This window comes from Streptomyces sp. NPDC021012, assembly GCF_044333355.1.
Classification (GTDB): domain Bacteria; phylum Actinomycetota; class Actinomycetes; order Streptomycetales; family Streptomycetaceae; genus Streptomyces.
Map to the genome: position 1 here is coordinate 285,966 of NZ_JBIRQU010000010.1, position 43,512 is coordinate 329,477.

General features: G+C 71.4%; 31 protein-coding genes and 5 pseudogenes (1 of these 36 cut by a window edge). 19 read left to right on the forward strand and 17 right to left on the reverse strand.

Translation table 11 applies throughout. From position 1 onward, the window contains the following. From ACH4TP_RS29920 to ACH4TP_RS29935, 4 genes are all read right to left on the reverse strand, one after another. Window positions 1-768: the 5' portion of a DUF2252 domain-containing protein gene (locus ACH4TP_RS29920; RefSeq protein ID WP_398183549.1), read on the reverse strand. 666 nt of this gene lie to the left of the window's left edge; 768 of the gene's 1,434 nt are visible here — the first part of the coding sequence; it begins with the start codon at window positions 766-768; its stop codon lies beyond the left edge, outside the window. Window positions 769-1,008: 240 nt separating this feature from the next. Beyond that, window positions 1,009-1,209, reverse strand: a complete 201-nt coding sequence (locus tag ACH4TP_RS29925) for a hypothetical protein (protein ID WP_398439648.1) — start codon at window positions 1,207-1,209, stop codon at window positions 1,009-1,011. Between the two features lie 1,291 nt (window positions 1,210-2,500). Beyond that, window positions 2,501-2,968 carry a pyridoxamine 5'-phosphate oxidase family protein gene (locus ACH4TP_RS29930; RefSeq protein ID WP_398439649.1) on the reverse strand — a complete coding sequence of 156 codons (468 nt, stop codon included), beginning with the start codon at window positions 2,966-2,968 and terminating at the stop codon, window positions 2,501-2,503. A gap of 395 nt (window positions 2,969-3,363) precedes the next feature. Beyond that, the gene (locus ACH4TP_RS29935) at window positions 3,364-4,326 is read right to left on the reverse strand and encodes an acyl-ACP desaturase (protein WP_398439650.1); all 963 of its coding nucleotides are present in this window, start codon (window positions 4,324-4,326) and stop codon (window positions 3,364-3,366) included. A 193-nt stretch (window positions 4,327-4,519) separates the two neighbouring features. Here ACH4TP_RS29935 and hemG point away from each other — a divergent pair. The 5 genes and pseudogenes from hemG to ACH4TP_RS29960 all read left to right on the forward strand — a co-directional run. Then, window positions 4,520-5,917: pseudogene (hemG, locus tag ACH4TP_RS29940) on the forward strand (protoporphyrinogen oxidase); the annotation flags it as partial. A gap of 379 nt (window positions 5,918-6,296) precedes the next feature. Then, window positions 6,297-6,863 (forward strand): hypothetical protein, encoded by a 567-nt coding sequence (locus tag ACH4TP_RS29945; protein WP_398182974.1) that lies wholly within the window; start codon window positions 6,297-6,299, stop codon window positions 6,861-6,863. Continuing rightward, window positions 6,844-7,479 (forward strand): vitamin K epoxide reductase family protein, encoded by a 636-nt coding sequence (locus ACH4TP_RS29950; RefSeq protein WP_398182971.1) that lies wholly within the window; start codon window positions 6,844-6,846, stop codon window positions 7,477-7,479. Before ACH4TP_RS29945 ends, ACH4TP_RS29950 begins: the two co-directional genes overlap by 20 nt. 275 nt (window positions 7,480-7,754) lie before the next feature. After that, on the forward strand, window positions 7,755-8,009 hold the full coding sequence (locus ACH4TP_RS29955; RefSeq protein ID WP_398439651.1) for a hypothetical protein: 255 nt from the start codon (window positions 7,755-7,757) through the stop codon (window positions 8,007-8,009). Then, the gene (locus ACH4TP_RS29960; RefSeq protein ID WP_389233615.1) at window positions 8,003-8,722 is read left to right on the forward strand and encodes a response regulator; all 720 of its coding nucleotides are present in this window, start codon (window positions 8,003-8,005) and stop codon (window positions 8,720-8,722) included. Before ACH4TP_RS29955 ends, ACH4TP_RS29960 begins: the two co-directional genes overlap by 7 nt. Window positions 8,723-8,796: 74 nt before the next feature. Here the strand turns inward: ACH4TP_RS29960 and ACH4TP_RS29965 are convergent, their stop codons facing one another. After that, complete coding sequence (locus ACH4TP_RS29965; protein ID WP_398439683.1) at window positions 8,797-10,413, reverse strand: GAF domain-containing protein; 1,617 nt, start codon at window positions 10,411-10,413, stop codon at window positions 8,797-8,799. Between the two features lie 265 nt (window positions 10,414-10,678). Here ACH4TP_RS29965 and ctaD point away from each other — a divergent pair, with 265 nt between their 5' ends. The 5 genes from ctaD to ACH4TP_RS29990 all read left to right on the forward strand — a co-directional run bounded on the left by ctaD (window position 10,679) and on the right by ACH4TP_RS29990 (window position 17,985). Continuing rightward, window positions 10,679-12,394, forward strand: coding sequence for a cytochrome c oxidase subunit I (gene ctaD, locus ACH4TP_RS29970; protein ID WP_398439652.1), 1,716 nt, complete (start codon window positions 10,679-10,681; stop codon window positions 12,392-12,394). Next, window positions 12,391-12,930, forward strand: coding sequence for a hypothetical protein (locus tag ACH4TP_RS29975; protein ID WP_398439653.1), 540 nt, complete (start codon window positions 12,391-12,393; stop codon window positions 12,928-12,930). Before ctaD ends, ACH4TP_RS29975 begins: the two co-directional genes overlap by 4 nt. Window positions 12,931-13,231: 301 nt before the next feature. Next, entirely contained in the window at window positions 13,232-14,524 is a 1,293-nt protein-coding gene (locus ACH4TP_RS29980) for a globin domain-containing protein (RefSeq protein WP_398439654.1), read from the forward strand. A gap of 432 nt (window positions 14,525-14,956) precedes the next feature. Then, window positions 14,957-16,543: a phospholipase gene (locus ACH4TP_RS29985; RefSeq protein ID WP_398439655.1), complete on the forward strand. Its 1,587-nt coding sequence runs from the start codon at window positions 14,957-14,959 to the stop codon at window positions 16,541-16,543. Window positions 16,544-17,025: 482 nt separating this feature from the next. Continuing rightward, window positions 17,026-17,985 (forward strand): RimK family alpha-L-glutamate ligase, encoded by a 960-nt coding sequence (locus ACH4TP_RS29990; RefSeq protein WP_398439684.1) that lies wholly within the window; start codon window positions 17,026-17,028, stop codon window positions 17,983-17,985. Window positions 17,986-18,001: 16 nt separating this feature from the next. Here ACH4TP_RS29990 and ACH4TP_RS29995 read toward each other — a convergent pair whose 3' ends face one another. From ACH4TP_RS29995 to ACH4TP_RS30025, 7 genes are all read right to left on the reverse strand, one after another. After that, complete coding sequence (locus ACH4TP_RS29995; protein ID WP_398439656.1) at window positions 18,002-18,664, reverse strand: methionine ABC transporter permease; 663 nt, start codon at window positions 18,662-18,664, stop codon at window positions 18,002-18,004. Then, window positions 18,661-19,686, reverse strand: a complete 1,026-nt coding sequence (locus ACH4TP_RS30000; protein ID WP_398439657.1) for a methionine ABC transporter ATP-binding protein — start codon at window positions 19,684-19,686, stop codon at window positions 18,661-18,663. Before ACH4TP_RS30000 ends, ACH4TP_RS29995 begins: the two co-directional genes overlap by 4 nt. A gap of 74 nt (window positions 19,687-19,760) precedes the next feature. Further along, window positions 19,761-20,723 (reverse strand): MetQ/NlpA family ABC transporter substrate-binding protein, encoded by a 963-nt coding sequence (locus tag ACH4TP_RS30005; RefSeq protein WP_398439658.1) that lies wholly within the window; start codon window positions 20,721-20,723, stop codon window positions 19,761-19,763. 60 nt (window positions 20,724-20,783) lie between these two features. Beyond that, complete coding sequence (locus ACH4TP_RS30010) at window positions 20,784-22,475, reverse strand: dipeptide ABC transporter ATP-binding protein (protein ID WP_398439659.1); 1,692 nt, start codon at window positions 22,473-22,475, stop codon at window positions 20,784-20,786. Continuing rightward, window positions 22,472-23,464 carry an ABC transporter permease gene (locus ACH4TP_RS30015; protein WP_398439660.1) on the reverse strand — a complete coding sequence of 331 codons (993 nt, stop codon included), beginning with the start codon at window positions 23,462-23,464 and terminating at the stop codon, window positions 22,472-22,474. Before ACH4TP_RS30015 ends, ACH4TP_RS30010 begins: the two co-directional genes overlap by 4 nt. Window positions 23,465-23,476: 12 nt before the next feature. Beyond that, complete coding sequence (locus tag ACH4TP_RS30020) at window positions 23,477-25,261, reverse strand: ABC transporter substrate-binding protein (RefSeq protein ID WP_398439661.1); 1,785 nt, start codon at window positions 25,259-25,261, stop codon at window positions 23,477-23,479. Window positions 25,262-25,313: 52 nt separating this feature from the next. Next, complete coding sequence (locus ACH4TP_RS30025; RefSeq protein ID WP_398439662.1) at window positions 25,314-26,240, reverse strand: ABC transporter permease; 927 nt, start codon at window positions 26,238-26,240, stop codon at window positions 25,314-25,316. Window positions 26,241-26,959: 719 nt separating this feature from the next. Between ACH4TP_RS30025 and ACH4TP_RS30030 the strand changes: the two genes are divergently transcribed. Together ACH4TP_RS30030 and ACH4TP_RS30035 are read left to right on the forward strand one after the other, a co-directional pair. Continuing rightward, window positions 26,960-28,144: a zinc-dependent alcohol dehydrogenase gene (locus tag ACH4TP_RS30030; protein ID WP_398439663.1), complete on the forward strand. Its 1,185-nt coding sequence runs from the start codon at window positions 26,960-26,962 to the stop codon at window positions 28,142-28,144. A gap of 212 nt (window positions 28,145-28,356) precedes the next feature. Then, window positions 28,357-28,680 (forward strand): annotated as a pseudogene (locus ACH4TP_RS30035) (ornithine decarboxylase); the annotation flags it as partial. An 84-nt stretch (window positions 28,681-28,764) separates the two neighbouring features. Here ACH4TP_RS30035 and ACH4TP_RS30040 read toward each other — a convergent pair. Genes ACH4TP_RS30040 through ACH4TP_RS30050 form a run of 3 tightly spaced genes read right to left on the reverse strand, consistent with a single transcriptional unit; the run spans window position 28,765 to window position 31,863 of the window. Next, window positions 28,765-30,360, reverse strand: a complete 1,596-nt coding sequence (locus tag ACH4TP_RS30040; RefSeq protein ID WP_398439664.1) for a phytoene desaturase family protein — start codon at window positions 30,358-30,360, stop codon at window positions 28,765-28,767. Continuing rightward, window positions 30,347-30,802 carry an SRPBCC family protein gene (locus ACH4TP_RS30045; protein WP_398182919.1) on the reverse strand — a complete coding sequence of 152 codons (456 nt, stop codon included), beginning with the start codon at window positions 30,800-30,802 and terminating at the stop codon, window positions 30,347-30,349. The genes ACH4TP_RS30040 and ACH4TP_RS30045 overlap by 14 nt, the downstream gene beginning before the upstream one ends. 2 nt (window positions 30,803-30,804) lie before the next feature. After that, window positions 30,805-31,863 (reverse strand): SDR family NAD(P)-dependent oxidoreductase, encoded by a 1,059-nt coding sequence (locus ACH4TP_RS30050; RefSeq protein ID WP_398439665.1) that lies wholly within the window; start codon window positions 31,861-31,863, stop codon window positions 30,805-30,807. Between the two features lie 256 nt (window positions 31,864-32,119). On the opposite strand from ACH4TP_RS30050, the pseudogene ACH4TP_RS30055 reads away from it, so the two are divergent. From ACH4TP_RS30055 to ACH4TP_RS30085, 7 genes and pseudogenes are all read left to right on the forward strand, one after another. Then, window positions 32,120-32,167 (forward strand): annotated as a pseudogene (locus ACH4TP_RS30055) (hypothetical protein); the annotation flags it as partial. Between the two features lie 73 nt (window positions 32,168-32,240). Beyond that, a pseudogene (locus tag ACH4TP_RS30060) lies at window positions 32,241-32,858 on the forward strand (amidohydrolase family protein); the annotation flags it as partial. Window positions 32,859-32,897: 39 nt separating this feature from the next. Continuing rightward, a complete protein-coding gene (locus ACH4TP_RS30065) occupies window positions 32,898-33,584 on the forward strand; it encodes a FadR/GntR family transcriptional regulator (protein WP_398439666.1) in 687 nt (228 codons plus the stop codon). 263 nt (window positions 33,585-33,847) lie between these two features. Further along, a complete protein-coding gene (locus ACH4TP_RS30070) occupies window positions 33,848-37,756 on the forward strand; it encodes a Pls/PosA family non-ribosomal peptide synthetase (protein WP_398439667.1) in 3,909 nt (1,302 codons plus the stop codon). 44 nt (window positions 37,757-37,800) lie between these two features. Then, window positions 37,801-39,132 (forward strand): M1 family metallopeptidase, encoded by a 1,332-nt coding sequence (locus ACH4TP_RS30075; RefSeq protein WP_398439668.1) that lies wholly within the window; start codon window positions 37,801-37,803, stop codon window positions 39,130-39,132. A 193-nt stretch (window positions 39,133-39,325) separates the two neighbouring features. After that, window positions 39,326-40,411, forward strand: coding sequence for an S-(hydroxymethyl)mycothiol dehydrogenase (locus ACH4TP_RS30080; RefSeq protein ID WP_398439669.1), 1,086 nt, complete (start codon window positions 39,326-39,328; stop codon window positions 40,409-40,411). Then, window positions 40,411-41,040, forward strand: a complete 630-nt coding sequence (locus ACH4TP_RS30085) for an MBL fold metallo-hydrolase (RefSeq protein WP_398439670.1) — start codon at window positions 40,411-40,413, stop codon at window positions 41,038-41,040. Before ACH4TP_RS30080 ends, ACH4TP_RS30085 begins: the two co-directional genes overlap by 1 nt. Before the next feature lie 29 nt (window positions 41,041-41,069). Here ACH4TP_RS30085 and ACH4TP_RS30090 read toward each other — a convergent pair whose 3' ends face one another. Both ACH4TP_RS30090 and ACH4TP_RS30095 read right to left on the reverse strand, forming a co-directional pair. Beyond that, entirely contained in the window at window positions 41,070-42,479 is a 1,410-nt protein-coding gene (locus ACH4TP_RS30090; protein ID WP_398439671.1) for an IS701 family transposase, read from the reverse strand. A 68-nt stretch (window positions 42,480-42,547) separates the two neighbouring features. Next, window positions 42,548-43,202, reverse strand: a pseudogene (locus ACH4TP_RS30095) (transposase family protein). Window positions 43,203-43,512 lie beyond the last annotated feature (310 nt).

Genomic DNA, 43,512 nt, shown 5'->3' on the forward strand with positions numbered 1-43,512 from the left:
TTCGACGGGGACGATCGTCGGCGGGTCGCTGATGATCTGTCGCCGGCCGTCGACCAGGGTGGTGAGTTTGCCCAGCGCCTGCATGCTGTCGCGGCTGTGGGCCTTGGCCAGCAGTTTCTCCGTCGCCTTGAACCGCTCTGCCTCGACCTGGGAACGGAACTGCCCGATGGCCTCCTCGATGTCCAGATGCGCGTACCAGACGTCAAGGAGGGACTGGTCCGCGAAGGCGCGCATCGCTGTGCGATAGCTCTTGGCTGCCGCCCGGACGATCTTTCGGCGGGCCTTACGGGAGAAGCCGTTGTCCCGCCCGGCCACCGCCAGGCTCGCGGCCAGCCGTTTGACGTCCCACTCGAAGGGTCCGGGCAGTGTCTCGTCGAAGTCGTTGACGTCGAATACCAATCGCCGCTCGGGTGAGGCGAACGCCCCGAAATTGGACAGGTGGGCGTCCCCGCACAGTTGCACCTGCAGCCCCGAGGTGGGCGCGTCCGCGAGATCGGCCGCCATCGGCAGTGCCGCGCCCCGGTAGAACGTGAATGCCGACACCAGCATCCGTCCGTGCCGGATCGGCACCAGCTCCGGCACCCGTGAGGCCGCCTGGCCCAAGAGCAGTCCGACCGGATCCCGGGATCGACTCGGCCGGAACTCACCGTGCGCCTCCAGCGGCGCCACCGCCCGTGCTTGCTTTCCGCGTGCCACCCGCTCCGCCCGGCTCGGACGCTCCACCACCGCCCGTGCTCCGGACGCCGCACGACCCGCTGCTCCTGCCATGGTCTCCCTGCCTCCTCCGGTCGCCTCGCTGAACAGTCCGCCGACCTCGCCGTCGATGTCGCCGAACACCGGCGCCTCCGCGGATCGAGGGCACCGAGCTCGACGTAGGAGACGACATCGTCCGCGTCCTTCTCGATGCCCGGCAGGTCGACGATCCGTACTGCGCCGCTTCCCACGAGTGGCTTCAGCTCCGGTGTCGCAGGTCCTACGGTCGTGACTCTGCCCTTGCTCGCCCCGCCTTCAGCCGGCGAGGCCCTTCTCCTTTGCCCGCTCGTACTCCGCGGCCGTGATGTCGCCGTGGTCCTCGGGATCGGCGAGCTTCGTCAGCCGGTCGGCGTGTCCCGTGCCGCCCCGTGTCCCGGTCGCGGTGGCGGCGGCCCGGACGTACTCCTGGTACCCCCGCTCGCTCGTGCGTGCCCTTTGCAGCTCGCGCTGCCCCATGCCCTTGCCGCGGGCAACGAGGTGGACGAAGCAGCCGCCTTCGGCGGGTCCGCCGACGTCGTGCCCTCGTGCACCGCGAACCTCACGTCGTACGTCATCGGCCCCAGGCGGTGCACGTCCGGGATCCGCAGGTTCTGGCACCATGAACGCCGCCTCTCCTCCGGGGCACGCTCGCCGGGCCCCGATTCCCCTGTATCCAGATTGCGACCGGTGACGGCGCCGCGCATCACCTGCACAGAGTGAACACACGGACGTGGCCGGCGCCCCTTGCGAATCCCGACGACAGACGCTGGCACTCGGCCGCCACCGTCAACCCCGTCGTCGCCGAGGACGCCGACGGCACCTGCTGAGCCCGGACGCCGAGGGCTTGCCCGGGGCAGGGCTGTCGACCGTCACTCCATCCAGTTCCTGGACGGAGTGCGGGAGCAGGCCAACCGCCTCATCGAGCAGTCCATGGAGGAGTGGGACCGGGGCAGGCGGGGCGAGGTGCCTGCGGGGTGAACTGGGAGTTTCGGCGTAGACGCGACCCCGCCCTACGCGGGGCGAGGGAGGGGCGCCTGACGGGCAAAAGCCCAGGTCAGGCGCCTCTTGTCGTGCCCCTAGAAGAAGCCGGGCTTCTTCGGTGAGAAGCTCACCAGCAGATTCTTGGTCTGCTGGTGGTACAGCGGTCGTACCCACGCTGACCAGTGGAAGCGGCAGTCGGTGCGGCTCCTTCGCGCGGATTGGTCCGGGAACGGTCCGGATCTTGGCCACGATGAGGCTGCGACAGGGGCTGAGACCGCTCTGGAGAACCTGCGGCTTGCCACGTCGATCACCGCTGGTGAGTCATGGCTTCGGAACGATGCGGGTGGGGCGTGCGGTCGCGGGCGACGTGACTACGGGTCGGATTCGGAGGTGTGGGAATCCGTCGGCACGCGCAGAGCTTCTCGACGGAATCGGCCGATGGCTCTCATGGCGCCGTGTCGGCAGCCAGGCAGGTGCCCTGCCTTCGGCTGTATGCCTCGGGAGGCCTTCCTCGGCGCCTTGGCCTGTGCCCCGTCGTACTCCGAAGGCCGGGCCGGCTGCGAAGCTGCCCTTGCCCGCCTGCAGGAGGCGATGCGCCGCGATCTCGGCGCCGACCACGTACCTGTCCGTTCTCTCACGGACATCGCTCACAGGCTGGGTATCCGTCTTCGTCGACGGGCACCGGAGCGCCCGCAGGGTGAAGCGGATGTGCGGTGTTCTCGGCTGGGACCGCTCCGGCTCCCACAGATTTCTTCGGCCTTTTGGAGCAGTCTTCTTCCGGGCGTGGTCAGTGGGGATTGTTCGGGTCGAGGAGACGGATGCCCGTGACGAGGTCGGGGCGGATGCGGACGACCTGGTCCATGTGCTGATCCGACCACGGGTGGAGCAGCGCTTGGTATCGGGCGATGTCCGCCGGGTCGGTCACCAGGCGGCAGTAGCCGGTGACGACGGCACTCCAGCCGAGGCGGGCGCTCGTGTCGATGGCGTCGGCCTCGTACGCGACGACGACTCCCCGGCTGTCGGCCTCGTGGGCGCTCAGTGTCAGTGCGGCGCCTTCGTGGATGCGGACGACGATCTGGCCCTCGTCGAGGACGTGGTTGACCGGGCGGATGGCCGGCAGCGCCTGCCGGGTGAAGACGATCCGGCCCATGGGGACACTGCCCAGCAGGTGCAGGGCCTCGTCGGGATCGAGTGTCACGGTGCGGCGCGGCGCGGCGGACGCCGCGCATGCCGGGTGGGTCGGAGTGTCGTTCATCGGGAGTGTCCTGGGAGCGGGAAGCGGAGGAGTCTCAGTAGACGCCTGGACGGGGTGTGAGGGAAGGGCCGTTCGGCCCCTGCGTCCTTCGGACCGGCTTGTTTCACCGCTCGCGCGGCTTCCGTCGCGGCTTGGCCGGGCGCCCGGGTGGGGCCGGCGCCGATGCCGGGGGACACGCGCACAGGAGCGCCACAAGCGGTGGGGTCGCCGGTGACCGTCGCGCCGGGGCCTCGCGCGGCGGCCCGTCGGCCATGCCGCCGCCATGTCGTGGGTGCGCGGGCGGGAACGCGGCCCTGACGGGAACGGGGCCCTGACGTCCCGAGAGACCGAGTGGCAGGGCCCCGCCGAAGCGGCGGACCAGGAGGCGGTCCGGTCGCCTTCCGACCAGGGCCGTCTCAGTCCCGGGCGGCGGCCCGTCGCGCCAGGAGCGCGGCCCTGCGCTCCTCGAAACGGGCGGCCTGGGTGTCCAGCGACGCGAGGAACTCGCCGAGGTCCTGCTGGGCCTTGAGGCCCTCGGGCCCGAGCCCGGAGAGGTCCATCACCTTGAGGTGACGGAGTACGGGCTGCAGGACGTCGTCGTGGTGGATGCGCAGGTCGTACACGCCGCCGAGGGCGATGCGGGCCGCGGCCCGCTCGAAGCCGGGCAGGCCGTGACCCGGCATCCGGAAGCCGGAGACCACGTCGGCGACGGCGCGCACGGCGTCGTCCGGGGCGATCTCCAGGGCCGCCTTGAGGAGGTTGCGGTAGAAGACCATGTGCAGGTTCTCGTCGAGGGCGACCCTCGCGAGCAGTCGGTCGCACACGGGGTCCCCCGAGCTGTGACCGGTGTTGCGGTGCGAGATCCGGGTGGCCAGCTCCTGGAAGGCGACATAGGCCACCGTGTGCAGGGGGGAGTGGCGGTTGTCCGACTCGAAGCCCGCGGACATGTGGGCCGTCCGGGCGCGCTCCAGGGCCGCCGGGTCCACGGCACGCGAGGCGAGCAGGTAGTCCCGCATCACGATCGAGTGCCGGGCCTCCTCCGTCGTCCAGCGGTGCACCCACGTCCCCCAGGCCCCGTCGCGCCCGAACAGGGTGGCGATCTCGTGGTGGTAGCTGGGCAGGTTGTCCTCGGTGAGCAGGTTCACCACCATCGAGACCCGGCCCACCTCGGACAGCGGCGACTGCTCCGGGGACCAGGGCTCACCCTCCAGGACCCCGTCGAAGTTCCGCCCCCTGGACCACGGAACGTACTCGTGGGGCATCCAGTCCTTGAAGACGCCCAAGTGGCGGTCGAGTTCGCGCTCCACGACTTCTTCGAGCGCGTGCAGGATGCGGATGTCCGTCCAGGAACCGGACGGGCGGGGAGACGGCAGGGTCACGGCGAACGCGCCTTTCACGGGAACTCTCGTACCTACGGGGCCGTAAGTTACGGGCTCGCGGCGGTGTTCCGATGGGGCCGTTCGGCCCCTTCTGGCGGGGCGGACGGCTCGCGTTCACTGCTCGTGGACCTCCGGCCCACCGACGCTCCGGAACCCGGCCGGAGGTCCGCCGAGCAGTTCTCGCGCGAAAGGCACGCACATGGGTGGTCAGGACGCACCGGGACACGTCGTCGTGGTGGGAGGAGGTGTCTCCGGTCTCGCGGCCGCTCACCGGCTCGTCGAATCGGGCGCCCGTGTGACGCTTCTGGAGGCCTCCGGGCGGCTGGGCGGCAAGCTGCGGGCCGGGGAGATCGCGGGCGTGCCCGTCGACCTGGGCGCGGAAGCCCTGTTCGCGCTCCGGCCCGAAGCGGTCGACCTGGCCCGGGCCGTAGGACTCGGGGAATGCCTGGAGCCGGCCGTGACGACCTCGGCCTCCGTGTGGAGCCGCGACGCGCTCCACGCCATGCCCCGTGGCCACGTCCTGGGGGTGCCGGGAGACCGGGCCGCGCTGGAGGGCCTGGTCTCCCCGGAGGGCGTCGCGCGCATGAAGCAGGACCGCACCCTGCCGCGTACCCCCGTCGGGGAGGACGTCGCGATCGGCGCGTACGTGGCCGAACGGTACGGCAAGGAGGTCGTCGACCGGCTCCTGGAGCCCTTGCTCGACGGTGTGTACGCGGGGGACGCCTACCGCATATCCCTGCGTGCGACGCTTCCAGCCCTCTACGAGGCGGCCCGGAAGCACGGCTCGCTCCTCGACGCCGTCGCCTCACTGCACCGCGAGCCCTCGCCGGCCGCGCCCGCCGGCCCGGTGTTCATGGGGATCACGGGCGGTATCGGCCGACTGCCGGGTGCCGTCGCCGATGCCGTACGAGCCAGGGGCGGGGAGATCCTTCTCGACTCCCCGGTTCTCGCGCTGACCCGTACCGGGGACGGCTGGCGGATCCGTACGGCCGGTCGCCTCCACACCGCGGACGGCGTGGTCGTCGCCGTACCGGCGTGGACCGCCGCACGACTCCTCGAGGCCGAGATCCCGACGGCGGCGGCCGAACTGTCGGGCGTCGAGTACGCCTCGCCCGCGCTCGTGACGCTGGCCTTCCGCCGCGCGGACCTGCCCGTCCTGCCTGGCGGCAGCGGATTTCTCGTACCGCCGGTGGAGGGGCGCACGATCAAGGCGGCCACCCTGCTGACGCACAAGTGGCGATGGCTCAGGGAGATCGCCACCGGTCTCTTCGTCCTGCGGGCCTCGATCGGCCGGCACGGGGACGAACAGGCCCTGTACCTGGACGACGCGGAACTCGTCGAAGCCGCGCGCCGCGACCTTGGCGAGATCCTGGGGTTCACCGCCGCGCCCGTCGCGGCGAAGGTCAGCCGCTGGCACGAGGGGCTGCCCCAGTACATGGTCGGCCACACGGCGCGGATCGAGCGGATCAGGGAAGCGGTCGCGAAGCTGCCGGGGATACGGGTGTGCGGAGCGGCCTACGACGGTGTCGGCATCGCCCACTGCGTGGCGAGCGGGCAGCGTGCCGCCGACGAAGTGCTGGGCGCCGTGTGAAGGCGCGGGCCCACTGGGCCGTGGTGCCGACCGCGCGGACGGGGCGCATCCGTCTTCTCTCCGGCATCCGGACCGCGTGACGCGGTCGGCCCCGCATCCGGAGCGCTCCGAGGAACGTGAGGCCCGGAGCGCCCGCAAGCCGGCGGGGCGCGGATGACGACGTCGCCCGCGCCGACGATGTGGTGGAGGGGACGGATCGCCGAGTGCCGGTCACCGGTTGCGGGTGAAGAGGATCCGGCCGAGCCGCCCCGCACCAGGGAAGGGCCGTTCGGCCCCTGCCGGCCCGCCGGGCCGGGTCGGTTCACTGTGCTGCGGGCCGAGTTGGTCCCGTGCGGAGCACGTCGACGTAGCGCCCCAGGGCAAGAGAGCGAGGGGAACGATGATCACGGCGGTGGGACACGCCGACCTGGCACCGGACACGCTGAGAGAGGTCGAGCACGAGCTCCTTGTGCGGTTGGAGCGTCTCGGGGACCCGGCACCCGGTCTGGTCCGCGGCGGTTCGGCGCTGTCCGCGGCCTTCGGCCGCGCGGTGCGCGCGTCGGGCCGGCGGCTCGTCGTACTCCTGCCCGCCCGGGGAGCGGTGCCCGCGGTCCTGCCGCCGGCCGACCTGGAACCGGCCCGGGCGGTGCTCGCCCTGGCCGAGGAGGTGCGGCTCCTCGCCTACGACCCGGACTCCCGTGACGCCTGCGTGGGCGCGGACGAGGCGCTCATCACCCACTGCTCCCGGCTCCTCGCGGTCTGGGACGGCTCTCCTACCGACGGGAGGGACGCCACCGCACACCTGGTGGCGTACGCACGCGCCCGCGGGGTGCCGGTGGACGTGGTGTGGCCGGTCGCGGCGATCCGCGAGCCGATACGCCACGAGACGAGCCCGCGCCGGCCCACGGCTCTGTCCCCTTCCCCGTTCGTTTCCAGGAAAAGCCGAGATGACCAACGCTCTTCGTAGTTCCGTCGCCACCCGGGCGACCACGCCGGCCGATCGTACGACCGGAGCTTCCCGCGCCTTCGCGTGGCTCCTGGTCGTCACCGGTGGGCTCGGCGTCCTCGCCTCGTGGGTGATCACACTCGACAAGTTCCTCCTCCTGGAGGACCCGGCCTTCGTCCCGTCCTGCACGATCAACCCGGTCCTGTCCTGCACGAACGTGATGCGCAGCGAGCAGGCGTCGGTGTTCGGTTTCCCGAACCCGATGCTCGGTCTCGTCACGTACGGCGTCGTCGTCGCGATCGGCGCGGGCGCTCTCGCCGGGGCCCGCCACCGCCGCTGGTTCTGGCTCGGCCTCAACGCCGGGACGCTGTTCGGCGTGGGCTTCTGCATGTGGCTGATGAGCCAGGCGCTGTACGAGATCGGTGCCCTGTGTCTGTGGTGCTGTCTCGCCTGGGCGGCGACCGTCGTCATGTTCTGGTACACCACGGTGCACAACCTGCGGCACCGGATTCTGCGCGCGCCCAGGCCGCTGGTCGCCGCGGTGACGGAGTTCCACTGGGTCGTACCGGCCGTCTGGTGCGCGAGCATCCTCCTGCTGATCACGACCCGCTTCTGGTCGGCGTGGCAGAGCCTGTGAGGTCCGTACGGGCGCTACGGCGCGGCCCGAGCGCGCCGGCCGCGGGTCCGGGGGACGGCCGGACCGCGTCGCGGCCGGCGCCCCAGGTCGCGAGGGCGAGTCGACCACGGCGGGCCGACAGTCCGATAGGGCTGTTCGGCCCTATCGGACCAGGGCCGTTCGGCCCGGTGGAGGCGTTGCGATACTGGCGCTCGTCCCGTGCTTGGCCCGGTACCGCCACAGCCGGTGGGCCACCGCTCACGTCGCGGCTGTTGCCGCTCGATCAGGAGTTCTCCGTGAAACCCCGTCCTTCCCGTAGTGTCGCCCTCGCGGCCTTCGTGCTCTGTCTGCTCTGCACGGCCGCGGCCGTCGTGTCCTTCGCCCGGGGTGCCCGGGCCGGAGTCGTCTGGGTGCTCGCGGCGGGGTTCTGCTCCAACGCGGCCTGGTACTGCGCGCGCGGGACCCGTGCGGTGGCGCGTACGGCGGACGTGGCGGTGACCTCCTGCGGAAGCGGCGAAGCGTGCGGTTCCTGTGTGGGGAAGGCATGCTGACCACCGGCCACCCCTCCTCCACTGCCGCACCCGTGCGGGTCTTTCTGCTCGACGACCACGAGGTGGTCCGGCGGGGCGTACGCGATCTGCTCGAAGCCGAGCCGGGCATCGTGGTGGTGGGCGAGGCCGCGAACGCCCGTGAGGCGCTCGCCCGGGTGCCCGCCGCGCGGCCGGACGTCGCCGTGCTCGACGTACGCCTCGGCGGCGCGACCGGCGGCGATCACGAAGGCGTCGAGGTGTGTCGCGAGCTTCGCGCGGAACTCCCGGACCTCGCCTGCCTGATGCTGACCTCGTTCGACGACGACGAGGCCTTGTTCGACGCCATCATGGCCGGTGCGGCGGGTTACGTCCTCAAGCAGATCGGGGGATCGGACCTGGTGGCCGCCATCCGCACGGTGGCGACGGGCAGGTCGCTGCTCGACCCCCGGATGACGGGCCGGGTGATGGCCCGGATACGGGGCTCCGTACCCGATCCCGAACCCAAGGCGACCGCGCCCGGAGAGCTCGACCGTCTCTCGCCCCGGGAGCTGGAGATCCTGGACCTGATCGGCCTGGGACTGACGAACCGGCAGATCGCCGACCGGCTGTTCCTCGCCGAGAAGACGGTGAAGAACCGCGTGTCGTCCATCCTGGGGAAGCTGGGTGTCGGGCGGCGCGTCCAGGCGGCGCTGATCGCCGAGCGGCTCCGGGAGCCGCAGGGCACCCAACCGTGAGGCGGAGGCCGCGGGCGCGAGCCGTTTCCCGTGCGTACGGCTCCCGCGCCCGCGCCCGCGCCCGCGGATCGGATCTAGTCGGTGGACAGCGGCGCGCTCCAGGTGACCCTCGTGCCGCCCTCCGCGGGTGACTCCAGGCGGAGGGTGCCCCGGCACTGTTCCGCTCGCGAGTTCATGTTGAGCAGCCCGCCCGTCGGCCGGGCGCACCCCAGGCCGGTACCGTCGTCCGTGACGGTGAGGACGAGCTGGTCGGCCGTGTCCGGGACGGAGAGCACGACATCCGCGCGGCTCGCCCTCGCGTGCCGTGCGGCGTTGCTCAGCGCCTCCGCCGCCACGGCCAGCACGTGCTCGGCCAGCTCCTCCGGAACGGCGCTGTCGACCGGCCCCGTGATGCGCAGCGAGGGTGTGAACCCCAGGTGCTGGGCGGCCAGTTGGACCGTCTCGGCCAGCCGCCGACGCAGCGCGGGACCGCCCAGGTCGTCGGCGGTCGTGCGCAGCTGGAGGATGGTCGAGCGGATGATCTGGATGGTGGCGTCGAGATCGTCCACCGCACGGGTGACCCGCTCGGCGGCCCCGGCGTCCCCGATCGTCCGGGTCGCGCTCTGCAGCGTCATGCCCGTGGCGAACAGCCGCTGGATCGCGACGTCGTGCAGGTCACGGGCGATGCGGTCGCGGTCCTGGAGCACCGCCAGCTCCTCGGACTCGGCACGCCGCCGGGCGAGTTCGAGGGCGATCGCCGCCTGATCGGCGAAACCACTGATCAGCAGGGTCTCCGTGGTGTCGAAGCCCGGCCGTCCGGCCCTACGGCTCAGCCGCAGGGCGCCGCACACGGCGTCGTCGACGGGCAGCGGCACGGCCACCACGGGGCCGTGCTCCTCTCCGGCCGTACCGCCCAGGGGCAGGGCCCGGGGATCGGTGCGCACGTCGGTCGTGACCACGGGCCCGCGCGTGCGCGCCGCGAGGCCTGCGAGCGAGCCCGACGCCGGCAGCCGGACTCCCCGGACGAGTTCGGCGGTGTCGCCGTGCGCGACCCGTACGGTCAGGTCGCCGGCGGGCCTGGAGGGGAGCAGGACGGCGGCGAGGTCGGCGTCGGCCACCTCCATGGCCCGCCGGGCGATCAGACGCAGGACCTCGTCGGCGTCGGTGCCCGCGAGCAGAGTGCGGGTGATCTCGCCCAGCGCCTCCAGGCGGTGCTCGCGGCGTCGACTGTCGTGGTAGAGGCGGGCGTTGTCGACCGCGACGCCCGCCGCCATCGACAGCGTCGTGAGCACCGCCTCGTCGTCCGCGTCGAAGGCGCCGCCGCCCCGCTTCTCGGTCAGGTAGATGTTGCCGAACACCTCGTCCCGTACCCGGATCGGAGCTCCCAGGAAGGTGCGCATCGGCGGATGGTGGGGCGGGAAGCCGAAGCTGCTGGGATGCCGGCCGAGGTCGTCGAGCCGCAGCGGTGAGGGGTTGCGGATGAGCTCGCCGAGGATGCCGTGACCGCACGGCGCCGTACCGATCCGCGTCACCAGGTCGTCGGCCATGCCCACGGGCAGGAACTGGGAGAGCTGCTGCCGGTTGTCGATCACGCCGAGCGCTCCGTACTCGGCGTCGGTGAGACTGACGGCCGCCTCCACGATGCTTCGCAGCACCTGAGGGAGTTCGAGGTCGCGGCCGAGGTCCATGACCGCGGTGAGCAGGCCGTGCATCCGGTCGGGGACGTCGAGTCGCGGCCAGGCGGGGTGTGGTGCGGTGTCGGACATGTCCGCAGGGTACGTGGTGCCCGGTCACCGCGAACGGCAGGGGTCGAACGGCCCTCCCGCCGCCCCGCCGTCGGGTACCGCTCGGCCCTGCCGGATCCCGGGAGGCGGCCACGAGCATGGGTCGGCGGCCGGGAAGCGCCGCGGAAATCCCCCGTACGCGACCGCTTCCCGGCCCATGGCAACAGAACGTGGAAGTGGAGGTCGCCGTCCGGTGGACGAGGCACGCAGTATCCAGGTGAAGGCGAGAGAGCCGCGAATCCCGCGAGCGGCCGACGAGGGCGCCGCACGGCCGGCCCGGCCCTCGTGGGTGGGGTGGCTGACGACCACCGACCACAAGCAGATCGGCACGCTCTACCTCTGCTCCGCGCTCTTCTTCTTCGTCATCGGGGGTGTCATGGCCCTGATGATGCGCGCGGAGCTGGCCCGCCCCGGCACGCAGATCATGTCGAACGAGCAGTTCAACCAGGCGTTCACGATGCACGGCTCGATCATGCTGCTGCTCTTCGCCATGCCGCTGTTCACCGGCTTCGCGAACTGGATCATGCCGCTGCAGATCGGCGCGCCGGACGTGGCCTTCCCCCGGCTCAACATGCTGGCGTACTGGCTGTACCTGTTCGGCTCGCTGATCGCCGCCGGCGGCTTCCTCACCCCCGGTGGGGCCGCGGACTTCGGCTGGTTCCTCTACGCGCCGCTCTCCGACGCGATCCACTCGCCCGGCCTCGGCGCCGACCTGTGGATCATGGGCGTCGCGCTCTCGGGCTTCGGATCGATCGCGGGCGCGGTCAACTTCATCACCACGATCATCTGCATGCGCGCCCCGGGCATGACGATGTTCCGGATGCCGATCTTCACCTGGAACGTGCTGCTCACGTCCCTCCTCGTGCTGATGGTCTTCCCGGTGCTCGCCGCCGCGCTGTTCGCCCTCGAATGCGACCGGAAGTTCGGCTCGCACGTCTTCGACGCGGCCAACGGCGGAGCGCTGCTCTGGCAGCACCTCTTCTGGTTCTTCGGACACCCAGAGGTGTACATCCTGGCCTTGCCCTTCTTCGGCATCATCTCCGAGGTCGTCCCGGTCTTCAGCCGCAAGCCGATGTTCGGCTACATCGGTCTGGTGGCCGCGACCATCGCGATCGCCGGTCTGTCCGTGACCGTGTGGGCGCACCACATGTACGTCACCGGTGGCGTGCTCCTCCCGTTCTTCTCCTTCATGACGTTCCTCATCGCCGTACCGACCGGCGTGAAGTTCTTCAACTGGATCGGAACGATGTGGAAGGGCTCGCTGTCCTTCGAGACCCCGATGCTCTGGGCCACCGGCTTCCTCATGACCTTCACCTTCGGTGGTCTGACCGGCGTCATCCTGGCCTCGCCCCCGATGGACTTCCACGTCTCCGACTCGTACTTCGTCGTGGCGCACTTCCACTACACGCTGTTCGGCACCGTCGTGTACGCGATGTTCGCCGGCTTCCACTTCTGGTGGCCCAAGTTCACCGGCAAGATGCTCGACGAACGGCTCGGCAAGATCACGTTCTGGACCCTCACGGTCGGCTTCCACGCCACCTTCCTCGTCCAGCACTGGCTCGGCGCAGAAGGAATGCCCCGCCGTTACGCCGACTACCTGGACGCCGACGGCTTCACCGCCCTCAACACCGTCTCCACCATCGGCTCGTTCCTCCTCGGCCTGTCCTTCCTGCCGTTCTTCTACAACGTCTGGAAGACCGGCCGTTACGGGAAGAGGGTCGAGACCGACGACCCGTGGGGCTACGGCCGTTCGCTGGAGTGGGCCACGTCCTGCCCGCCGCCGCGACACAACTTCCTCACCCTGCCGAAGATCCGCTCGGAATCTCCCGCGTTCGACCTGCACCACCCCGAGATCGCCGCTCTCGACCGGCTCGAGAACCGGTCCGACGAGACGGCGGGGCACCGGTGACCGCGGCCGTCCTGGCCCTGGGAATCGGTGCCGTGACCGCCTCCGGGTGCGTCTGGTACGTCCCCGCGCTCGTCGACCTGCGCGCGGGCGCGGACCGTCCCGCCTCCCGCCGCCTGGCCGCTACGGCGTGCGTCACCGGCTGGGCCACCGCCGGCGCGACCGCCCTGCTGCTCCTCGCGGGTGTTCCGGTGCCGTTCCTCCTCGCAGCGGCGGCGGCCGGTGCCACCGTGAGCGCAACGACGCGCGCGGGCGCAGCGGTTCGGCGCAACCGCGAGGAGCGGGAGGACACGGCCTGCTGGGCGGCCCTGGACTCCGCCCCGCCCCGCAAGACACCCCGCCCGCCCCAGCACGCGGTTGCCCGCAGGATCGGCGCGGGCCTGGCCGCCGCCGTGGGCACCGCACTGCTGCTGCCGGTCTGGGGCCGGAGCCGCGGAGTGAGCGGCGCCACGACCGTGGCGGTGCCCACGGCCCTCGCCTTCGCCGCCCTCGCGTTCGTCGCGGCGAGCGCGGTGTGGCGGGGCAGGGAGCGCGATTGATCACCTCGCCCACCTCGAAGCCGCGCCGGTTGCGCCCGACCGTGGGTGCGCCGGGCAGAGCGGGGCGAGGAGCGAAAGGGCCGAAAGGCCCTCCCTGATGAGGCCGGACGGCAGGGAGACAGCGGTGCAAGACTGATGTGTCTTCCGGCCGCGGCCACGGTGCTGTCGCTGCCACCGGGTCTGTTCGGCGGACGTCCTCCCCGGTGTGTCATCGCCCCGAAACGGCATTGACGAAGCCCCGCTGCCGTCCGCCGGGGACGGGGCGGAGACGCGGGACATACGCCAGGGAGTGAGTCAGCACGTGAGCACCACCACAAGCGACGTGTACGACGAGTACCACGCGCTCCTCGCGCGCCAGGACGCGATGCGGCTGCGCAGGCAGCTGTTCGCCCCGGCCGGGGCCGTCAGACCGGCGGAGTCAGGGCGGGTCTTCTACAGGACCGACGACCAGGAGACGATCAACCGCCATCTGGCGCTGGTGACCCCCTTCAGCGACCTCATCACCCACCTCTATCAGGCGATGTTCGAGCAGCATCCGTATCTGCGCGGGCTGTTCCCCGACTCGATGGACTTCCAGCAGGCTCATCTGGAACGGGCCCTCTGGTACCTGATCGAGCACCTGGACAGGCCGGAAGAGGTGGCCGACTTCTGCGCCCGCTTGGGCCGCGATCACCGCAAGCTGGGGGTGCGGCCGGTGCATTTCGAGGTGTTCGAGTCCGCGCTCGTCGCGGCCCTGCGCCGCAGTGCGGGCGAGCACTGGGTCGAGGAACTCGAGCAGGCCTGGGTGCGGATGGTGAGGTTCGCCGTCACGTCCATGGTCGACGGCGCGCGCGAGGCATTGGCCGAGCCCGCCTACTGGACCGCGACGGTGACGGGACACCGGGTGTGCGGCCCCGGTGTCGCCGTCCTCCGAGTCCGCACCGCGGAACCGTTTCCGTACCGTGCCGGGCAGTACACCAGGATCGAGTCTCCGCTGCTACCGCACACCTGGCGCCCGTACTCGGTCGCCTGCGCGCCCCGGACGGACGGGGAGCTGGAGTTCCACATACGCCGTACCGGCCCGGGCGGGGTGAGCGACGCACTGGTGGCGCACACCCGTGCGGGTGACCTGCTGCGCCTCGGACCGGCGCAGGGATCCATGACGCTGGACGACGGCCTGACACGCGACGTGCTGATCGTGGCGGCCGAGACCGGATGGGCCACGGCCAAGTCACTGCTCGACGAGTTGGCCATGCGCCGACCGTGCGGCCGCAGCGCGTACCTCTTCCTCGGCGCCCGCACACCGGACGACCTGTACGACACGACCGCCCTCGCCGAGCTGGAGACTCGCCACCCCTGGCTACGCGTCATCCAGGTGCTCGGTGAGGTCGGCTCGATGGTCGACACGGTGGCCCGGCACGGCGACTGGTCCGAGCACGTCGCCTATGTGAGCGGCCCGCCCGCCATGGTCGCCGCCACGGTGCGGAGGCTGATGGCCGTGAGACTGCCCGCGGACCGCATCCACCACGATCCGGCCGACGGGACTTCCGCCTCCGGCCGTTGTGACGCCGACCGCTCGCCGCGGGCGAACTCCCTGAGCGGGTCGCCCTGGTAGGTGGCGGCGCTGTGCGGTGACATGGGCGACCGGCTCCCGGAGAAGGGGCCGGACGGTTCGGACGGCGTCGCCGAGGAAGACGCCGACGTCGTGGGGAATGCCGCCGGGAAGGTGCGGGCCGTCCCGGGCACCACGTCATTCGGTGACGCGGACCGCGAGCGCCGGGAGGATGGCGGCCGCGCGTCGTGCCGGCCCGATCGTGGCCAGGAGCGACGCGGCGAAGTGCTTCAACGGCCACGCCCCGGTCGGGCCACGACCAACCCATGGCCGGGAAGCCTCGACGAGGGTGCGGGGCGCGATTATGGCTGAAAGTAGCGTGGGTTGGGGTGAACCAGGAGATACGCGCTGGTAACTTACGGGAGTTGATCAAGGACGAGGCCCCCTCGACGGAGCCCTCGGCCCGAGCCACCCCCCCCCAAGCAAGGAACCGCATTGGCCCGCACCATCCGCACGACGGCCCTTCCACTCGCCCTCTCCGCCCTCCTGCTGTCCGCCGCCCCGGCGTTCGCCGACGCCCCCGCTCCGCACCTGGACGCGGTGGAGCAGTCCCTGCGCCAGGTCTCTCCCGGCCTGGAGGGCTCCGTCTGGGAGCGCACGAAGGGGAACAGGCTGGGTGTCTCCGCCCCCGGCGCCTCCGACTGGCTGCTCCAGACCCCCGGCTGCTGGGGCGATCCCACCTGCGCCGACCGCTCAGGCTCCCGGCGCCTGCTGGAGAAGGTGCGTGAGGACATCGCGAACGCCCGGTACAGCGTGGACATATCCACGCTGGCCCCGTTCCCCAACGGCGGCTTCCAGGACGCGATCGTGGCCGGCCTGAAGGAGGCGACACAGAAGGGCAACCGCCTCCAGGTCCGTATCCTGGTCGGCGCCGCGCCGGTCTACCACGCCAACGTGATCCCGTCCTCCTACCGCGACGAGCTGGTGAAGAAGCTCGGACCGGCGGCCGCGGACGTCACCCTCGACGTGGCCTCGATGACGACGTCGAAGACCGGCTTCTCCTGGAACCACTCCAAGCTCGTGGTCGTGGACGGGAACTCGGTCATCACCGGCGGCATCAACAGCTGGAAGGACGACTACCTCGACACCACCCACCCGGTGAACGACGTCGACCTCGCGCTGTCCGGCCCGGCGGCGGGCTCCGCCGGCCGCTACCTCGACACGCTGTGGGACTGGACCTGCCGCAACAAGAGCGACTGGACCACGGTCTGGTTCGCCTCCTCCAACGGCGCCGGCTGCCTGCCCACCCTGCCCCGGACCGCCGCCCCGGCCGCCGACGGCGACGTCCCCGCGATCGCGGTGGGCGGCCTCGGCGTCGGGATCCGGCAGAGCGACCCGTCCTCCTCGTTCCGGCCCGTCCTGCCGACGGCCTCGGACACCACCTGCGGATTCGGGGTGCACGACCGCACCAACGCCGACCGCGACTACGACACGGTCAACCCGGAGGAGAGCGCCCTGCGGGCCCTGGTGGCGAGCGCGACCGAGCACGTCGAGATCTCGCAGCAGGACCTGAACGCCACCTGCCCGCCGCTGCCCCGCTACGACATCCGGCTCTACGACACCCTCGCCGCGAAGCTCGCCGCCGGCGTGAAGGTCCGCATCGTCGTCAGCGACCCGGCCAACCGGGGCACCATCGGCAGCGGCGGCTACTCGCAGATCAAGTCGCTGAACGAGGTCAGCGACGCCCTGCGCGGCCGCCTCAAGGCCCTGACCGGTGACGAGCCGAAGGCGAAGGCCGCGATGTGCCAGAACCTCCAGCTCGCCACCTTCCGCGCCTCGGACGCGCCGACATGGGCCGACGGCAAGCCGTACGCCCAGCACCACAAGCTGGTCTCGGTGGACGACTCGGCCTTCTACATCGGTTCGAAGAACCTCTACCCCTCCTGGCTCCAGGACTTCGGCTACGTGATCGAAAGCCCGGCCGCCGCACGCCAGCTGGCGGACGGGCTGCTCGCGCCGCAGTGGAAGTACTCGCGGGCGACGGCGACGTACGACTACACGCGCGGCGTCTGCCAGGGCTGACACCCACCCGACCGGCACCTCGGGTCGGCGTGTCCGCCGATCCGAGGTGCCGGTCGGCGCCGCGCACAGATCGCCGGTCTCGCCGCCGGGTACGCCGAAAAGCCGGCCGGCCGCGTGGTCGCCCGGCTGGTCCTGGCCCGGCCCACCACAGTGCACACGGTTTCGGGTGGCGACGGGGCCACAGGAGGCACAGACGGGGGTGACACCACACCGGACGACAGGCCCAGGGCATGGCCGGTCCGGACCCGTACACCACCTTCCCGTATCCCCACCTCACGGGTTCGTACGACGAGGACGGCAGCGAGCGCCCGGGCCTTCCCTCGGGGACCGTCACGCCAGACCGCCAAGGCACTGCTGCGGGCGGCCGGTGCCCGCACACGGGTCCCCTTGAGGACGTCGGAGATGTGGCCCATGGTGAGGGGAAGCCCAGGGGCCGTTGCGGAGCGGGCGGTCGGCCGCGGACATGTGAGGAGCTCCCATTGGTGACGTACCGTCGTGCCGTGTCGGCAAGTGCCGGGCCTGCCGATGTGTGGATGCTGGTGCGGCAGCAGCCGACTGCGCTGCGCCGCTGCAGCCGCGATCTGGCGACGGCGTTGGCACAGCGGTACGGCCGCCGTTTCGCCGTATGGCACACGGACGAGTTGCTGTTCGGGGTTCGGGGCGGGCGGTTGATGCTGAGCACCCTGGGCGGCACGGCCCTGCCGCCCCCCGCGGTCGTCTGCGTGCGGCACCTGCCGGGGACCATGCGCGACGACCGCGAGGTGACGCTCCTGCGGCATCTCGAACGCCTGGGCAGTCGCCTGGTCAACCCTCTGGACGCCCAGCTCACCTGCCGGAACAAGGTGTGGCAGGTGCAGGAGCTCGCTCTGGCCGGGTTGCCGGTGCCGGACACGGTCTCCTACGCGACCGCGCCCTTGGAAGGTGTCGTCCGGAGTCCCCACCTGCCCACACCGTCCGTCGTGAAGTCCGTTCGGGGAACCAGAGGATCCCAGGTGTTCCTCGCCTCCGACTCGAACCTGCTGCACGAGATGGCGGGCAGCCTCGCGCAGACATCACCGTTCCTGTTCCAGGAGCACGTGGCCCACTCCCACGGTCGTTCCATGCGCGTGGTCGTGGTGGACGGCACGGTGGTGGACGCCGTGGTCCACACGTCCCGCAACGCTTCTCTCGCCGCCAACATCGCCAAGGGCGGGACCGCCACGAGGTGCGTGGGCCGCCATCCGCAGGCAGAACAGTTGGCGCTGGCCGCGGTGAGTGTTTTGGGCCTGGACATCGCCGGGGTGGATCTGCTGTTCACCGCCGAGGGCTCCTACACCATCTGCGAGGTCAACGCCGTCCCGGGCTGGCGCCCGGAGGTGACCGAAGTCGTCGCTCCCGCGATCGCGTCCTGCGTCGACGACCGGCTGTCCGCCACGGTGGGCACGGCATCGCCGGCGACCTGAGCCCGGCATCCCGGTGTCACCGCCGCAGTGTCCTCCCCGCCAGCCAGTTGCCCAGGAACTGCGCCAGTTGCACGAGGAGCACGATGGTGAGTACGGCGATCCAGGTCACCGTCCAGTTGAAGCGCTGGTAGCCGTAGGCGATGGCGAAGTTCCCGAGGCCTCCGCCGCCGACCGCGCCGGCGATCGCGGTCGCGTCGACCACGGAGACGAAGACGAAGGTGTAGCCGAGGATCAGGGGGCCCAGCGCCTCGGGGACGAGGAGGGTGGTGATGATGCGCGCCGGGCCGGCGCCCATGGACCGGGCCGCCTCGATCACTCCGGCGTCGATGCTGACCAGGTTCTGTTCCACGATGCGGGAGATGCCGAAGGTGGCGGCGATGATCAGCGGGAACGTCGCGGCGGCGGTGCCGATGGTGGTGCCCACCACCCTCAGGGTCAGCGGACCCACGGCGGTGATGAAGATGATGAAGGGAATGGGCCTGACGAAGTTCACCAGAAGGTTCAGGGCCGTGTAGAGAGGCGTGTTCTCCAGGAGTCCTCCGCGGCGCGTCGTGTACAGCAGGATGCCGAGGAGCAGGCCGAGGAAGCCGCCGAAGACCATCGTCACGGCGACCATCCACAGGGTCTGGCCCATGGAGGTCGTGAAGACCGGCCAGAGAGTGTTCCAGTCCGTGTTCACGCGAGCACCTCCACCGCGGCCACCGTGCGGAGGCTTGCCACTGCCGTCTCGATGTCCCGCTCCGCTCCGGACAGTGCGAGCGTGACGCTGCCGTACGAGCGTCCCTGGAGGGTGTCGATCCCGCCGTGCACGATCTCGAAACGGAGGTCGTGCCGCCGCACGGCGTCGGCCAGGACCTGGCCCATCACGGCGTCGCCGTCGACCGTGACGGAGACGAGGGAGCCTTCGTGCTGCTTCCGGAGCCGTGCCACGTCGTCCGCGTCGGGGCGGTTCCTCAGCACCGTCTCCACGAGACGGCGGCCGGTGTCGGTCCGGGGTGCCGAGAAGACGTCGTAGACCGTGCCGACCTCGACGAGCCTGCCCGCGTCCAGTACGGCGACCCGGTCGGCGATGCTCCGCACCACGTCCATCTCGTGGGTGACGACCACGACGGTCACTCCCAGTTCGGAGTTGACGCGCCGGAGCAGCCGCAGAACGTCCCGGGTGGTCTCGGGATCCAGCGCGCTGGTCGACTCGTCGGCCAGCAGGATGGCGGGTTCGTTGGCCAGTGCCCGTGCGATGCCGACCCGCTGTTTCTGCCCACCGCTGAGCTGGTCGGGATAGGCCCATGCCTTGTCGGTCAGGCCGACGAAGGCGAGGAGCTCGGCGACCCGGGCCCGCTGTCTCTCCCGGGGCCAGCCCGCGAGCTTCAGCGGGTAGGCCACATTGCCGAACACCGTCCGGGAGCGGAACAGGTTGAACTGCTGGAAGATCATGCCGATCCGCGAGCGGACGCGCCGGAGGTCCTTCTCGCTCTGCTCGGTGATCACCACGCCGTCGACGGTCACCGTGCCGGAGCTGGCGTGTTCGAGCGCGTTGATCAGCCGCACCAGCGTGCTCTTCCCCGCGCCGGAGTGTCCGATGATCGCGAAGATCTCCCCCGCTTCGATCTCCAGGTCGATCGAGTCGAGCGCGGAGACGGTCGTCGACCGTGAGGTGAAGGTCTTGCTGACGTCGCGAAGTTCTATGAGTGGTGGTGCCATGAGTCCCTGCTTCGAGTCGGACCTGGGGGCGACGGGGGCGCCCGCGTCGGACGCCCCCGTCTTTCGCGCTGCCGTCAGTGCGCCGCGCGCACCGTCTTCTCCAGAGAGGCGAGGATGCGTTCGAGGTCGGCCTGCGGACGGTCCACGGCCACCGCCGTTCCCTTGGAGGCGTCGATCGCCGCCTTCTTCACGGCTGCCTCGTGGTAGAGCTTGGCGATCTTCAGGTAGGTGGGGTTGTTCTTGTCGGCCGCGCGGGCGACGAAGACGTTGATGTACGGCTCGGCCTCGGGCTTCGACGGGTCGTCGCCGTACAGCGCCTTCGAAGGATCCAGCTTGGCGTCCAGGGCGAAGTTGTTGTTGATCACGGCCGCGTCGACGGACGGCAGGGAGGCGACGGTCTGGGAGGCGTCCACGGGCGTGACCGCGACCTTCGACGCCGCGGTGTCCACGTCCGCGGGCGTCGCGAGCACCGACCCGCCGCCCTTCAGCTTCAGCAGACCGGCCTGCTGCAGCACGAGCAGCGCCCGGGCCTGGTTGGTCGGGTCGTTGGGGATCGCCACCCGGCCGTGCACCGGGATGTCCTGGAGCGCCGTGTGCTTCTTCGAGTAGAGGCTCAGGGGTACGACGACGGTCGATCCGATGGGCGTCAGGGTGTCCTTGTCGGCGACGTTGTGGTTCGCGAGGAACAGCAGGTGCTGGAAGAGGTTCAGGTCGATCTGCTTCTGCGACAGCGCCGGATTCGCCTGCGTGTAGTCGGTGAAGTTGACCAGCTCGATGTCGATGCCCTCCTCGGCGGCGCGCCGGGTCAGGACGGGCCAGAAGTCCGAACTCTGGTCGGTCGTACCGATCTTCACGGTGACGCGCCCGGAGGCGTCCGCCCGCGAGGTGCCGCCCGTGAGGTGGGAGACCAGCACGGCCACCGCCGCGATCACGGCCACGGCGGCGATGGAGAGCCAGGTGATCAACCCGTTCCTTCTCTCCGCCGGGTTGTCGGGAAGCTCGGGCACGGAGTCGGGCTCGGTCGGGGTGTTCGTCATGAGGGCTCTTTCTGAGGGGTGGGAGGCGTTCGTCCCGTCCGTGACGGGGCCACGGTGGGATCAGACGTGCTGTGCGGGCCGGCCGGCGGCGGGCAGGGGGTGGTGCGGGAACGCGGCGAGCAGTTCCCTCGTGTAGGAGGCGGCCGGTGAGTCGAAGACGGTGTCCCTCGGACCCGTCTCCACCAGTTCGCCCTGGTTCAGGACCGCGATCCGGTCGCAGAAGTGCCGTACCACCGCCAGGTCGTGGGAGATGAAGAGCAGCGACAGGCCGAGCTCCTCACGCAGATCCATCAGGAGGTTGAGGACCTGCGCCTGGACCGACACGTCCAGTGCGGACACCGGCTCGTCGGCGATGACCAGACGCGGCCGGACGGCCAACGCCCGGGCGATGCCGATGCGTTGACGCTGACCTCCGGAGAACTCGTGCGGGTGGCGGGAGAGGTGGGACGGGGACAGGCCCACCTGTTCCAGGAGTTCCGCCGCCCGCTTCCCGCGTTCCGCCCGGTCCAGGTCCGTGTGGAGGCGCAGGGGCGTGGTGACGATCTGCTCCACCGTGTGGCGCGGGTTCAGCGACGCGTACGGGTCCTGGAAGACCAGTTGGACGTCCCGGCTCAGCTCGCGGCGCAGACGCGTGTCCGTCGCCGCCCCGGAGACGTCCCGGCCGTCGAAGAGGACCTCCCCGCTCGTGGGGCGGCGCAGTCCGGTCAGGACCCGCGCGATGGTGGACTTGCCCGAGCCGGACTCGCCCACCAGGCCCAGGGTCTCCCCGCGTGCCACGTGGAGGCTCACCCCCTTCACCGCGGTGTGGGGGCGGGCGCGACGGCGGCCCGGGTAGTCCACGCGCAGGTCCCGCACCTCGGCCAGGACTCCGGGATCGGGTGCGGCGCGGAGGCGGGCCTTGGTGCGCGGCTTCGGCTCCGGGTCGTCGACCGTGGGAAGGCGGGTGCCGGGGACGGTGTCCAGAGTGGGAGCCGCTCCGATGAGGGCCTTGGTGTAGGGGTGGGCGGGGGCGGCCAGGAGGCGTTCGGTGGGGCCTTCTTCGAGTGCCTCGCCGTCGCGCATCACCAGCATGCGGTCGCATGTCCTCGCCACCACGCCCACGTCGTGCGTGATGAGGAGCATGGCCGTCCCGGCCTCCGACTGGAGTTCGCGGATCAGGTCGAGGACCTGGTGCTGGACCCGGGCGTCCAGTGCCGTGGTCGGCTCGTCGGCGATCAGGACGCCCGGGTCGTTGACCAACGCCATGGCGATGACGACGCGTTGGCGCATGCCGCCCGAGAGGTGGTGGGGGTGGTCCGAGGCGCGGGCCGCCGGAATGCCCACCCGCTCCAGCATCGCCGCCGCCCGTTCCCTCGCCTCCCCGCGGCCGGCCCGCGGGTGGTGGACGCGGTACGCCTCCGCGACCTGGGCGCCGATGGTGTGGTACGGCGACAGGGCGTCCAGGGCGTCCTGGAAGACCATCGCGACACGGGCGCCCCTGACCTTCTTCAGGACCGCTTCGGGCGCGCCCACGAGATCGAGGCCGTCGACCCCGAGCCGTACGCTGCCCCGGACGCGGGTGCGCGCCGGGTCGTGGAGGGCCAGCGCGGCCAGGCCGATCGTCGACTTGCCCGAACCCGACTCCCCGACGAGGCCCAGGACTTCACCCGGGGCCACGTCGAAGGAGACGTCCCGGACCGCGGAGACCGGGCCGCGCGGCGACCGGAAGGTGACCGCCAGGTCGCGGACGCTCAGTGCGGGTCGATCGCTCATGCGAGCCTCACTCGGGGATCCAGCCAGGCCACCACCAGGTCGGCCACGGCCACGAACACGACGACGAAGAAGGCGGCGACGAGGACGGTGCCGACGACCGTGGGCAGGTCGTTGCCGGTCACCGCGTCCACGGCCAGCTTGCCGACGCCGCCGAGACCGAACACGGTCTCCGTGATGAACGCGCCCCCGAGCAGCGCCCCGACCTCCAGGCCGAGCAGCTGCACCAGTGGGCCGGCCGCGCCGCGCGCGGTGTACTTCAGGTGGGTGCGCAGGGTGCCCAGGCCCTTGGCGCGAGCCGTGCGGACGTACCCGTGGTGCATGGTCTCCAGCATCTGCGAGCGGGTGAGACGGGCGTAGACGGCGGCGTTGACGAAGCCGAGCACCAGCCACGGCAGGACCAGGCCCAGGGCCCACTGCCCGGGTCGGTCGGCGAACGGCACGTAACGCGGGGGCGCGAACAGGCCGGTGGAGTAGACGAGCAGGAACTGGAGCACGTAACCGAGGAAGTAGATCTGCACGCTGGCGCCCAGCAGGTTGAAGCCGGACAGCAGGCGGTCGGTCGCCCTGCCCCGGCGCAGCGCCGCCGCCAGGCCCGAGCCGACGCCGAGGACGAGGATCACCGCGAGGGCGCCGACCGCGATCGAGACGGTCACCGGGAGGCGGTCCTCGATGGCGGCGAGGACGGGCTGGTGAAGGGTGTAGGAGTAGCCCAGGCAGGGGGCGGGGCAGGGGATCGGGGTGCCGTCGACGTCCGTGATGGTGCGGCCGGTGACGATGCCGCCGACGTAGTCGGTGAACTGGGAGACGATCGGCTGGTCGAGTCCCATGCTCGTGCGGACGGCCGCGAGCTGGGCGGAGGTGCACTTGGGACCGCAGGCGATCAGAGCCGGGTCGGAGGGGGCGGCGTGGAAGAGCCCGAAGGCCGTGGCGGTGATGGCGAAGAGCACCGCCACGGCCTGCGCGACCCTCTTGAGGAGGTATCGGGTCATGGTCGCAGGAGGTCAGGAGTTCTTGACGTACACGTCGGCCAGGGCCGTGACGCCGTAGATCGGGTGGATGGCGGCGCCGCCGATCTTCTCGCCGCGGAACTGGGAGATGCTCTTGTAGAGGAAGGGCACCACGGGGACGTCCTCCATGACCGTCTGCTCCAGGCCGATCAGCTCCTCGGCCTTCTTCCGGGCGTCACCGGTCTTCGCGATGCGGGCCAGCTCCTCGTCCACCTGCGGGTTGCCGTAGCGGATGGTGTTGGACACCGCGTCCAGGTGGCTCTCGTAGCCGAGGGGGAGCAGGGTCGACGGGGTGGGCCAGTCCACGGAGTTGGTGGACAGGAACAGGTCGTACGGGCTGTCCTCGCCGCCGAAGACCTGGTCGTTGAACGCGCCGGTCTGAAGGCCCTTCAGGACGAGCTTGATCCCGGCCTTGGCGAAGGCGTCGGCGAGGACCTGGGCGACCTGGTCGTCCGCCGGGCTGTCGGTGGGGTACGCGTACGTCAGCTTGGTGACCTTCGTCTTCGCCCTGGCCAGGTGTTCCTTGGCCTTGGCGATGTCGCCGGCGGGGGCGACGGGGTAGAGGTCGTACTTCTTCCAGCCGACGACGGCCGGCGAGGAGAGGGTGGTCGCGAAGTCGCCGGCGTAGCGGCCGCCGAGGACCTGGCGGGCCTGCTCGCGCGGGAAGAGGTAGTGGATGGCCTTGCGGACCTCGGGATCGGTGACCCGGTCGTTCCTGATGTACAGGTCCTGGGTGTAGGCGCCCTTGCTGCCGGAGACGACCAGCTTCCGCTTGGCGGGGTCGCGTTCGACCGTCGAGATCAGCTCCGGCGGCAGCTGGTCCTTGGTGGTGAGCGTGGTCGCACCGGTGCCCTGGCCGTTGAACACCTCCTGCGCGGTGTTGAGGGCCTCCTTGCCGAAGGTGAACTCGAAGCGGTCCGGGTAGGCGTGCCGGATCGAGTCCGTCTCCGGCTTCCAGTACGGGTTGCGCTCCAGGGTGAGGCTCTGGTTCGGCTTGTGTTCGACGATCTTGTACGGACCGGTGGCGAAGGGCTTCACGTCGTAGCCGGTGCCCGTGTCCTTGTCCTCGCGGACCGGGGAGGAGGAGGACTGGGCGGCCATGTACGGCACGTCGGACTGCGGCTGGGGGAAGTGGAAGATGATGGTCTTGTCGTCGGGCGTCTCGATCGCCTTGAGGTCGCCGTCCTTCTTGGGGCCGCCGTACTTCTTCACCGCCTCGGTGAGGTCCTTGGTGCCGGTGAGCCAGGGCTGCCAGTAGGTGGGGCCGACCTCGAAGCCGGGCGCGAAGGTGCGCTCGATGCCGTACTTGACCTGCTGCGCGGTGACAGGCTTGCCGTCCTCCCAGGCGATGCCGTCCTTCAGGTGGTACGTCCAGGTGCGGCCGCCGTCGGAGGAGGTGCCGGTGTCGGTCGCGAGGTCGCCGACCAACCGGGGCCTTCCGTCGACGATCTGGTACTGCGTCAGCTGTCGGCCCCACAGCAGGGAGGTGCTGTACCGCTCGCCGGCGTAGATCTTCTGCGGGTCGAGGTGCGGGAAGTCCGCCTGGTTGGCGACGGTGACGGTGCCGCCCTTGCGGGCGCCGGGGATCTCGGGGGCGGGGCCCTGGCTGTCCTTCGCGGTGCCGAGGGTGGTGGTCAGGCGCTGGCCGCTCTTGGCGGCGGTGCTGTTCCTGCCCTGCCCGGCGCCTGTGCCCGCGCCCGCGGAGCAGGAGCACAGCAGCAGGGCGGCGGTGGTGGCGAGAACCGGGACGGCTGCGGCGCGCAGGGTGATTGCGGGCATGGCGAACTCCGTTGTGTCGTGCGGGCGTTGCGGGTGAGGGAAGATTCGGGTCTCAGCGGACGGTGTGCGGATCGAGTGCGTCCCGCACGGCGTCGCCGAGGAGGTTGAAGGCGAGGACGAAGACGAGGAGCGAGGCGCCGGGGAAGGCCATGTAGGTGGGGTCGTCGTAGAAGACGTCGGCGCCCCGGGAGATCATGCGACCCCAGTCGGGGATGGGCTCGTTGACGCCGACGCCCAGGAAGGACAGCGCGGCCTCGGTGGTGACCATGGCGGGCACGGTGAGGGTGATGTGCACCAGGACCGGCGCCCAGACGTTCGGCAGCAGTTCGCGGAAGACGATGTGTCGTCGGCTCGCGCCGAGGGCCCGGGCCGCCTCGACGAACTCCCGCTCGCGCAGGGACCGTACGACGGTGCGCAGCACCATCGCGAGCGGCACCCAGCCGAAGGCGGAGAAGATCAGGATGAGAACGGCGAACTGCATCCAGGAGGGCTCGTTCTCGTCGGGTGCGACGAAGCGGGTCTGGATGACCGGGCCCAGCGTGAGCAGGAACAGTAGGCTCGGAAAGGCGAGCAGGACGTTGCAGACGAAGGTGAACGCCCGGTCGGCGAGCCCGCTGAGATAACCCACGGCCACTCCGACGACCACGCCGATGACGGCGACGGCGGCGGCCGAAGTGACGGCTATCAGCAGCGAGGTGCGGATGCCGTACAGGAGTTGGGCGAGGACGTCGCGGCCGAGGCCGGGCTCGATGCCGAACCAGTGCTCGGCCGAGACGCCCCCGTTGGGCAGCAGGGGCAGGCCCTCCGGACTCAGCAGACCGACCCCGTTCTGCCCGTAGTGCTCGGTCGGGTTCTTGCCGTAGAGGGCGGTGACCAGGGGCGCCGCGAGGGCGAGGAACACGAAGAACCCGACGACGCAGAACGAGACGATCCCGACCCGATCACGCCGGAACGCGTCCACCTTCGATACCGCTGCCACGCTGCCGCACTCCCGCTCGCTCGGGGCGCGCCGACTGTGGAGGAACGCCCTGGATCACGTCGGAGACGGGGTCACCGCTCCGGACATCGAGCATTAGATCGAAAGATCGATTCGATCGCAACGCATCAGATTCGAAGGTTGATGAACCATATTGCCTTGGATGTCTAGAGTGTTTCTCTGTTCATGTTGCCGCAATGGAAATGCTCACCAATCACCTCGAATCGTCCGAACGCGAGAGACGGGCATCACAGCCGTCGGGCTTCTCCCGCTCGTGTGAGGAGCCGGGGCCGAGCAGGACGCCCACGAGAGGGCCGGCGGCGAACGCGAGGGCGAAGACACCGAGGCCGGTCTCGACATGGGGAAATCCGGCCCGGGCGGGCGTGCCGGCCCTGTGCGGTCATCGATCCCGTCGACGGAACCCGGAGGGGTTGCGACGGAAAACGACGGGGAGGCGCCGGAACCCCCGGTCGAATATGTCGGGCACGGCTGGTTGAAGGGGCCGCCAGAGGGCAGGCGCGCGGATACCAGGCCGCCGGGACCGGCGGTGCGGCCGCCCCGCATCTCGGGAGACGCCTCGTGACTTCCGCAGGCGAAAACATGGCACCGGACGCCACTTCGCATCGGAGCCATCGGAGCCATCGGAGCCGATGACGGCACTCTCCGGCAGACCTGCGGGTCGGCGGGACGCCGGACCACCCATGCGTGACAGAGGAGGCGTGATGAAAGCCGTGACCTGGCAGGGCCGCCGCAAGATCGAGGTGGCAACCGTTCCGGATCCGCGGATCACCGACCCCACGGACGCCGTGATCGAGGTGACGACGACCGGGCTGTGCGGATCCGATCTGCACCTGTACGAGGTGCTCGGGCCGTTCCTGGACGCGGGGGACATCCTGGGGCACGAGCCGATGGGGGTCGTCGCCGAGGTGGGGCCCGAGGTCCGGGACCTGAAGCCCGGGGACCGGGTGGTCGTGCCCTTCAACGTGTCCTGCGGCACCTGCTTCATGTGCGCGCAGGGCCTGCATTCGCAGTGCGAGACCACCCAGGTCCACGAGCACGGCACCGGCGCCAGCCTCTTCGGGTACACCAAGCTCTACGGGCAGGTGCCCGGCGGGCAGGCCGAGTACCTCCGCGTCCCCTTCGCCGACACCCTCCCGATCCGGGTCCCCGAAGGCCCGCCGGACGAACGGTTCGTGTACCTGTCGGACGTCCTGCCGACCGCCTGGCAGGCCGTCGACTACGCCGACGTCCCGCCCGGCGGCAGCGTCGCCGTCCTGGGCCTCGGGCCCATCGGCGACATGTGCACCCGCATCGCCGCCCATCGCGGGGCCGGCCAGGTGATCGGCATCGACCTGGTGCCCGAACGGCTCGCCCGGGTCGCCGGCCACGGCGTCCTGGTCCACGACCTGTCCCGGTACGGAGACCGGCTCGTCGACGCGGTCCGCGAGGCGACCGGCGGCCGCGGCCCGGACGCCGTGATCGACGCCGTCGGCATGGAGGCCCACGGCGGCCGCACCGCCCGGGCCGCGCAGACGGCGACCGGCCTGCTCCCGGACGCCATGGCCTCCGCGCTGATGAAGAAGGCGGGCGTGGACAGCCTGGGCGCCCTGAACCTGGCCATCGAACTCGTACGCCGAGGCGGCACCGTCTCCCTCTCCGGCGTCTACGGCGGGGCCGCCGACCCGCTGCCGTTGCTCACGATGTTCGACAAGCAGATTCAGCTGCGCATGGGACAGGCCAACGTCCGCCGATGGGTCGACGACCTGCTTCCCCTGCTGACCGACGGGGACCCCCTCGGAGTCGAGGGCTTCGCCACCCACCACCTGCCCCTGGACGATGCCCCACAGGCGTACGAGGACTTCCAGAAGAAGCGCGACAACATGGTGAAGGTCCTCTTCCACCCCTGACGGCCGCACCGGCCGGACACGGCAGGCCCCGATGGCGGGACCGCCGTTTCCACCCTGCCGGTGGGCAGGCGCGGACGTATGGACCATGGGACGCCGAGCGCCATCTGCCGCACCCTCCGGCTGCCGAGGCCTTCGAGGAGGCCCTGACCGGCCATCCCGACGCACAGGGAGCGCTCGTCACCACCCCCACCCCCTACGGCACCTGCTCGGACCTCGCCGCCCACGTGCCCCGACTGCGCACGGGCCGGCCCGTGGACGTGCCCTCGCCCGCCGGGCTCCGCCTGGAGCAGGCCGTCCTGCCTCGGGACGCGTTCTTCGGGCGCACCGAGCAGATCCCCTGGGAGAGGGCCCAGGGGCGCATCGCCGCCGAGATGCTCACCCCCTACCCGCCGGGCATCCCCGCCGCGCTGCCCGGGGAACGCCTCACCATGGACGTCCTGCGCTACCTCCGCACCGGTGTCGAGGCGGGCATGGGCGTACCCGATGCCGTGGACACCGGCATGACGAGCATCAGGGTCCTGTGCGACGAGGGATGAGCGGCCGCCCCCAAGCGGGCCGCCGCCGGCCTGGAGCCCACGGAGCAGTCGCTCGCAGGGGAGAGGAAGGCCCATGGAGTGCGCTTACGCGGTGGAGCGGTGGGACCCGCCGCGCGGGATGCGGAGGGCTCGTAGGGCTGCCCGGGCCGCGTTGGCCCCCGGGGCGCCGTGGACGCCGCCGCCGGGGTGGGCGGTGGCGGACGCGAGGTAGAGGCCGCGGACGGCTGTGCGGGGGCGGCCGGTGCCGGGCAGAGGGCGGAAGAGGAGCTGCTGGTGGAGCTGGGTGGTGCCCTGGTTCACGGCGCCGCCCACCAGGGCGGGGTTGAGGCGTTCCAGATCGGGCGGGGCGAGGATGCGGCGGGCGGTGATCGTGGAGCGGAAGCCCGGGGCCAGGAATTCGATGCCGGCTTCGACCCGGGCGGCGATCGCCTCCCTCTCCCGGGCGCTCCAGGAGCCGCGGATCGCGTCGTCTCCGGCGTCGGAGCGGATGCGCTGGGGCACGTGGGTGTAGCCCCACGCCGACTCGGTGCCGACGGGGGAGCGGGTGGGGTCGGCGGTGGTCATCTGGCCCAGAACGGTGAACGGCACGTCCGGGACCTGTCTCATGGCCAGCTGGGCGGCGAAGCGGGTGAGGGCGTCGAGGCCCTCGGCGATGTGGACGGTCCCGGCGCCGTGCGCTCCCTCACCGGTCCAGGGGATCGGCCGGGACAGCGCCCAGTCGATCTTGACGGTGGCCAGGTCCCACTGGAAGCGGTGCAGGTCGGCGCGGAGCCGGGCCGGAAGGTGGTCTTCGCCGACCAGCCGCTCGTACAGCACGGGAGCGGGGACGTCGGCGAGTACGGCGCGCCGGGCGGGGACCTCCGTGCCGTCGGCGGTGCGGACCGCGACCGCGCGGCCGTCGCGTATGACGACCCGGGTCACCGGGCGTCCGCAGTGGAGTGTCGCTCCGCGTGCCAGCAGTCGGCGTACGAGTGCGTCGGTGAGGCTGCCGGCGCCCCCGACGGGGACGGGGAAGCCGTGGGTCTGTCCGAGCATGCACATCAGCCAGCCGAACCCGCCGCCCAGCGCGGATTCCGGTGCCAGGTCCGCGTGCAGGGCGTTGCCCGCGATCAGGAGCGGGCCGCCCTCGCCGGTGAAGTGCTCCTCGCCGAAGCGGCGGGCGGGCAGGAGCATGTCGCGGAAGAGCCGCAGCCCTTCGGCGATGCCGGTGCGGGCGGCGAGTCGCAGTCCGGACCGCACGGGAGGGAAGGGGGTGAACAGGCAGCCGACGAGATCGTCCCCGTAGCGCTGCCAGAGGCGGTGCAGATGGTGCCAGGAACGTGCGTCGTCGGCGTGGAAGCGGGCCAGGGAGGCGGCGGTGTCGTACGGGTGACTGCCGAGGACCGCGCAGCGTCCGTCCCTCAGCGGGTGTGCGACGACGGCCGGGGCGCGGCTCCACCGCAGCCCGTACCGCTCCAGGGCGAGGCCCCGGATGACGGGGGAGGCGGCGGCCAGCGGGTAGAAGGCGCTGAACAGGTCGTGGACGTAGTCGGGATGGACGCCCCGGTCGCTGCGCACTGCGCCGCCGGGTCGGTTCTGCGCCTCCAGGACCACGACCTGCCAGCCGGCGTCGGCGAGGAGGTTGGCGGCCACCAGGCCGTTGGGACCGGCCCCGATGACGACGGCGTCAGGCGTGGGCACGGGCCTCGGCCTTCGCCGCGGACTCGACGACCTCGCTCAGCCGGGCGAGCGCGCTCCGGTGGCGCCAGCGCAGCAGGGCGTCCACCACCGCGTTGTGCCAGCCGGCTGCCAGACCCGCCAGAGGATGCTCGTCCATCACGACCAGGGTGTCTTCGCCCCAGGGGTCGATCCGGAAGGCGATCCTGGCGCTGCCGACACCGCTCTTGGCCTCCAGTTCGAGCCGGTGCGGCGGTTCGCAGCGCCGGGAGACGGTGCGGCCGTGGTACGTCCACGGGCCGGCTCTGAGGGCGTAGCCCAGCTCGGCGCCCTCGGCGGGCCATCCGCCGCCGCGAGGCCAGGAGCGGTGAGCGCCCACGACCCAGCGTCCGTACTGGCGCGGATCGCTCAGGACGGACCAGACCTCCTGGGGCGTGGCGTGCATGAGACGGTGCCACTGTGCCATGACTACGACCTCCTCCGGAACGGAAGACCTCTGGTTCGCAATGATGTGGTGGGCGGCCTGCCCGGCCCGACACGGAGCGCCGAGCGGGCACCGACGACTCCCACCGCCCCGATCACGGCGGTGGCGGCTCGGCGCCCCCACGTCCGCAGCGAGGCATGCGCCCCACCGCGGACCGAGGCGGTGCCGTCGCACGCCCTGTACAACACGCCGGTGGTGACCGGTGCCGTATCGGCGGCGTCGAGGTAGCCGTGCTCGGTGCGCAAGGCGACGGCCCGTTCCACGAGCCCGGGAGTGACCGTGTGGGCCCACGGCAGCAGTCGGGCACCCGGTCCCACCCGGACCCGCCGTCGAGGGCGCGCGGCGGTACGGACGACCACGCGCGCCACGCGCTCGGGGGTGGTTGTCGGCGGCAGGGACTTCAGGCGCCGCCGGGAGTGGTTGCCCATGTGGGAGTAGAACGGGGTGTCGACGCCGGCGGGCAGCACGGTGCAGACGGCGATGCCCCGGCCTCCGGTCAGGGCCAGTTCCTGGCGCAGGGTCTCGTCCAGGCTGACGAGGGCGGCCTTGGAGGCGGCGTAGGCGCCCATGTACGGGGCCTGGACGGCGCCTCCGAGGACGGAGGAGATGGTGATCAGCACGCCACGGCCCTGGTCCCGCATGTACGGGAGCGCGGCGCGGGCGCCCCTCACGGGGGCCAGTACGTTCACGTCCCATACGCGACCCATGTCGGCGACCGGCACCTGCTCGACAGTGCCGAGAACGCCGATGCCGGCTGCGTTCACCCAGACGTCGATGCGGCCGAACCGGGAGACGGCCGTCTGCGCCACGTGCGCCATGGCCCCCTCGTCCGAGACGTCCGCACAGGCCCACGCGGCTTCTGCCCGGGGATGCGCGTCGACACACTGCCGTGCCACCCGCTCCAGTGCCCCGACGCTGCGGGCAGCCAGCACGACCCTCGCCCCACGCTTGGCGAAGGCCAGCGCGGTGGCCCGACCGATCCCGCTGGACGCACCCGTCACCACGACCACGGCTCCGGGCAGTCGTACGCGCTGAACCCTCATATGCCGCGTGTTACCAGTCTCAGCCGTTCCATGCAGGAGCCGACGGTAATGGTGGGTCTGGTGGACCGGCGACGGGGAGCGGACCTCCCCTCCGTCGAAGGCACGCCGGCCTTTCGACGCGACAGCGCGCGAGCGAAGTCCCAGAACGTGTCGTGCGCGCTCCGGGCCTGCGGGATCTCGCGGAGGTGGTGGTCCTGGCACAGGACCGGTCCGCGCGGCCGACACCGCGATCGTGGTCCTGTCCACGACGGAAGCCGTGGAGAGCGAGGGCTCCGACCGCACGAGCCTGCGGCTGCCGGGCCGCCAGGACGAACCCGTGCGACGCGTCGCCGCCGTCAACCCGCACACCGTCGTCGTGGTCAACCCACCACCTGTGCGTCGTGTACGCCGAGCAGATCGCCGCCGACGTCCCCGACGCCCTGCGCGAAGGACCCGGCGGGGACCGTCTCGTGGGCGTCCGCCACCAGGTCCAGGAGGAGCCCGACCCTGGCTGGCTGCTCCGTCCGGACGTCCGGCGCGGCCTGACCGCCGTCGCCGAGGCGGGGCTGGCCTACGACCTCGTCGTGAAGCCGCACCAGTTGGCCGCCGCGACCGCCGTCGCGGCCTGGGTCCCCGGCCTGACCTTCGTCCTGGACCACCTCGGCAAGCCGCCGATCGCCAGCGGCGCGCTCGAACCCTGGGCCGCCGATGTGCGCCGTCTCGCGGCCCTGCCCAACACCGTCTGCAAGCTCTCCGGGCTGGTCACCGAGGCCACTCCCGGCACATGGACCACCGGCGACCTCGCCCCCTACGCCGACACCGTCCTGGAAGCCTTCGGCCCTGGGCGGCTGCTGTTCGGATCGGACTGGCCGGTCTGCACCATCCAGGCCGGCTACGGCGAGGTCGTACGGATCGCCGACCGCCTCACCGACGGCCTGAGCGCCGCCGAGAAGGACGCGGTCTTCCACGACAACGCGGCCGGTGTCTACGGCCTGCGGCCGCCCGTACGGCCGTGACCTATCCTGCACGGACCACACCCCGAGAGAGGCGAGAGAGTGCCAGTCACCGACGAGGCGATCGACAAGATCAGGGCCATGATCGTCAGCGGTGAACTCCGGCCGGGCTCCCGCCTCCCGCGCGAGGCCGATCTCGCCGAGCGCCTCGGCCTCTCCCGCAACTCGCTCCGCGAGGCGGTGAAGGCCCTCTCGCTCATGCGGGTCCTCGACGTCCGCCAGGGCGACGGCACCTACGTGACGAGCCTGGAACCCGACCTGCTCCTCGACGCGCTCACCTTCGTCGCGGACCTCCAGCAGGACGACACCGTCGTGCAGTTCCTGGAGGTCCGGCGGATCCTCGAACCGGCCGCCGCCGCGATGGCCGCCCGCGCGATGCCGGACGAGGAGATCAGCGCACTCGGCGAGGTCCTCGACCGGCTCGACCACGCTCCGTCCCTGGAGGCGCTGATCGACAACGACCTGGAGTTCCACCGCAGGCTGGCCGCCGGCTCGGGCAACGCCGTGCTCTGCTCGCTCCTCGAAGGCATGTCAGGCCCCACCGCCCGCGCCCGCCTGTGGCGCGGGCGGATGGAGGAGGGCGCGGTGGAACGGACCCGGCAGCAGCATCGCGCGATCCACGAGGCGGTCGCGGCCCGGCAGCCCGAAGTCGCCCAGGCGTGGGCGACGGTACACGTCGCGGAGGTCGAACAGTGGCTGCGGGGGACGCTCGGCACCGTGAGCCCGTGAGCCAGGGACTGGCCGGCCCCGCTGCCCCGGCCGCCGGAGCGGATGCGCGGTGTTCCCAGGTGAAGACCGCCGGGCTTTGGCCGGAACCCCGCGGAGAGCCACCGCATTACCGGATTTCCTCGGCAACGCGCAAGGGATTCGACGAGGAAATCCCGGTCGGCGCACTAGACTGACGGGCTGTTTGGCGGCCGGATCGGAACAACCTGGGCAGACCCGGGCTCCACCGGCGACCCGGACGTTCCGGGAGCGAGACGCGAGGGCCGATGTCAGCCACATCTGAGCGCGGTGAACTCACTCTGCTCGACGACGGGGGGACGTACGAAGAGTCCGGCAAAGCGGCCCGGTTCTCCGCCGGGCCCGCCGCCCCGCCCCGTACGCTCGTCGACATCCTCGATGCGACCGTCCTGGCGTACCCCGACGAACCCGCCCTCGACGACGGCTCCGCCCAGCTGACCTACCGCGCGCTGGCAGCCGAGGTCGAGCGGCTGCGGCGCACCCTCGCCGCGGCAGGGGTCGGGCTCGGTGACCGGGTCGGCGTACGCGTGCCCTCCGGGACCAACGACCTGTACGTGGCCATCCTCGCCGTGCTCGCCGCAGGCGCCGCCTACGTGCCGGTCGACGCCGAGGACCCGGACGAGCGGGCCGAGTTGGTCTTCGGCGAAGCCGGGGTACGCGCGGTGCTCGGCGCCGGACGGTCCGTCGAGACCACCGGGGACCCCGCGCCCGGCCACGCCCCCGCGGCCCGCCCCGGGCCCGAGCACGACGCGTGGATCATCTTCACCTCCGGCTCCACCGGCATGCCCAAGGGCGTCGCCGTCGGCCACCGCGGCGCCGCCGCCTTCGTGGACGCCGAGGCCGCGCTCTTCCTCACCGAGGAACCGATCGGACCCGGCGACCGGGTCATGGCCGGACTGTCGGTCGCGTTCGACGCCTCCTGCGAGGAGATGTGGCTGGCCTGGCGCCACGGCGCCTGCCTCGTGCCCGTCCCGCGCTCCCAGGTGCGCAGCGGTGCCGACCTCGGTCCCTGGCTGGTGGAACAGGAGATCACGGTGGTCTCCACCGTGCCGACCCTGGCCGCGCTCTGGGACCCCGCGGACCTGGGCGAGGTCCGGTTGCTGATCTTCGGCGGGGAGGCCTGCCCGCCCGAACTGACCCAGCGCCTGGTGACCGAGGGCCGCGAGGTCTGGAACACGTACGGTCCCACCGAGGCCACCGTCGTCGCCTGCGCCTCGCTCCTGACCGGTGAGGAACCGATCCGCATCGGTCTCCCGCTGAACGGATGGGAACTGGCCGTCGTCGACGAGTCCGGCGAGCCGGTGCCCATGGGCGGCAGCGGCCAGCTCGTGATCGGCGGCGTCGGCCTGGCCCGCTACCTCGACCCCGCGAAGGACGCCGAGAAGTACGCCCCGCTCGCCTCCCTCGGCTGGCAGCGCGCCTACCGCAGCGGCGACCTCGTCCGCGCGGAGCCGGAGGGCCTCGTCTTCCTCGGCCGCGGCGACGAGCAGATCAAGCTCGGCGGCCGCCGCATCGAACTGGGCGAGGTGGACGCCGCGCTCCAGGCCCTGCCCGGCGTCGCCGGAGCGGCCGCCGCCGTCCGCACCGCGCGCAGCGGCAACCAGCTCCTCGTCGGCTACCTCGTCACCCAGGAGGGATGGGACCATCCCGCGGCGGTCGAGCGGCTGCGTGCCGAACTGCCCGCGGCCCTCGTGCCGCTCCTCGCACCGGTCGACGAGCTGCCGACCCGTACCTCCGGGAAGGTGGACCGCGACGCGCTGCCCTGGCCCCTGCCCGAACTGGAATCCACCGGCCTCGTCGAGCAGCTCTACGGCACCGAGGCCTGGCTCGCCGAGCAGTGGAGCGAGACCCTGGGCGTGGCCGTCACCGGTGCCGCCGACGACTTCTTCGCGATCGGCGGCAACAGCCTCGCCGCCGCCCAGCTCACCACCCGGCTGCGCACCCGCTACCCGAGCGCGGCCGTGGTCGACATCTACCAGCGGCCCACCCTGCGCGAGCTCGCCCGCCACCTGGAGCAGTCCGTACACGACGGCGGCGCGGCCCGGACCGTCGCCCCCGTCCCGCTCCGGTCCCAGGTGACGCAGTCGCTGCTCCTGCTCCCGCTGTTCACCCTGGTCGGACTGCGCTGGACGGTGGCGCTCCTCGCCCTGGGCAACGTCCTGCACCGGTTCGGGGCCTACCCCTGGGCGCCCACCGCCTCGTGGTGGCTCGTCGCCGCCGGCGCCGCCCTGTTCCACAGCCCGCCGGGCCGGCTGGCCCTCGCGGCGGGCGGCGCACGCGTCCTGCTGCGCGGGGTCGAGCCGGGACGCCACCCGCGCGGCGGAAGCGTGCACCTGCGGCTGTGGACGGCCGAACGACTGGCCGACCTGGTCGGCGCGACCTCCCTCACCGGTTCCTGGCTGGAACGGTACGCACGCGCCCTCGGAGCCAAGGTCGGCCCCGACGTCGACCTGCACTCCCTGCCTCCCGTGACCGGCATGCTCAAGCTCGGACGCGGCTGCGCCGTGGAGTCCGAGGTGGACCTCTCCGGGCACTGGCTGGACGGCGACCGGCTGGAGATCGGCCCGGTCAAGGTCGGCGCGGGCGCGGTCGTCGGCACCCGCAGCGTGCTCTTCCCTGGCGCGCGGGTCGGCAAGCGGGCCGAGGTGGCTCCCGGTTCCGCCGTGACCGGGCAGATCCCGACCGGTCAGCGCTGGGCCGGAGTACCCGCCGTCAAGCTCGGCAGGGCCAAACGGAACTGGCCCAAGGAGCGCCCGCCGCGCGCCTTCCGCTGGCGCGTCATGTACGGAGCGAGCGGCTTCTGCCTCACCCTCCTGCCCGTGCTCGCCGCCCTGCCGGCGCTGCTCGTCGTCAGCCGGTTCGTACCCGCCGGCGCCGGGCTCGCCGAGGCCCTGCGCGGCGCGCTGACGGCCGTGGTGCCGGGAGCGCTCGCCTTCGGGTTCGCGTACGCGCTGCTCCTGCTCGTCCCGGTGCGTCTGCTCAGCCTCGGGCTGCGGACCGGGACCCACCCGACGCACAGCCGGGTCGGCTGGCAGGCCTGGACCGTCACGCAGTTGATGGACCTCTCCCGGGAGACCCTGTTCCCGCTGTACGCCGGGCTGGTCACCCCCGTGTGGCTACGGCTGCTCGGCATGAGGATCGGCCGGGGCGCCGAGGTGTCCACGGTCCTCGCGCTCCCGAGCCTGACGACCGTGGGCGACGGCGCGTTCCTCGCCGACGACACCCTGACCGCTCCTTGTGAACTGGGCGGAGGCTGGGTCCGCATCGGACACTCCGAGATCGGGCGCCGGGCGTTCCTCGGCAACTCCGGAATGACCGCGCCGGGCCGCAGCGTGCCCGACGACGGGCTTGTCGGCGTCCTGTCGGCCACTCCGAAGAAGGCCAAGAAGGGCAGCTCCTACCTGGGCCTGCCGCCGGTCAAGCTGCCGCGATCCGCGGCCGACGCGGACCGGAGCCGTACCTACGACCCGCCCGCGCACCTGCTGTGGGCCCGGGGCCTGGTGGAACTGTGCCGGCTCGTCCCGGTGTTCTGCTCGGCCGCGCTCTCCGTCCTGACCGCGGCCGCGCTGTGCGCCCTGAGCGCGACGAGCGGGATCGGGGCCGTGGGGGCCGCGCTGCTGTCCGGAGCGGTCCTGCTCGCCGCAGGGGCGACCGCCGCGGTGGTCTCCGTGGCCGCGAAATGGCTGCTTGTGGGCCGGCACCGGACGGGGGAGCACCCGCTGTGGAGCGGCTTCGTGTGGCGCAACGAACTGTCCGACACGTTCGTCGAGGTCCTGGCCGTGCCCTGGCTCGCCGGATCGGTGCAGGGGACCCCGCTCCTCACCCTGTGGCTGCGTGGTCTGGGGGCCCGGATCGGCCGGGGCGTGTGGTGCGAGAGCTACTGGCTTCCCGAGACGGACCTGGTGGCCCTTGGCGACGCCGTCACCGTGAACCGCGGCTGTGTGTTGCAGACGCATCTCTTCCACGACCGGATCTTGAGGACGGATACTGTGGTCCTCCGCGAGGGCGCCACCCTGGGTCCGAACGGAATCGTCCTGCCCGGAAGCACGGTCGGGGCCCGCAGCACACTGGGACCGGCCTCTCTCGTGATGGCCGGGGAATCCGTCCCCGCCGACACCCGCTGGCTGGGCAATCCGATCGAGGCGTGGCGGGCCTGAAGGGGCTGCGGCGTACGAGCACAGCGCAGGGAGCGGAAGCGGCAGTGAGCGGCCAGAGGACAACGGTGTCGGACCCGTACTTTCCGGCCAACGGCGATTCCCGGTACCGCGTGCACCGGTACGAGATCGCCCTGGACTACCGTCCCGGCCCCAACCGGCTGGCCGGGACGGCCCGGATCAGCGCGATCGTCGGCCGGGCGCAGCTCACCGAGTTCGCCCTGGACCTGGCCGACTTCAAGGTCGGCCGGGTCCAGGTGGACGGCCGGGCGCCCCACTACAGCCACCGGGGCGGCAAACTGCGCGTCCGGCCGGCCAAGCCCCTTCCCGCCGGCGCCGCCTTCACCGTGGAGGTGCACTGGTCGGGCAACCCCAAGCCGGTACGCAGCCCCTGGGGCGGCCTCGGCTGGGAGGAACTGACCGACGGCGCGCTCGTCGCGAGCCAGCCGGTCGGCGCGCCTTCCTGGTACCCGTGCAACGACCGGCCCGCCGACAAGGCCTCCTACCTGCTCTCGGTCAACACCCCTTCCGCGTACGCGGTGGTGGCCGGCGGCCGCCTCCTCACCCGGACGGCCAAGTCCTCCACGACCACCTGGGTGTACGAGCAGACCGCCCCGACCTCCAGCTACCTGGTCGGTCTGTCCATCGGCATGTACCAGACCGTGCTGCTCGGCGACCCCGGACTCGGCGGTGTTCCGCAGAGCGCCCACGTACCGGCGCACCTGCTGCCGCACTTCTCCCGGGACTTCGCGCGGCAGCCCGCGATGATGCGGCTCTTCGAGGAACTGTTCGGCCCCTACCCCCTGGGCGAGTACGCGGTCGTCGTCGCCGACGAGGAGCTGGACGTGCCGGTGGAGGCCCAGGGACTGTCCCTCTTCGGCGCCAACCACGTGGACGGCGTACGGGGTTCGGAGCGGCTCATCGCCCATGAGCTCGCTCACCAGTGGTTCGGCAACAGCGTGACCATCGCCGACTGGCGGCACATCTGGCTGAACGAGGGCTTCGCGAAGTACGCCGAATGGCTCTGGTCGGAGCGCTCCGGCGGCCGCACCGCACAGGAACTGGCGCTCGCCGCGCACCGGTTGCTCGCCCCGCAGTCGCAGGACCTGGTCCTTGCCGACCCCGGCCGCAAGCTGATGTTCGACGACCGGCTCTACCAGCGTGGGGGCCTCGCGGTGCACGCGGTCCGCTGCGCGCTGGGCGACGGGGCGTTCTTCCGCATGCTGCGCGACTGGGCCGGCGTGAACCGCCACGGCATCGTGACCACCGCGAGCTTCGCCGCCCATGCGGCCCGCTACACGACCGAGCCGCTGGACGGCCTGCTCAGGTCCTGGCTCCACGAGCCCTCCCTTCCCCCGCTGCCCGCCCCGTCGATCTAGGGCCTGTCAACGCCGAGGCGTCCCGTCGTCCCCGGCCGTCCGGCACGGCTGGTGACTCCGCGTCCGGCGTGGCGCGGTGCGCGTCGACTCCTTGACCTCCCGTTGGCGCTCAACCATGCTTTGTTGCGGCACGTGAGATGCGTGTCGTAATGAGCAACGTCTGCTCAGGTCTCGTACCAGCCGAGGAGTGGTCATGACGCACCAGGTTCGTGCTGTCGTCGCGCGAGGCAAGGGCGCCCCCGTCAGCCTGGAGACGATCATCGTGCCGGATCCCGGCCCGGGCGAGGCGCTGGTGAAGATCGAAGCCTGCGGGGTCTGCCACACCGATCTGCACTATCGCGAGGGCGGCATCAACGACGACTTCCCCTTCCTGCTGGGGCACGAGGCCGCGGGCGTCGTGGAGTCGGTGGGGGAGGGCGTCACCGATGTCGCGCCCGGCGACTTCGTCATCCTCAACTGGCGTGCGGTGTGCGGACAGTGCCGCGCCTGCCTGCGGGGACGGCCCTGGTACTGCTTCGCCACCCACAACGCCAAGCAGAAGATGACCCTGCTCGACGGCACGGAGCTCTCCCCGGCCCTCGGCATCGGCGCCTTCGCCGAGAAGACCCTCGTCGCCGCAGGGCAGTGCACGAAGGTCGACCGGGCCGCGTCGGCCGCCGCCGTGGGCCTGCTCGGCTGCGGGGTGATGGCCGGCATCGGCGCCGCGATCAACACCGGGAACGTCGGCCGCGGCGACTCGGTCGCCGTCATCGGCTGCGGTGGCGTCGGGGCCGCGGCGGTCGCCGGGGCGAAGCTGGCGGGCGCCGCGAAGGTCATCGCGGTCGACATCGACGACCGCAAGCTGGCGACCGCCGGCCGGCTGGGCGCCACCCACACCGTCAACTCCCTTACCGCCGACGCGGTCGAGGCGATCCGCGAGCTGACCGGCGGCTTCGGCGCCGACGTCGTCATCGAGGCCGTGGGCCGCCCGGAGACGTACCAGCAGGCGTTCTACGCCCGCGACCTCGCCGGCACGGTCGTCCTGGTCGGTGTGCCCACGCCGGAGATGAAGCTGGAGCTGCCGCTGATCGACGTCTTCGGCCGCGGCGGCGCGCTGAAGTCCTCCTGGTACGGCGACTGCCTGCCGTCCCGCGACTTCCCGATGCTCGTCGACCTCTACCTCCAGGGCCGCCTCGACCTGGACGCCTTCGTCACGGAGACCATCGCGCTGGACGAGGTCGAGAAGGCCTTCGAGCGGATGCACCACGGCGACGTGCTGCGCTCGGTGGTGGTCCTCTGATGGCGGCCCGTGTCGAACGCCTCGTCACCTCGGGGACGTTCGCGCTGGACGGCGGCACCTGGGACGTCGACAACAACGTGTGGATCGTGGGCGACGACACCGAGGCGATCGTCATCGACGCGGCGCACGACGCCGAGGCGATCGTCCGGGCCCTCGGCGGACGCACCCTGCGCGCCATCGTGTGCACCCACGCGCACAACGACCACATCGACGCCGCCCCCGAACTCGCCGACCGGACCGGCGCGCCGATCCTGCTCCACGCGGACGACCTCCCGCTGTGGAAGCAGACCCACCCCGAGCGGTCGCCGGACGGCGGACTGACCGACGGCCAGGTGCTGTCGGTGGCGGGCGCCGAGCTCACCGTGCTGCACACACCGGGACACGCACCGGGAGCGGTCTGCCTGTACGCGCCGGGCCTCGACACGCTCTTCTCCGGGGACACGCTGTTCGCCGGAGGGCCCGGCGCGACCGGCCGGTCGTTCTCCCACTTCCCGACGATCATCGACTCCATCCGGGACCGGCTGCTGAGCCTGCCGGCGGCGACGGTGGTGCGTACGGGGCACGGCGACCCGACGACGATCGGCGCCGAGGCGCCCCACCTGGACGAGTGGATCGCGCGCGGCCACTAGCGGTGGTTTGTTAAACCCGTAAGTAGAGATCAAGGGCTTGCCCGCTGGCTAACGAGGTGAGCATGGCTTGCAGTTCGGGTGGTGGGGGCGTGTTCGACCAGGCGTTCCAGCAGCGTTGAAGGGTGTGCCAGGGGCCGAGCCAGGCTCGGATCGCGCGGATTGTCTTGGGCCAGCTGACCGGTTGGGGCTGGTGGGACGTGGTTGTGCCCCCTCTCTGTTCCGTCGGCGGTCTCGGGTGGCTGGGCCTGGTCCTGCGCTTGGGTCTCATCGGCGAACCAGGCGTCCCAGCAGAACGAGAAGGCGCAGTTCACGAGGGTCTGGTGGCGACGGATCGCGATGTCGGAGCGGACCTGGAAGTCGGCCCAGCCGAGCTCGTCCTTGATCTGTTTGTAGCTCTGCTCGATCCAGTGCCGCAGGCCGTAGAGGCGGACGAGTTCGGCCAGATCGGCCGGCTGGTGCGGGCTGTCGGCGGTGCGGGGCGAGCCGGGCCGGGGCAGGTCGGTGGCCAGGTACCAGGTGGCCTTGTCCGGCAGGGTGGTGGGGTCGGCGGTGGCCACAACCAGGCGCGTGAATCCGTCTGGGCCCCAGCCTCCCAGGCGGGCGTCGGCGGCCCACCAGGTCTCGGTGTGCCCGTCGCGGAAGGTGCGGACGATCGCCGTCCAATCGCCGGGGTGCTCGGGGTCTGCCCAGGTCAGGGCGCGGGCGGCGTCGACCGGGGTGTGCGCTTCGTCCCGGTGGGCCCAAGTGCCTCGGCGGGGCTTGAGGGCCATGACGAATGGCAGGCCGGCCTCGCGCAGGGTGTGCCGGAACTCGTCGTGGTCGCCGTAGCCGCAGTCCGCCACCACCGCCCGGAACGGGAACCCGGCCTGGTGGGCCTGGCCGGCGAGGTCGGTGGCGAGCTGCGGCTTGGTACGGAAGTCGGGGTCGTTGCGTTTCCTCGGGAAGTGGTGGGCCGGGGTGTAGGGCCTGGCGTGCAGCGGATAGTAGAGACGCTCATCCGCCCACAGTGTGGTCACCGTGACGACGCCGTTGTCCGTCTTGCCGAGTCGGCCCAGCCACTGCCGCCCGATGTGGGCGGTCGCAGTGCCGTCCTTGCGGTCCCCGGAATCGTCGATCACCAGCACGCCTTGGCCGTGCGGTGCGGTGGCCGGATCGGATAGCAACCGCTCAAGCCGGCGGGCGTTGACCTGCTCATATTTCCAGGTCGACTCCGAGAGGAAGAACTGCAGCCGCTGCACCGCCGGATGCTGAGCCCCGACCACCGGCTCGGCCCCGGCCAGGGCCGTGAGCGTCTTGTTCCGGTCCCGCGGCAGCAACAGACCGGTCAGGTACTCGCGGAATCCTCGACGCTGGGCCAACGAGCTGAAGAGGTCGTCGAACCTGGCCGCATACCCCTCGACGGGCCCGGGAGCCGGCGGACACGGAACACGCGCGGTCATGGCAACACCCCCGAAGAACTATCTCTTCACCGATACTGCCGACCTGACCCCATGTCAACAAACCACCGCTAGACGATGGTGCCGATACGGCAAGCGGAACATCTGGCTCGCCGGATGATTCGCCAGGACTTCAGCAGCGCGAAGGCGTGTTCGCCAGGTGCCCGGAACTGAGCACGATTCCTGTTGAACTGACGACGACTGTGAGCACGCGCGGTCAGGTCGTGAGTGCGACCGGGTGTCGCGCGGGAGAGCTGCAACGGTGTGCCATCGGTACGGGTGATGACCCGCACGTTCATCCCGTGCTTGCGGTGTTCCTGCGAGTAGCACGGTTCGCCGTCGGTGGCGGTGCGGTCGATGGGGATGAGGGTGCCGGCGATGATGACGAAGTCGTCCTTGCCCAGTCTGGTCAGGGCCTCGTGCAGGCCCGGCGCCCACGCTGCGAGGACGTCCAGGGGCTCGTCGACGTAGCGCCAGGCCGTGGCGGTCGAGACGCCGAACCCGTTCGCGAGCTGGGCGAACGTCTCGTTCTTGCGAAGGCGGGCCAGTGAGAGGAGGGCCTGCTTGAAGCAGCCGAGCCGTCTCCACGGCCAGTTCGGTTCAGGACTTCGGGCGTAGATGAGCCAGGAGACGCGCTCGACCAGCTCGTACGGGACATCGAGCATTGGAAGGATACGGAACCAACAGAGCCCCCGGGCTGTCGGCAGTGTCGAGTGGAATCAACACCGCCAACGACCCGGGGTTTTGCCACATCACCACCTCAGGTGACCAGGCCGGATAGCCCCTCAGAGCCAGGAGGAAACAGTTTCGCTGTGCGCTTGGCGTCAGGACATCCTTGATGCCCCGGAACGCGCTCTCTGCGTTCTCTGGTCTCGGAGTAGGAACATGATTGCCGTTTACGCGGATGGCGGCCCCGGGATGGGAATCCTGGGGCCCACCGTCCCCGTCAGAACAGGCGGTCGTACGTGTTCCAGCCGCTGCCGATCTTGGTCCGGGTGGCGAACGGCGCGCCCGCGCCGCCCGTGCCCCGGTAGAG

Coding starts and splice junctions, on each gene's coding strand:
- ACH4TP_RS29945 (WP_398182974.1), top strand. CDS start 6,297: ATGATCACGGCGGTGGGACACGCCGACCTGGCACCGGACACGCTGAGA.
- ACH4TP_RS30005 (WP_398439658.1), bottom strand. CDS start 20,723: ATGACGAACACCCCGACCGAGCCCGACTCCGTGCCCGAGCTTCCCGAC.
- ACH4TP_RS30010 (WP_398439659.1), bottom strand. CDS start 22,475: ATGAGCGATCGACCCGCACTGAGCGTCCGCGACCTGGCGGTCACCTTC.
- ACH4TP_RS30045 (WP_398182919.1), bottom strand. CDS start 30,802: ATGGCACAGTGGCACCGTCTCATGCACGCCACGCCCCAGGAGGTCTGG.
- ACH4TP_RS30015 (WP_398439660.1), bottom strand. CDS start 23,464: ATGACCCGATACCTCCTCAAGAGGGTCGCGCAGGCCGTGGCGGTGCTC.
- ACH4TP_RS30030 (WP_398439663.1), top strand. CDS start 26,960: ATGAAAGCCGTGACCTGGCAGGGCCGCCGCAAGATCGAGGTGGCAACC.
- ACH4TP_RS29965 (WP_398439683.1), bottom strand. CDS start 10,413: ATGCACGGCCTGCTCACCGCGGTCATGGACCTCGGCCGCGACCTCGAA.
- ACH4TP_RS29950 (WP_398182971.1), top strand. CDS start 6,844: ATGACCAACGCTCTTCGTAGTTCCGTCGCCACCCGGGCGACCACGCCG.
- ACH4TP_RS29960 (WP_389233615.1), top strand. CDS start 8,003: ATGCTGACCACCGGCCACCCCTCCTCCACTGCCGCACCCGTGCGGGTC.
- ACH4TP_RS30050 (WP_398439665.1), bottom strand. CDS start 31,863: ATGAGGGTTCAGCGCGTACGACTGCCCGGAGCCGTGGTCGTGGTGACG.
- ACH4TP_RS30000 (WP_398439657.1), bottom strand. CDS start 19,686: ATGGCACCACCACTCATAGAACTTCGCGACGTCAGCAAGACCTTCACC.
- ACH4TP_RS30080 (WP_398439669.1), top strand. CDS start 39,326: ATGACGCACCAGGTTCGTGCTGTCGTCGCGCGAGGCAAGGGCGCCCCC.
- ACH4TP_RS29930 (WP_398439649.1), bottom strand. CDS start 2,968: ATGAACGACACTCCGACCCACCCGGCATGCGCGGCGTCCGCCGCGCCG.
- ACH4TP_RS29925 (WP_398439648.1), bottom strand. CDS start 1,209: ATGGGGCAGCGCGAGCTGCAAAGGGCACGCACGAGCGAGCGGGGGTAC.
- ACH4TP_RS30085 (WP_398439670.1), top strand. CDS start 40,411: ATGGCGGCCCGTGTCGAACGCCTCGTCACCTCGGGGACGTTCGCGCTG.
- ACH4TP_RS30020 (WP_398439661.1), bottom strand. CDS start 25,261: ATGCCCGCAATCACCCTGCGCGCCGCAGCCGTCCCGGTTCTCGCCACC.
- ACH4TP_RS30070 (WP_398439667.1), top strand. CDS start 33,848: ATGTCAGCCACATCTGAGCGCGGTGAACTCACTCTGCTCGACGACGGG.
- ACH4TP_RS30090 (WP_398439671.1), bottom strand. CDS start 42,479: ATGACCGCGCGTGTTCCGTGTCCGCCGGCTCCCGGGCCCGTCGAGGGG.